This is a genomic window from Pseudomonas sp. S9, assembly GCF_000222125.1.
In the GTDB taxonomy this organism is placed as follows: domain Bacteria; phylum Pseudomonadota; class Gammaproteobacteria; order Pseudomonadales; family Pseudomonadaceae; genus Aquipseudomonas; species Aquipseudomonas segetis.
Genome location: NZ_AFFX01000017.1, coordinates 1 through 49,368, shown reverse-complemented (window position 1 = coordinate 49,368; position 49,368 = coordinate 1). Strand labels below are relative to the sequence as shown.

Annotated in this window: 53 protein-coding genes and 1 pseudogene; 13 read left to right on the top strand and 41 right to left on the bottom strand. The window is 54.5% G+C overall.

Features of this window, described 5'->3' with window-relative positions; genetic code table 11:
- The first annotated feature begins 19 nt into the window (after nucleotides 1-19).
- Nucleotides 20-2,044 carry an alkyl/aryl-sulfatase gene (locus tag PSES9_RS0122470; RefSeq protein WP_051121036.1) on the top strand — a complete coding sequence of 675 codons (2,025 nt, stop codon included), beginning with the start codon at nucleotides 20-22 and terminating at the stop codon, nucleotides 2,042-2,044.
- Nucleotides 2,045-2,941: 897 nt separating this feature from the next.
- Here PSES9_RS0122470 and PSES9_RS0122465 read toward each other — a convergent pair.
- From PSES9_RS0122465 to PSES9_RS0122435, 7 genes are all read right to left on the bottom strand, one after another.
- Entirely contained in the window at nucleotides 2,942-4,537 is a 1,596-nt protein-coding gene (locus PSES9_RS0122465; protein WP_083840302.1) for a YecA family protein, read from the bottom strand.
- Nucleotides 4,538-4,639: 102 nt separating this feature from the next.
- Nucleotides 4,640-5,551 carry a hypothetical protein gene (locus tag PSES9_RS0122460; protein ID WP_010490796.1) on the bottom strand — a complete coding sequence of 304 codons (912 nt, stop codon included), beginning with the start codon at nucleotides 5,549-5,551 and terminating at the stop codon, nucleotides 4,640-4,642.
- 282 nt (nucleotides 5,552-5,833) lie between these two features.
- A complete protein-coding gene (locus PSES9_RS0122455) occupies nucleotides 5,834-7,918 on the bottom strand; it encodes an SIR2 family protein (RefSeq protein ID WP_010490794.1) in 2,085 nt (694 codons plus the stop codon).
- A 363-nt stretch (nucleotides 7,919-8,281) separates the two neighbouring features.
- Nucleotides 8,282-8,818 (bottom strand): hypothetical protein, encoded by a 537-nt coding sequence (locus PSES9_RS0122450; RefSeq protein WP_010490793.1) that lies wholly within the window; start codon nucleotides 8,816-8,818, stop codon nucleotides 8,282-8,284.
- A complete protein-coding gene (locus tag PSES9_RS0122445) occupies nucleotides 8,818-9,147 on the bottom strand; it encodes an STAS-like domain-containing protein (RefSeq protein WP_010490792.1) in 330 nt (109 codons plus the stop codon). Before PSES9_RS0122445 ends, PSES9_RS0122450 begins: the two co-directional genes overlap by 1 nt.
- Nucleotides 9,144-10,241: a hypothetical protein gene (locus PSES9_RS24170; RefSeq protein ID WP_036988417.1), complete on the bottom strand. Its 1,098-nt coding sequence runs from the start codon at nucleotides 10,239-10,241 to the stop codon at nucleotides 9,144-9,146. Before PSES9_RS24170 ends, PSES9_RS0122445 begins: the two co-directional genes overlap by 4 nt.
- Before the next feature lie 127 nt (nucleotides 10,242-10,368).
- Nucleotides 10,369-11,163 carry a DNA adenine methylase gene (locus PSES9_RS0122435; protein ID WP_010490790.1) on the bottom strand — a complete coding sequence of 265 codons (795 nt, stop codon included), beginning with the start codon at nucleotides 11,161-11,163 and terminating at the stop codon, nucleotides 10,369-10,371.
- Between the two features lie 182 nt (nucleotides 11,164-11,345).
- Between PSES9_RS0122435 and PSES9_RS0122430 the strand changes: the two genes are divergently transcribed.
- Complete coding sequence (locus PSES9_RS0122430) at nucleotides 11,346-11,525, top strand: hypothetical protein (protein ID WP_029529731.1); 180 nt, start codon at nucleotides 11,346-11,348, stop codon at nucleotides 11,523-11,525.
- 46 nt (nucleotides 11,526-11,571) lie between these two features.
- Here the strand turns inward: PSES9_RS0122430 and umuC are convergent, their stop codons facing one another.
- Together umuC and PSES9_RS0122420 are read right to left on the bottom strand one after the other, a co-directional pair.
- The gene (gene umuC / locus PSES9_RS0122425) at nucleotides 11,572-12,852 is read right to left on the bottom strand and encodes a translesion error-prone DNA polymerase V subunit UmuC (protein WP_010490789.1); all 1,281 of its coding nucleotides are present in this window, start codon (nucleotides 12,850-12,852) and stop codon (nucleotides 11,572-11,574) included.
- On the bottom strand, nucleotides 12,836-13,270 hold the full coding sequence (locus PSES9_RS0122420; RefSeq protein ID WP_010490788.1) for a LexA family protein: 435 nt from the start codon (nucleotides 13,268-13,270) through the stop codon (nucleotides 12,836-12,838). The genes umuC and PSES9_RS0122420 overlap by 17 nt, the downstream gene beginning before the upstream one ends.
- 185 nt (nucleotides 13,271-13,455) lie before the next feature.
- Between PSES9_RS0122420 and PSES9_RS24410 the strand changes: the two genes are divergently transcribed.
- On the top strand, nucleotides 13,456-14,100 hold the full coding sequence (locus PSES9_RS24410; protein ID WP_010490787.1) for a DUF4145 domain-containing protein: 645 nt from the start codon (nucleotides 13,456-13,458) through the stop codon (nucleotides 14,098-14,100).
- A 7-nt stretch (nucleotides 14,101-14,107) separates the two neighbouring features.
- Here the strand turns inward: PSES9_RS24410 and PSES9_RS25795 are convergent, their stop codons facing one another.
- Together PSES9_RS25795 and PSES9_RS0122405 are read right to left on the bottom strand one after the other, a co-directional pair.
- Nucleotides 14,108-14,518, bottom strand: a complete 411-nt coding sequence (locus tag PSES9_RS25795; RefSeq protein WP_083840300.1) for a DUF2514 family protein — start codon at nucleotides 14,516-14,518, stop codon at nucleotides 14,108-14,110.
- A gap of 83 nt (nucleotides 14,519-14,601) precedes the next feature.
- The gene (locus tag PSES9_RS0122405; protein ID WP_010490784.1) at nucleotides 14,602-15,153 is read right to left on the bottom strand and encodes a glycoside hydrolase family 19 protein; all 552 of its coding nucleotides are present in this window, start codon (nucleotides 15,151-15,153) and stop codon (nucleotides 14,602-14,604) included.
- Between the two features lie 239 nt (nucleotides 15,154-15,392).
- On the opposite strand from PSES9_RS0122405, the gene PSES9_RS0122400 reads away from it, so the two are divergent.
- Nucleotides 15,393-16,025: a hypothetical protein gene (locus PSES9_RS0122400; protein WP_010490783.1), complete on the top strand. Its 633-nt coding sequence runs from the start codon at nucleotides 15,393-15,395 to the stop codon at nucleotides 16,023-16,025.
- Between the two features lie 37 nt (nucleotides 16,026-16,062).
- Here PSES9_RS0122400 and PSES9_RS0122395 read toward each other — a convergent pair whose 3' ends face one another.
- The 23 genes from PSES9_RS0122395 to PSES9_RS0122300 form a co-directional block, all read right to left on the bottom strand.
- Entirely contained in the window at nucleotides 16,063-16,299 is a 237-nt protein-coding gene (locus tag PSES9_RS0122395; RefSeq protein WP_010490781.1) for a hypothetical protein, read from the bottom strand.
- A gap of 8 nt (nucleotides 16,300-16,307) precedes the next feature.
- Nucleotides 16,308-18,068, bottom strand: coding sequence for a hypothetical protein (locus tag PSES9_RS0122390; protein WP_010490780.1), 1,761 nt, complete (start codon nucleotides 18,066-18,068; stop codon nucleotides 16,308-16,310).
- Nucleotides 18,068-18,739: a hypothetical protein gene (locus tag PSES9_RS24160; RefSeq protein WP_138943186.1), complete on the bottom strand. Its 672-nt coding sequence runs from the start codon at nucleotides 18,737-18,739 to the stop codon at nucleotides 18,068-18,070. The genes PSES9_RS0122390 and PSES9_RS24160 overlap by 1 nt, the downstream gene beginning before the upstream one ends.
- A gap of 104 nt (nucleotides 18,740-18,843) precedes the next feature.
- On the bottom strand, nucleotides 18,844-19,896 hold the full coding sequence (locus tag PSES9_RS0122380) for a hypothetical protein (RefSeq protein ID WP_010490778.1): 1,053 nt from the start codon (nucleotides 19,894-19,896) through the stop codon (nucleotides 18,844-18,846).
- On the bottom strand, nucleotides 19,896-22,328 hold the full coding sequence (locus PSES9_RS24155) for a hypothetical protein (RefSeq protein WP_051121035.1): 2,433 nt from the start codon (nucleotides 22,326-22,328) through the stop codon (nucleotides 19,896-19,898). The genes PSES9_RS0122380 and PSES9_RS24155 overlap by 1 nt, the downstream gene beginning before the upstream one ends.
- A 170-nt stretch (nucleotides 22,329-22,498) precedes the next feature.
- Nucleotides 22,499-23,692 carry a hypothetical protein gene (locus PSES9_RS24150; protein ID WP_036988416.1) on the bottom strand — a complete coding sequence of 398 codons (1,194 nt, stop codon included), beginning with the start codon at nucleotides 23,690-23,692 and terminating at the stop codon, nucleotides 22,499-22,501.
- A gap of 63 nt (nucleotides 23,693-23,755) precedes the next feature.
- Complete coding sequence (locus PSES9_RS0122370; RefSeq protein ID WP_010490777.1) at nucleotides 23,756-24,151, bottom strand: hypothetical protein; 396 nt, start codon at nucleotides 24,149-24,151, stop codon at nucleotides 23,756-23,758.
- Nucleotides 24,152-25,483 (bottom strand): hypothetical protein, encoded by a 1,332-nt coding sequence (locus tag PSES9_RS24405; protein ID WP_010490776.1) that lies wholly within the window; start codon nucleotides 25,481-25,483, stop codon nucleotides 24,152-24,154.
- Nucleotides 25,484-25,495: 12 nt separating this feature from the next.
- On the bottom strand, nucleotides 25,496-26,794 hold the full coding sequence (locus PSES9_RS24400) for a tape measure protein (protein WP_274377995.1): 1,299 nt from the start codon (nucleotides 26,792-26,794) through the stop codon (nucleotides 25,496-25,498).
- Nucleotides 26,795-26,800: 6 nt separating this feature from the next.
- Entirely contained in the window at nucleotides 26,801-27,496 is a 696-nt protein-coding gene (locus tag PSES9_RS24395; RefSeq protein ID WP_010490774.1) for a hypothetical protein, read from the bottom strand.
- Nucleotides 27,497-27,556: 60 nt separating this feature from the next.
- Nucleotides 27,557-28,366 carry a DUF6694 family lipoprotein gene (locus PSES9_RS0122360; RefSeq protein ID WP_010490773.1) on the bottom strand — a complete coding sequence of 270 codons (810 nt, stop codon included), beginning with the start codon at nucleotides 28,364-28,366 and terminating at the stop codon, nucleotides 27,557-27,559.
- A gap of 84 nt (nucleotides 28,367-28,450) precedes the next feature.
- Entirely contained in the window at nucleotides 28,451-29,203 is a 753-nt protein-coding gene (locus PSES9_RS0122355) for a hypothetical protein (protein WP_010490772.1), read from the bottom strand.
- 39 nt (nucleotides 29,204-29,242) lie between these two features.
- Nucleotides 29,243-29,446 (bottom strand): hypothetical protein, encoded by a 204-nt coding sequence (locus PSES9_RS25130; protein ID WP_010490770.1) that lies wholly within the window; start codon nucleotides 29,444-29,446, stop codon nucleotides 29,243-29,245.
- Nucleotides 29,447-29,456: 10 nt separating this feature from the next.
- Nucleotides 29,457-29,900, bottom strand: coding sequence for a hypothetical protein (locus PSES9_RS0122345; protein WP_010490769.1), 444 nt, complete (start codon nucleotides 29,898-29,900; stop codon nucleotides 29,457-29,459).
- Between the two features lie 2 nt (nucleotides 29,901-29,902).
- Nucleotides 29,903-30,208, bottom strand: coding sequence for a hypothetical protein (locus PSES9_RS0122340; protein WP_010490768.1), 306 nt, complete (start codon nucleotides 30,206-30,208; stop codon nucleotides 29,903-29,905).
- A 32-nt stretch (nucleotides 30,209-30,240) separates the two neighbouring features.
- Nucleotides 30,241-31,239 (bottom strand): major capsid protein, encoded by a 999-nt coding sequence (locus PSES9_RS0122335; RefSeq protein WP_010490767.1) that lies wholly within the window; start codon nucleotides 31,237-31,239, stop codon nucleotides 30,241-30,243.
- 67 nt (nucleotides 31,240-31,306) lie between these two features.
- Nucleotides 31,307-31,972 (bottom strand): head decoration protein, encoded by a 666-nt coding sequence (locus tag PSES9_RS0122330; RefSeq protein ID WP_010490766.1) that lies wholly within the window; start codon nucleotides 31,970-31,972, stop codon nucleotides 31,307-31,309.
- A 9-nt stretch (nucleotides 31,973-31,981) separates the two neighbouring features.
- The gene (locus PSES9_RS0122325) at nucleotides 31,982-33,148 is read right to left on the bottom strand and encodes a head maturation protease, ClpP-related (protein ID WP_010490765.1); all 1,167 of its coding nucleotides are present in this window, start codon (nucleotides 33,146-33,148) and stop codon (nucleotides 31,982-31,984) included.
- Nucleotides 33,145-34,602: a phage portal protein gene (locus tag PSES9_RS0122320; protein WP_010490764.1), complete on the bottom strand. Its 1,458-nt coding sequence runs from the start codon at nucleotides 34,600-34,602 to the stop codon at nucleotides 33,145-33,147. Before PSES9_RS0122320 ends, PSES9_RS0122325 begins: the two co-directional genes overlap by 4 nt.
- Entirely contained in the window at nucleotides 34,602-34,826 is a 225-nt protein-coding gene (locus tag PSES9_RS0122315; protein ID WP_010490763.1) for a hypothetical protein, read from the bottom strand. Before PSES9_RS0122315 ends, PSES9_RS0122320 begins: the two co-directional genes overlap by 1 nt.
- Nucleotides 34,827-34,843: 17 nt before the next feature.
- On the bottom strand, nucleotides 34,844-36,829 hold the full coding sequence (locus tag PSES9_RS0122310) for a phage terminase large subunit family protein (protein WP_029529726.1): 1,986 nt from the start codon (nucleotides 36,827-36,829) through the stop codon (nucleotides 34,844-34,846).
- Nucleotides 36,830-36,833: 4 nt separating this feature from the next.
- A complete protein-coding gene (locus tag PSES9_RS0122305) occupies nucleotides 36,834-37,409 on the bottom strand; it encodes a hypothetical protein (RefSeq protein WP_029529725.1) in 576 nt (191 codons plus the stop codon).
- Between the two features lie 166 nt (nucleotides 37,410-37,575).
- Nucleotides 37,576-38,358 carry a hypothetical protein gene (locus PSES9_RS0122300; protein ID WP_010490757.1) on the bottom strand — a complete coding sequence of 261 codons (783 nt, stop codon included), beginning with the start codon at nucleotides 38,356-38,358 and terminating at the stop codon, nucleotides 37,576-37,578.
- Between the two features lie 58 nt (nucleotides 38,359-38,416).
- On the opposite strand from PSES9_RS0122300, the gene PSES9_RS0122295 reads away from it, so the two are divergent.
- Nucleotides 38,417-38,782 carry a hypothetical protein gene (locus PSES9_RS0122295; RefSeq protein ID WP_010490755.1) on the top strand — a complete coding sequence of 122 codons (366 nt, stop codon included), beginning with the start codon at nucleotides 38,417-38,419 and terminating at the stop codon, nucleotides 38,780-38,782.
- Between the two features lie 23 nt (nucleotides 38,783-38,805).
- On the opposite strand, the gene PSES9_RS0122290 is transcribed toward PSES9_RS0122295, so the two are convergent.
- The 6 genes and pseudogenes from PSES9_RS0122290 to PSES9_RS24785 form a co-directional block, all read right to left on the bottom strand.
- Nucleotides 38,806-39,153 carry a phage holin family protein gene (locus PSES9_RS0122290; RefSeq protein ID WP_010490753.1) on the bottom strand — a complete coding sequence of 116 codons (348 nt, stop codon included), beginning with the start codon at nucleotides 39,151-39,153 and terminating at the stop codon, nucleotides 38,806-38,808.
- A 477-nt stretch (nucleotides 39,154-39,630) separates the two neighbouring features.
- The gene (locus tag PSES9_RS0122285; RefSeq protein WP_010490751.1) at nucleotides 39,631-39,975 is read right to left on the bottom strand and encodes a PA0613 family protein; all 345 of its coding nucleotides are present in this window, start codon (nucleotides 39,973-39,975) and stop codon (nucleotides 39,631-39,633) included.
- An 8-nt stretch (nucleotides 39,976-39,983) separates the two neighbouring features.
- Nucleotides 39,984-42,211, bottom strand: a pseudogene (locus tag PSES9_RS24140) (VapE domain-containing protein).
- 14 nt (nucleotides 42,212-42,225) lie between these two features.
- A complete protein-coding gene (locus PSES9_RS0122275; protein WP_010490749.1) occupies nucleotides 42,226-42,447 on the bottom strand; it encodes a TraR/DksA C4-type zinc finger protein in 222 nt (73 codons plus the stop codon).
- Nucleotides 42,440-42,952: a phage regulatory CII family protein gene (locus PSES9_RS0122270; protein WP_010490747.1), complete on the bottom strand. Its 513-nt coding sequence runs from the start codon at nucleotides 42,950-42,952 to the stop codon at nucleotides 42,440-42,442. The genes PSES9_RS0122275 and PSES9_RS0122270 overlap by 8 nt, the downstream gene beginning before the upstream one ends.
- 332 nt (nucleotides 42,953-43,284) lie before the next feature.
- A complete protein-coding gene (locus PSES9_RS24785; protein ID WP_010490746.1) occupies nucleotides 43,285-43,536 on the bottom strand; it encodes a transcriptional regulator in 252 nt (83 codons plus the stop codon).
- Nucleotides 43,537-43,641: 105 nt separating this feature from the next.
- Between PSES9_RS24785 and PSES9_RS0122260 the strand changes: the two genes are divergently transcribed.
- From PSES9_RS0122260 to PSES9_RS0122225, 8 genes are all read left to right on the top strand, one after another.
- Nucleotides 43,642-44,355 (top strand): LexA family protein, encoded by a 714-nt coding sequence (locus tag PSES9_RS0122260; RefSeq protein WP_010490743.1) that lies wholly within the window; start codon nucleotides 43,642-43,644, stop codon nucleotides 44,353-44,355.
- A gap of 281 nt (nucleotides 44,356-44,636) precedes the next feature.
- A complete protein-coding gene (locus PSES9_RS0122255) occupies nucleotides 44,637-45,197 on the top strand; it encodes a hypothetical protein (protein WP_010490741.1) in 561 nt (186 codons plus the stop codon).
- A gap of 9 nt (nucleotides 45,198-45,206) precedes the next feature.
- Nucleotides 45,207-45,497, top strand: a complete 291-nt coding sequence (locus tag PSES9_RS0122250) for a phage antirepressor KilAC domain-containing protein (RefSeq protein ID WP_010490739.1) — start codon at nucleotides 45,207-45,209, stop codon at nucleotides 45,495-45,497.
- A gap of 155 nt (nucleotides 45,498-45,652) precedes the next feature.
- Complete coding sequence (locus PSES9_RS0122245; protein WP_010490737.1) at nucleotides 45,653-46,132, top strand: hypothetical protein; 480 nt, start codon at nucleotides 45,653-45,655, stop codon at nucleotides 46,130-46,132.
- A complete protein-coding gene (locus tag PSES9_RS0122240) occupies nucleotides 46,129-46,431 on the top strand; it encodes a pyocin activator PrtN family protein (RefSeq protein ID WP_010490735.1) in 303 nt (100 codons plus the stop codon). The genes PSES9_RS0122245 and PSES9_RS0122240 overlap by 4 nt, the downstream gene beginning before the upstream one ends.
- 46 nt (nucleotides 46,432-46,477) lie before the next feature.
- Nucleotides 46,478-47,170, top strand: coding sequence for a hypothetical protein (locus PSES9_RS0122235; protein ID WP_010490733.1), 693 nt, complete (start codon nucleotides 46,478-46,480; stop codon nucleotides 47,168-47,170).
- The gene (locus PSES9_RS0122230) at nucleotides 47,167-47,391 is read left to right on the top strand and encodes a hypothetical protein (protein ID WP_010490730.1); all 225 of its coding nucleotides are present in this window, start codon (nucleotides 47,167-47,169) and stop codon (nucleotides 47,389-47,391) included. Before PSES9_RS0122235 ends, PSES9_RS0122230 begins: the two co-directional genes overlap by 4 nt.
- Before the next feature lie 405 nt (nucleotides 47,392-47,796).
- Nucleotides 47,797-48,078 (top strand): pyocin activator PrtN family protein, encoded by a 282-nt coding sequence (locus tag PSES9_RS0122225; protein ID WP_010490729.1) that lies wholly within the window; start codon nucleotides 47,797-47,799, stop codon nucleotides 48,076-48,078.
- Here the strand turns inward: PSES9_RS0122225 and PSES9_RS0122220 are convergent.
- Nucleotides 48,075-49,187 (bottom strand): site-specific integrase, encoded by a 1,113-nt coding sequence (locus PSES9_RS0122220; RefSeq protein ID WP_029529722.1) that lies wholly within the window; start codon nucleotides 49,185-49,187, stop codon nucleotides 48,075-48,077. The genes PSES9_RS0122225 and PSES9_RS0122220 overlap by 4 nt on opposite strands.
- Nucleotides 49,188-49,368 lie beyond the last annotated feature (181 nt).

Below are 49,368 nucleotides of genomic sequence, written 5' to 3'. Positions count from 1 at the left end.
AAGCCAAAAGGAGTTTGTAATGAAATTGAATGCCCTATCGACCGCAACGCATGGGAGCCGGTCATCTCCAGTCAAATTATGGAAATTCAGCACTTCGTTTCTGCTTGCCGCATCCATCATAGTATCTGGTCAAAGCTGGGCTGCAGAAACAGCTAAGCCTGCAACGGATGCGACCAAAGCCGCTAACGATGCTTTGCTCAAAGAGCTGCCATTTGACGACAAGACCTCCTTCGACTTAGCGCACAAAGGCTTTATTGCTCCCCTGCCTGCAGAACCGATCAAAGGCGAAAAGGGCAATATGATCTGGGACCCAAGCAAATATGGCTTTATTAAAGAAGGTGAAGCCGCGCCGGACACGACCAACCCAAGCTTGTGGCGCCAATCTCAACTAATCAATATTTCTGGCCTGTTTGAAGTCACCGACGGCATTTACCAAGTCCGCAACTATGACTTGTCGAACATGACCATCGTCGAAGGCAAAGATGGCATCACCATATTCGACCCACTGATTTCACAAGAAACAGCGAAGGCAGCGCTCGACCTGTACTACAAACATCGGCCGAAAAAACCTGTGGTTGCAGTCATCTACCCACACAGCCACGTTGACCACTACGGCGGCGTGCGCGGTGTAGTCGATGAGGCAGATGTTAAGGCCGGCAAGGTTAAGATCTACGCACCGTTAGGTTTCCTTGAGCACGCCGTGGCCGAGAACGTTATGGCAGGTACTGCCATGAGCCGCCGGGCCAGCTATATGTACGGTAACCTGCTGCCGCCAGACGCCAAAGGGCAATTAGGCGCTGGTCTGGGTACCACCACATCGGCAGGTACAGTAACGCTGATTCCACCAACCGACATCATCAAAGAAACCGGTGAAACCCACGTAATCGACGGTCTCACTTACGAGTTCATGTATGCGCCTGGCAGTGAAGCCCCGGCGGAGATGCTCTACTACATCAAGGAGAAGAAAGCCCTTAACGCTGCAGAAGACTCCACGCATACGCTGCACAATACCTACTCGCTTCGTGGCGCCAAGATCCGTGACCCACTCGCTTGGTCGAAGTACCTCAACGAAGCACTGAAACTCTGGGGTGATGACGTTCAAGTGATGTATGCCATGCACCACTGGCCGGTGTGGGGCAACAAAGAAGTGCGCGAGCAGTTATCGCTACAACGCGACATGTACCGCTACATCAATGATGAAACCCTTCGCCTAGCGAACAAGGGTTACACCATGACCGAAATCGCGGAGCAGGTGAAACTGCCAAAGAAAATTGCTACAAAATTCTCCAACCGCGGTTACTACGGCTCACTGAATCACAACGTCAAAGCCACTTATGTTCTGTATCTTGGCTGGTTCATTGGCAACCCCGCCACATTGTGGGAGCTGCCACCTGCAGACAAGGCTAAGCGTTACGTTGAAATGATGGGTGGTGCTGACGCTGTGCTGAAAAAAGCCAAGGAGTATTACGACAAAGGTGATTTCCGCTGGGTAGCCGAGGTAGTCAACCATGTGGTCTTTGCTGAACCGAACAATCAAGCGGCAAAAAATATGCAAGCCGACGCGCTGGAACAGCTGGGTTATCAAGCTGAGAGCGGCCCATGGCGCAACTTCTACCTCACAGGTGCGCAGGAACTTCGCAATGGCGTGCAACAACTTCCGACACCCGATACCGCAAGTCCTGACACCGTCAAGGCGATGGACTTGGATTTGTTCTTCGACTTCCTGGCCATGCGTTTGAAAGGGCCTGATGTTGCCGACAAGCACATCACTCTCAACCTTGACTTTACCGATCTCAAACAGAAGTACACGCTCGAGATGGTAAACGGTGTGCTCAACCACACCGAAGGCATGCAAGCTAAGAACGCCGACGCGACCGTCACCTTAACGCGTGAAACCCTTAATAACGTGATGCTAAAACAGACCACGCTAAAAGATGCGGAAAGCTCAGGCGACATCAAAATCGAAGGTGACAAAGGCAAGCTCGAAGAGCTAATGAGCTACATGGATAACTTCGACTTCTGGTTCAACATTGTGACGCCATAACGTCTCAACGGAGGCGATTGGTTTAAGACAGGCCATCGGAGTTATCTGATGGCCTGTTTTTTTGGCCGCGTTAAAAAATTAACTCGATACAACACGCCCGCAGCTCTTGATCGACGACCCTTAACAACCACAGCGTAGCCCAACAGTATTCTTGATAAACTCGCGCTCTGTTCCGTGTTTTGATATTGCAGGTAGCAGCCATTCTGTCGGTATCGATTTACCCATTAACTCCCCGCCAGAACAGCAACCTCAAGTGAGAGAAGTCACCATGTTTACAGGCTCTACCCCAGATCTATCACGTCGCTTCAGCGTGGCGCCCATGTTGGATCGAGCCGACTAAACAGAAATACGCATATATTTCAGCAAGTTATAATCTGAAATTGTTTTGCTGTAGCAAAATTCAAGCAAGGGAGAACACGGGCTTGCTCCACCATTTGCATTCGACCTGACCAGCCATTTGCATCAGATTAGGCCTGCACGATCCGTGGATATGATCGCCCGCAATCGGCCTATTCTGTTGAAAACAGTCGGACGCGGTTTTCTCCGCAGAAAAGTAAGCGCATGAGATTGAAATCTTGAATTGCCGCGGTAAAGCATTCGAACACAGATTTCACGTAGCAACGCACAAAACAGGCCCCTATACCGATCAGGTTCCTGGCAATTTTTAAAAACCGACTTTTTCAACAGAATCGGCCAAAAGCAGCCACTCGCGTACGAAGTCGTTCGACCCAGAGACGGCATTTGGAATGGCCAGTCTCGACTGCGGAAAGCGGTTGTTCAGCCGTTGTGAGAAATGGCATGAGCTGACTCGTGGGGACATTCCATGCTCATTAAAGGGCGAGGAAGCTCCTCGTCCTCAGGCACTAAAGTATTGTGGAGCTATACCCGGACAATGGCTCACATCTTTTCCATTTGGGGCGTCATCATTGCGCTTGCCATTCGAGCGCAGTATTCGTCGGCCAAATCCTCTCGGGTCATCTCCTTCAATCGTTCAACGTCAGGTGCATGCCCCATGAGCTCAATCAGTTTCTCTTTTGTGCTGCTCGAGTATGTTTCCCATAAGAAGTCGAACCAGTCCAAGTCAGTCTTCGGAGACGAACGGCCAGCATTTTTATCAATAACGCCGAAAAAGGTCTTAGGGTGTTGGACGTGGGCCTTTAGTTCATCTTCCGTCAACGGAATCTTGACTATGAAGCGCTGTTGATCGTCCGTGCGAACGACACACGCGGCCTCTCTCCACGTGGGCATAACGACGCAACTCTCTACCGTAGCCTCTATCAGTGTTCCGTTAGGTGCTGGCACTTCCATCCGCTGACCAACCTGTAGCCGTGTCTTGGAACTTCCATCTGAGAACGCCTCAGCCTCTCCGTCGAACGTAGTGGGAATGCGCCGGTGCTTCTGCATGGACTCCAGTAGCGCAAAGACTGGCGCATGCTGACGCCTAGTTTTGATCTGCTGAAGCAGGGTTTTGGGCCCGGGGTGAAGATCTTCGAGGTGGAAGCCCCATAGCAGCACTCCAGAAGGCAGATCAATAGCATCAAGGTGATGCTCCTCTGGCTCGTACGTGACTATGACATACGCCTGAGGAAGCGTTTGCCCAACCGGATCTCGCTCATATAGCCTTAAGAGGTTTTCAGCCTCTACAAGCGCTACTGGATTAGATTGGCCCCTGCCCAGTTCCAGGCGCCCGTCATTTGTGTCAATGAAAACAATGCGAGGATGATCCGACTTTTTGCTCAAAGCGCGATTCATTTGTCTGTTGATTTTCATCCGCCTGCCTTCTCGTCGCTTGGCCTCAACGGCGTAGATAGCACCGGACTTAGCGTCAGTGGCAATGAACTCAACGTGGGTACTACGTCTGTCAGTTTCATCTTGGAGCTGCAGGCTGAAGCCTGCCCGAAGCAGGGCGGCAGCGACTCGCACCTCATGCAACGCGCCGGGAAAGTTCTCCGCGCATTTGATTCGGTCGATAAGCAATTTCTCGACCTCAATGGCGTGCTTCAGGCTGTAAAGGTCATATGCGAAGCGCATATAGGCACCTATGGCCCCCGTCATCGGCTGAGCAACACCTGGCCCAGTCTGTTCAATGTGAGCTTTCGAATGCTCATAGCTGCGGACAGCCCAGGTGAGAATACGATGTCGCTCTTCTGGAGGCTTGCCTACCTCTGACGTCCACCATTCTCTGCCCAAGACGATCCTCGGGTAGTCGCTCAGGAAGTCGTGAAACGTTTTCCACTTCTGTGAGAAATGCATCGTGTTACCGACGGCTATGACTCTGTGATCATGGAACTTAGTGGAAATGATCGACCTACCAAGGCCCTGCTGCTCACGCCTTTGAAACTCTTGGGCTTCATGATGAGCGAGTTTCATCTGCATCTGCTCGTACATGCGCGGTACATTCGGCCCGAGACCGTCGACAGACCCATGACATTTTTTGAGCTTGCGGCCGCTACCGCAAGGGCAGGGATCATTTCGACCAGGCTTGTTGCGCATCCGCACAGGCTTCCCGTCAGGTGGAATTGAGCGCCACGAAATGGCCGCTTGCAGCAGGTGTCGAAGCTGTCCGTCTAGCCAGAACGGCTGGGGCCAATTGGTTTAGGCCGCGGGCTCGGAGTCAATCGTACTTACATGGTCCCACTCGTCCTCCCGCTGCCCCCAAGCCTTCGTATCCACGATAATGGAGTCATCCTCCATTACTAATGAATCACCGGTAGGGTCCTCGACAGAGCAGGTGAGGCTGCAGCGAAACTCAAACGAATCATCTTGCAAGTGACCATCACCGCGCCGAACATCCGAGTTAGATCCCCACTGTAGTTGAACATTTATAAACCCGGCTGCAAATAAATGAACAGTGTCGTGGGTGATCCGCTCTACCCCGCTGATATTGACACTGACGTCTTCCAACGAATAATGATGAGCTACGCTATCCAACGCCTCGAGAGAGTCAGAAACGACCTCGTAGATAGCCTGGTCTTCGATCGCTTCATAAAGGCTGTGAGCTATGCGGCTGCGACAGTTAAACATCGCCACTCCCAACCCTCGTAAGGCATCAAGCGATTTTTCGACAAGCATTTGGACTTCCAGACCAGGAAGGTTGAAGGTTGCCTCTTCTACGTGCGTGTACTTGCTCAACTCGGTTAGCGAGTCTCGGATCGCCTTGCGTTCTGGCGACAGATCAAGCTTCAGCTCCATTGCAACGTATTCGTCTGAAAGTCCTCCCTGAACCACGTACCGAGCGTGCTGGATCTTCGTGACCCCATCTCTAATGTGAGGCAGCTGAATCTCGTCTTTGTACCAAGGACACTTCAGGACCTCTGCTTTGGGGGCCCGTTGCATCAGAATAGAGTTGGTCAGCTCCCGCAGTGCGTAGGCGAAGTTGTTGAAGCGGAGCTTATTATCTAGGTCTTCCAAGTTTCGGAGTGCTGCGGCATAGAGACTGTGATGGAATTCATCCGTCCCCAGCAGCCAATCTACTGGATCTTCGATAGCGATCATTTCATCAATCATGCGTCAGCAGCCTTCTCGGTAGTCATTGCCCTTGGTTTTGACCCGTGTGAGTGCCAGTCACACGCGAAAATGTGATGAAGCTCATAGCTAACACTCCGAGGATACCGAGGCCTCACGAAAACTTGGCACTTTTCAATCGCCTCTTGATTCGTGTACATATCCGAGCGGCCGCTTTTGGGCGCTCTCTGTCGGTGACGACAGACAGGAGTCGCCCAAATAGCTGCCATTCGAACAGAATGCGCAGGTGAATGTGAGCTAGACAATATGCCACCTGCACATGAATCATGCTTCGCAAAGTTTGACCTGTACGTCGGATGCTTGAAACGGTTCGTCACCATTGTCGGGGCGAATTAGATAGGCATGGAGGTGTCGTAATAGCAGTTTTTCAACAGTCCCCGTTACTCCGTCTCGCTCGCCAGATACTACAGTCAAGCGGTCACCGACGCGAAAACGGAGCTTCGACAGCGCTGCTTGGTCGATTGCTTGATTCCATATCGCCTTTTTCTCCTGGGTATCAGGGTCGTCGATTCCCAACATACGATCCGTGAAAACATACGACTTTCTCAAAGGTTCTACTGCCTCTGAAGCCTTTCCTGACTCCAGCAGTTCGACTCCAACCCGAAACGATTCAATACGAAGACTTTCCAGAATCGTGTCGTCAAATGGATAAGAGAATCTCACCCATTCTGAAACATGGCCCTCAGGGTTTTTAACCTGAAACTCATAGCCTCGCCAACTCAAAGGTGCTTCTGGAGCCCCATCACTAGTAGAGATTTCTAGGTAGTCTCCAAAATAAATAGTGGGAAGCTTCCAGAAGTAATCGCTGTTACCTGCAGGAAGGCCTCCACCGCTTCGGCGGGATGTCCACACCACGCCGGGCACGAAATTTTCCCCTTTAAATATCAGTGCAGCGTAATAGCCTCGATGAAGGTTATTTTCTTGATAGCTTACGGGGGACCAAGTGACTTCGGTCAAAACCGGCACGGCTCGCTGTGCGCCTGCAGAAGCGTGGTATCCACGAAGTGCAACCTCCTTTGAATTGTGGAATGGTACTCGTCCGGGCTGCTTGGGCATCATTTGCGTCCGGACCATGGTCAACCAAGAGATGTCCTTCATCGCCGCACTTGTCAGGGCGAGACGTGAAGATGTCAATGCTGCCTGCGCTTGCTGTAATTCTGCCGCGAGACTGGCAGCCTGTTTTTCAAGTACTGTTGCGCGCTCTGCAGATTTGTCCCGTGTCTCCGATAACTCTTTTTCAAGAGCGTCATGCTTCAATTTGAGATCGTCGACTCTTAGAATAAGTGAGGGGTCGATTTTTCCGAGAATACTGTGCCGAAGCTCCGGTGACAGTTCGCCCAATCTCTCCAATATTTCGTTTATATGGGCTTGCTCGTCGGAGGCGGACCCATCTTTCAATCGTTCCAGCAATTGAGGTAAAAAAACATGAAGATCTACGCCGGTGTAAAACTGAGCCCTACCCCGGCTAATCGCTGGCGCGAGCCTAGTAAATACGTGAGCGTACTTGCTGCGAATAACATCTTCGTCTGACTCATAAAATGTCCAAAGGACATCTGGATTCAACTCCGTGTCACTAACGAGATCTGACAGGCTGGACATGAAAATATCGTCCCAGCCCCCACACCCCATAACAACCAATGTGCGGTTCTGCAGCAGTCGCTCAAGTGAGCGTTTTAGTTTATTTCGACGGCTTCCGATTTGCGTCGGAACGTGTAATGTATCCGCACCATACCAATAGCCATGCAGGTGCACTATCTGGATACCAGGGCCTTCGGATTGGTTCAGAGATCCATCGTCATGCATCATGGTACGGATATACATACCGTGAGCGGTGCGAATAGCGGCCTGGATCAATGGATCAAAGTTTGTCGTCAGGACAGTCTTGCCCAATCTTCCCGAATGATTTGCCAGAAGCTTGCCTAGGGCAGTCAACGACGGGCGGAGATGCCATCCGGCAAAGTCGTCGTCGAGAGCTCTGCACGCGTTTAAGTCTAGAGTACCCTGTGTATTGGCCTGAATCGGGATCACTTTGCGTGACTTAAAAACTGCACGACGAATCACCTCGTTAACTGCATCCTGCCCCCTGTAGGCCTGCAATTGCTGAAATGCCTTTTGATACGCGGCCCCCACGTCCGGTTGATCTCGAACAGACGCAAATGCACTTGGTGTGTCTATGAGTGTTTCTTCTACGAGGCTCAGGATGTCAACAACACTGGGCACGCCGGGAGCCCCCTCACTTTCAGGTAGGGACAGTGCCGATCCGAAAAAGAAAATAATTTCTCTTGATGAGTTGGCGACCCTCTCAAGGAGTACGTCGTAGTCATGGAAAGTCGGACTGGGATTTGTCACCGGCACGCTCTGGGGCTCTGTAAAGATTCAATAGCGAGGGATGGTGGTGCCATCGTACGTGTTTTTCGGTTAGTGAATATGCCTACGGTGAGGAAGTATACCCGGCCTCCGCATAACTATGGATGGGTTTCTGATTGCCTCCAGAAAGGCAGCTATTGTCCAAAGCGGCCTACCCGGCACTGCAGCTTTCGGCTTGGAGCGGTCATCCAGGGTGAGCATTCAGCTGCCCACACTCCCCAGTATGCGTCCAGCGAGCAGCATTGGAGCCTTTGGCATTATGATGCCACTTTGCATAGTATAAAAACGTGGCCTGTCCCCTAAGACCATGAAATTTCAAAACTAGACTCAGGTAATTTAACTTGATTAGAAAAACGCCCAAACAAGTACTTTGCCGAAAGCAAGAGCAAGGATGAGTGCAAACAAAGCCACTATCACACCGTACAACTCAGAGAGGAATCCTTGAATCCTCCGAAGATACGAATTTGAAAAATATAGCGCACTACACTCAAGCTCGATATGTTCAATCAGATTTGACGACACCTCCCGTATCACAAACGGAGCTCGCATTAACTGTAGCTCATCAAAAAAATCAACCCTACTCATACCAACAATAAGAGAAGTATCAATAACATTTCTCCCAACATGGGTATTAAAATTATTCATACGTAGCTCAATGTGCAATAAAAGCCCATTAAATATATTTTCAGCATCTGACGCAGAAAAGGTTAATTTGGAAATTTCCTGCTCTACCCAACCTGGCAACTCATCAAGCTTATCTATAATTTTATCTTTACGCTTCAAGGCCTCAGCACGCCTATTAGCGACATGCTGGAGGTAGATAGTAAACATCCAACCAAGAAGTAAAACTGTAAGCTGGACAGGCAGATTCTGAAAACTCATTAAAATTTACCACCCGCTGCATCAATCCTATCCTTTATCAAGGCTTCGATACTTTTAACCAAACTATGTGAGTAAGTTAACCGTTCCTGCAACTCCTCCCATGTAAATTCTTCATCACGTATAAGCCCACCAAATGCCTCATCAAGAAAGGATCGCCCGTACCGGTTATACCCATCCAAATCTACGTGGACATAATCATACTCACGAAGTTTTGGAGCCAACCATATTTCACGAAAATATTGACCACACCCGTCGCCATCATCCGGGTATCGACCATAAGGTTTCTTACTGAAATCCTTTACCACACTTATAGTGAAAGAAGTGCTCATGATATCTCAATATTCCATTGAACTAAGGTTCCGGGAAAGCTTTTTTTAAGCTTTGCTTCCCCAGGTTTCTGATCCTCAGCGCTGAACGTGTACAGGCCATTATTGCTAAACACCCACAGTAGCCCATCATCAGTATCGTTCACTAGAGCTTTTATGCTCTTGCTTCCCTGACCATGTTTTTCCTGTTTGGTTCCAGAAACATCACTTTGCATAGAGTAATATATTAATCGCTCATCAGGAATGTGTTTTGGAACTAAAACACTAAAACCAGGGCTCTCCAACTCTGGAATCTCTTCGACCAACCTTTGATATTCATCAGGATTGGCATATTTCATCAACGGAAAAAACCACGACTGCCTAACTACGGTATTTGGAATACCCACCCCGTAATCATATATAGCCAAGAACAATTTTTTACCAAATGTGCTACACATCAACCACCAGCGCTTTTCATCTAACGGCGTATCAGGATATGCATGAAGCCTAACATTATTGATAGTTTCCGAAACTGCATCACCATAAATATGTTCAGTGGCCGGGCTCATTTTATCTTTAAATATTCTACGCTGAATATAATCGATAATTTCTTCCATTTGCTCGCTCCCAACACTGGAAATTATGGGCATGGAACGCGCAGAATCTAAAGAATAACTAATATCGTGACCTCTTATCAACTTCAACAGATTACTGGATTTTATGGTTTTATTAACAGCTGGTGATTTTAATGAGAAGGCAATATTAGCTCGCCCTTTCCTGCCAGACCCTGCTTTTTCAATAGCAGCATAAACGACAACTAACGCTGCAGCAGAAAAACCTTTGGTTCCACTAAAGTCGACTAAACAATTTCTAACTCTATACCTCTCATATATTTGATTAATGAAATTCATCGTTTTAAAATATGGAGATAAAACCCCGCCAAGCTCATATATTGATATGTACTCTGGTGCGACAATAACATCTTGCCCTAGCACATTTCTAACGACACGAGGCCTATGAGCTAAATATTTTTTATCCTTTCGCTTTAGTGCATTTCTCCATCGCATAACTCCAGCATTATGGTGAAAAGTTTTCTTCTCTGGGTTTAATTTCTTCATCAGACGTCCATATAAGGATCACTACGCCTGATTTCAGCGAGATCTCCACAAACTAGCAAACCTTCATTCGGAGATGGATATAACCGAAGTCAGCCATTTCCGCCAGAAAAATACAACAATAATACGACTAGAACAGCCCGCCAAGATCAGCCGGTTTCCAGTTCGTAAACACCAGTTCGCCGGTGGTTTCGGCTACGCCTTGGCGCTGGTTTGTGCAACTGTAACGGATATCCAGACTTTCCATGTGGAAGCCTTCAAATGCTTTGCGGATATCCGGGTGATCGTTGATGCTGACCATCACCTTGCCTTTGCAGCGCCGCATGAAGTCAGCCATCTGCAGGTACTGGTCGTAGGGGAAGTCCACGCCATAGCCTTCTGTTTCCCAGTACGGCGGGTCCATGTAATGGAATGTATGCGGGCGGTCATATCGCTCAGCGCAATCCAACCACGACAGGTTCTCAACGTAGGTTCCAGCCAGGCGCTGCCAAGCGGCGGATAGATTCTCCTCGATGCGCAGCAAGTTGATTGACGGCCCGGTGGTGGCGGTACCGAATGTCTGCCCGCTGACCTTTCCGCCGAACGCATGCTGCTGCAGGTAAAAGAATCGGGCGGCACGCTGGATATCCGTCAGGGTCTCTGGCCGGGTGATTTTCTGCCACTCGAAGATCTGCCGGCTCGATAGCGCCCACTTAAATTGGCGCACGAACTCCTCCAGATGGTTCTGCACTACGCGGTACAAACACACCAGGTCGCCATTGAGATCATTCAGCACCTCGGTTTTGGCGGGCTGTGGCCGCAGGAAGAACAACGCAGCGCCACCAGCAAAGACTTCGACGTAGCATTCATGCGGTGGAAACAGCGGGATCAGGCGGTCTGCCAGACGGCGTTTGCCGCCCAGCCATGGAACGATGGGGTTAGTCATAGATAGCAAACCTTTACTGTATAAATAAACAGGTGCTAGGATCTCCCCCGCTTCGTGCACGGAGTGAGAAGCCTTGGCTTGGCTTGCAGGTATGGCTGCAGGTTAAGTGGCCGGTTTAGGTGCTCGAACACCTGGACCGGTCGCTTCTTTTAGGATTTGAAGAGCTTTAGAGGTGCAAAAACATGGATAAAAAAGGGCTTGCTCGCAGCATTGCTCGACGCTACGCCGCGCAGATGCTGCGTGACGACGAGCTACATGCCAGAGCGTTCGAAGACGAAGAGTTATCAAAGAGTGAACGGTTGGAAGCACACGCAGAGTTGAAACGCATTGCGCGCTCACTCTGTAAAGAAATTGATCACTGACATAGCTAACTCATAATGCGACTCCTTCTATGTGCGGATGAATGATTTACCGAACAGTCCATAGCTGATCTATTCGTGTGGTATAGCTCTGGCTCATTAGCTCGCGGCGCATTCCCCAATCAGGGGAAGCCGGCACCCCACCAGGCCGAACGGTTCCCCTTCCCCACTTGGCGTTGATCGAGTCGAGAACTTTCATCACTTTTTCTGCAGCTTCTGGCTGCGTGACGGCAAACATATCGTCTGTAAACTCACCGCGCTGCCGCAGATCCAGCAGCAAAACCTCTGCCTTGCTGAATGCATAACCTTCTCTGAATAGCCCGCTTAGCCCTTCGACTACAGCTTTAGTGATTTGCCGGGTGTCATCGGTCGGATATGGGAGTTCACAGGTGACCCCACGGGCAAACTTTGGCTCATCTGGATTGAACATACCCGTGCGGATGCTCACCCTCACCTTTTTACACAAAGAACCCTGCGCCCTTAGCTTCTCGCAAGCACGGGCAGCATATGTTGCAACTGCTTCACGGATAGGCGCGATGTCGTGTAGTCGTTTGCCAAACATTCGAGAGCAGCATATCTCCTGCTTAGGCGGGGCCACTTGCTCTAGCTCCAGACAAGGCACACCCCGCAGTTCTCGCGCTGTTTTCTCGATGACAACACTGAACTGTTTACGAAGGGTCCAAGCGTCGGCCTGCGCTAAGTCCCAAGCAGTACGAATGCTCATGCTGTTCAGGTGCTCTGTCATGCGGCGACCAACGCCCCAGACCTCACTCACGTCGATGACCTTCAGCAATTTGTCGCGCCGAACCGGATCACGAATGTCCACCACACCGCCCGACTGGCGTTGCCACCTTTTCGCGGCATGGTTGGCCAGCTTGGATAGTGTCTTGGTGCTGGCAATACCAACGCCTGTAGGTATGCCTGTCGAACGCAACACCTTGGCCCGTATCTCACGGCCAAGCATTTCGACTCTGGCATCAGCTATACCGCTCAGGTCGGCAAAGGCCTCATCAATTGAATACACTTCTACCGCCGGGACCAGCGACTCGATCACGGTCATTACACGCTGGCTCATGTCGCCATACAGGGCATAGTTGCTACTGAATGCGACGATGCCGTATTGTCGCAGCTTGTTTTTGATCTGGAAGTAAGGCTCGCCCATCTTGATAAAGGGCTTTGCATCAGCCGACCTGGCTATCACACAACCATCGTTATTCGACAGAACGACAATCGGTGTACGCAGTAGGTCAGGCCTGAACACACGCTCACAGCTTGCGTAAAAACTGTTGCAATCGATCAGGGCAAATATTGGCTCAGCCATGGTGATCATGACTCCGTATGCTATAGCCCACCACGCCCCATATCAGCAGCTCATCACCTTCAAGAATGTATATCGGAGGGTAATGCGGGTTTTCCGAGAACAATACGATCTGCGCACCCACAGCCCCCAACCGCTTGACCATGGGTTCAGCGTTGACGGCGGCGATAACGATATCACCTGGCTTGGCCTCGATTGACCGATCAACAACCAGCAGGTCACCGCTAAATATCCCAGCATCTTGCATGCTGTCGCCATCGACCCTTACGAGGTAGGTGTGCGGCGCTCGCAGCTCTAGCAGCTCATCAAGCGAAATCTCTTGCTCTAAGTGATCACCTGCTGGGCTGGGGAACCCAGCAGGAACCTTGAACGAAAAATATGGGAGCACAGCGCTCGAAGGTGAAAGTTGCGCTAAAAATAAGATACCCATAGTACCAGCCCCAAATAACTGTACAAATACACAGTATACCTAGGAAAATCCAACCTCAATATAGCGCCAACTTTTTCCTTACCAACGGTCGTGAGAGTGCGGCCACTCAAAAAAAATGCACAAACAAATTGCCAAAGCACAATATGTATCTGATAGCCTCAAAGCCCCGTATTCAGGAGTTTCCCATGCCACCAAAACAGCTCAGCTCCTTTTGCAATCGATGCTCCGGCACTACCAATCACACTAAACTCCATGAACTGATTCAGGAGTGGGCTGGAAATCATGACGGTTTTGGCTACGAATACTCAAAAACGACCTCACTCCTCCAGTGCAAAGGTTGCGAAGAGGTGACGCTTCGTGTTGATCACTGGCACTCCGAATATGATGCTATCGACGAGACAGAGTACTACCCACCAAGAATCTCAAGACGCCCTCCAAAATGGGAGAAGGATCTTCCTTATGAGTGGAGAAAGATGCTTCGCGAAATTTATACAGCTCTCCACTCAAATAGTAGGCGCTTAGCAATGATGGGGGCACGCGCACTCGTCGATATGTATATGAACGACACTATCGGTGACATCGGGCACTTTACTGAAAAGCTTAGCAAACTAGCGTCTGATGGCCACCTTGGCTCACAAGATAAGGAAATACTGAAGGCTGCTCTCGAAGCAGGTCATGCAGCCTCACATCGCGGCCACATACCTAACAGCGATGAAATTAATCACACCATGGATATTGTTGAAAATTTACTGCAGAAATACCCACTCCAAAAATCTGCTGTGGAGCTTCAGAAACAGACACCAAAGAGAGTTCGTAAAAAGCAGCCCTAACCCACTGTCAAAACTCCTTTAATGAATCATAAGATCGCTCGCACATCAGTCCTGCATTCCGAGCGGCGCCAAACGCTGCAGCCAGCTCTCCTGCTCTTTGGCTAGCGCTTTTAAACAGTTCCCCGAGCACCACGACGGCAGACTCGGCTGTCTTGCTTCCTGTGGCAGTACCGGAATACTTGGATGCTGCCAGCTTGATACGGTCGATTTCTTCGCGCAGCCGCAGATTGATACCAGTGATAGCATCAATATCAGCAGCAAGCTGTGCCTGTTTTTGTTGGCCATCTCTACGAATCCCCTCTATTGCCGCTTGGCGGCGCTGCTCTTCACTACGCGCCTGATCACCTGCAGCCCTTGCTGCCTTTTCAACTTGGCCAACGTATTCGCTATGCTTGGCCTGCCAGCTGTTGTCTGTGATTGCCCATTACCCCCAAGCGCCAACACCTGTCAGCGCCAGTGCTATCACCGCATAAGCGATTAAGCGTTCAACTGATAAGCCGCTCACTGCAGTACCTCCCGCGCCCGTTCCCAAAGCTCTAGACGATCTTTCAAGCCATTCACGCCGCCGTTGATCTTGCGCGTGACCTTGGTGAACAACCCCTGATCGGCCAAGGTGTTCAGCTCTTTTGTCCACCAGAACCAGCCTGCAGACTGAGCGGCCCATTCTGGTTGCTCGAGCAATTCAGGTGTGCGCAGCAGGCGGTCATCACCGAACAGCGCGGCGCTGCACTTGAGGTAATTGAAACGGCCAGTGATCTGGATCAGCCCCCGACCTCGGTAGAACTGGCCATCACCATCAGCCTCAGGCGTGTTGCCTAAGCGTTCAGCCAATCGGCCCGTGTCGTACTTGGCCAGGTACGCATTACCGCCCAGCTCACGGGTAAATTGCAGTTGGCCAGACTCATGACCGACCTGAGCCAAGAACATGGCCATGCGCTTGGGGCGGTCGAATTGCCAGCGCTTGGCTGCAGCGTTGATTGCAGAAACAAAAACGCCCGCGTGTTTGCGGGCGTTTGGCATGATGTGCAGCAGCTGCTGCTCGGTTAATTCCATGATTCCTCCAGGCGTAAAAAAGCCCGCACATGGCGGGCTGATTGGTTGTAGCTAACTACTTAAAACTTGGTGATGTGATATACAAGCCAACGGTCAGGCAACAAATGCCATCATGAACTGAGCTTTGTCGCAGCACTACTGCTCACTGCGTCAGCACTCAATTCCATAGCCATAAGCTGTAAACCAAGCTATCCAAAGGTCGCTCACTTCAGAGCAAGTCAAATCAAAGGAAATACACAATGCCGATCTCAACCAAACTGCATTGTCCAAAGGCATTCCTTACCCTGCTAATAGCTATCCCTACATTGATGACCGCTTGCATTGCAGTTGCGGCACCGAAGCTCTGGGTAACGGCCGATCAAGTCGCGCGCCATACCTGTCCTTCCGATGAATGTGGTGTTGCTGGGTACCTAATGTTTCGAGAAGGTGTCCAAGCTTTGGAGACGAAAGGATCTTGGGTTCGCATAACCAAGCCCTACACAGCCTCTTGCGTTGGAGGTAACAGTAAATACGTTAAAAGCGGTAACCCTGCATGCGTCGCGAACAATGGCATTACCGAAGGGGTGTTCGCCGAGTGGGTATCAACAAAATCCCTTTCAACAAATAGACCTGTAGACCCAGCTCAAGGCGCGACCGGCGATGACGCGCTGGTCAAAGGCTCGGACGATTATCGTCTTTACAAAAATCAGTTCACTAAAGCAGCACGTGAACTCATAAACAACGGCACCTGCAGCACAGCCGACTTCGAAGAGATTGGCGGCTGGATGGCATCCCCCGCAAAAGATCAAGGTATGTATTTTACGTACTGCGGAGGCATGACAACTGCCAATCGGCTCTATCTCGACGTGAACTCGGGAAAAGTGAGTCGGTAACTACGCAGATATCTAGTTACTGATATCCAAGCTCCAACTAAACCTCGATATCGTACTGCGGCAGGCTTGGCGCCTGCCCGGTGATATCGCCGTCAACGATGAAGGCTTTCAGCCCCACCGCTACATCAACGCCACGGGCTGTGATCTGCACGCCGTTGCGCAGCTCGACGACGCTGGTCGATGCTGCAGTGTCGATGCTGATCACATCGCCCACGGTGCGCACGCCACCAGGCAGTAGGCCAATAAACTTTTTCCACGGATTAACTGTTGCCATGGGCGCTCCTAGTAATGGCGCTCGAGGCGCAGTGTTTGTTTAACCCGCACGGCGCCGACACCTTCAGCGCTGATGTCAGTGCCAAGGCACAGACCGCGCCAGATATCACCGCCCTCTGGCTCACGCACCTCGCAGAGCATGGCAGGCTCAACCAGACCGGGGTTGCCGGTGTCACTAGGCGGAAACAGCGGGATGTAAAACGTCTCAATCGACACGTTGCCGCCCTTGCTCAGCTCACAGATGCCGCGTGACCGGGCTGCTGCTGTATCGGTGATCAGGTCATCGAGCACGTCCGGGGCCGGGTTGTCGCCTGCAGTACCTGTGCGGCGAACCCGAACACCCACGCCCTGATTGGTGCCCGACACATAGACCGTGTTCCATGCAGGCTGTGGCGTCCAGTCACCGGCAAGCTCGGTCATGATGGCAGCAGGAATGATGCGGTCTAGCAGCGCAGCGCCCCAATTCCACGACGCCTCCCGATAGCGCGGCAGTACGCTCAAGGCATCGCTGTCGCGAGCGGGACGGATCACGCCGCCTGTTGCTTCAGCAATGCGCGCAATCACCTGCATGGCGGTCTGGCTTTGGTAGCTGAACGCACCTGCAGGAATCGTCCAGTCAGCCGGGCCAAGCGCGGCGCTGTCCCAGTTCAGGGTAAAGCCGGTGTTGAGCAGTTCGTTTTCAGCGGCTTGCCGGGCATTGATCGGCGCGGCATTCAGGTTGCTGCGCAGCGGCGCGTATGGCGCGGCCAGCAACTGGCTACGCGTGGCGCCTTGAATGCTGTAACGCTCACCCGGAAAGTTCTGTTTGCGGCTGTAGCGCTCGACCAGCAGGTTCCACGTCCAGCCGTTAATGGTCAGCTCCAGCGTTTTCTGGCCACCGGCATCAGGCTTGACCAGGTTAAGCGCTGTGCGCCCGGCCACGTCCGCGCTAAAGCTCCAGCTGTAGGCATCGATGTCGAGTCCCAGCTTGATATTGGTTACTTCAATCGGCGTGCGATCAGGCAGCACAACCAAGGTCACCAAGTTGGCGATCATGTAGGTCTCCAGAATATCCGGCTCATCCGGTGTGTCGATCACGTAAACAGGCCCGGTGTAATCCGGGTAGGTGATGCCTGTTGGTACAGGTTCAGTCGGTCGCCCCCAGCCCCATGGCAACGTCAGGCGCTTGCTCAGTTGCCGCGCAGAACTGAAAGACACACCCACACCGCTGTCGACCGGCTGAATGGCCCGAGGCGCAGGCTCATAGCGAAAGTCAAAGAACACCAACGGCGAGCTGCTGGGCGAATAGCGCTGCCCTTCAAATGAAAACTGCAGGGCGCTGCTGCCCGGCACGTACAAACTGGCCAGCAATTCACCTGCAGAGTCGTAGCGTGGGCCAAACTCATCACTGCGCTGCCAGACCTGCCTGACACCACTGTCCTGCTGCCCCGGCATCGGGTTATAGATCAGGTGCAGGCGCAGATCCCGAGCGCGGATGCTGTGATTCCAGCCTAAACATCTGGACCGATCCTTGGGGTCGACATCATCCCAACGCGAACCACAGGCAACCGAGCGCGGCGCCGCAGTGTCCCAGTTCAGCACGCTTGCCAGATCTGCTGCAGGCGCATCGCGCCAAGCTGACCGACCAAACTGATCACGGCCTTGGCCGACACCCCACCCTGCCGTTGCTCCGGTAGAGAGCGGCTGGAGGTTTGACCAGGGCAAACTGCAGGCAACACGATCCCGGCGCTGCGCCTGTTGCCAGGCGGCGCCCACTTCTCGAATAAGCATCAGGTCAACTCGAAAGGGAAAGGCCCGTGAGCCAGAGGACGGTAATAACGAACAGCAACCACTCGGGCGGAGCCGATTAGGCGGGCAGCATTCGGCTCTTCAGCAATCCACCACTCAGGCTCAGTGCTTGGCAGGTTACCCGCCTCAGTCACCTCATAGAGCCAGCCAACGTACAGGGTAGGCCTGACCCGATCACCCACCGACACCGAAGCACCTGCAACAAACGACGTCCCGAAATCATCCAAGGCAACCGCGTACCCGGCAGACGATGCCACTTTCAGGTCAACATCAAGCTGGCCTTCCAGCGTTTTGCCGAACCCGCATACACGCCACTCACCGCTAGAGGTTTTTTCTATCGCAATCACTTCACGGTCACTGGGCGCATTATCCACCCAAACCCGGGCGTCAAATGTCGCAGGAACGGTCGGCACCCCAGAGGACACCTCGGTACTGATGTCGAAAACTATCGTCCCGTCTTCGACAACCTCGACAGAAATCCCCTTGTACTTAGCGGGAGGCGCATCATCCAGCCCCACAACGAACAGTGGCCCATCAACCTCAGACGCTTGAAACTCCCGAGTAGGCGTATAAACCCCGTCAGGCCCGACTGCAAAATAGCTGGACATGAACGGATCACGTGGCGTCTTGTACACCCGAAGCTCTTTAAACAAGACTGTTTCCTGGCCTTCCCTGAGAACTTTAAAGCGTATCTTCCGCCGCTCAGGAAAAACTGCCAGAGGGCTAATGCTTTTACGAAGCGGGAGGGTTATCAGCATCACCAATACTCCTCGTCAAACATCAACCAGTAGCAGCAGGAGTTATAGGGCGAACCACTGAATGGCAAGACCTTGCCGTACTCAGCCGTGTCTATAGGGGAAAACAGCTCGCCTAAATCTGTAAGCTCAGTCCCCCGCAAAAAGGTGTAGTGATGGGCATAGTTGACGTTCTCCATGTTTATAGGCTTAACCAGTCCTCGCAGCTTTGCCTGACCCGGTATGGCCAGCCCACCATAGGTGAGTTGCGGAGTCGTTATAAACACCTCCTCGGGCAATGTCGGGAACGGCGAAGCGTAGGGGCTATAGCCCTGAGGTACGTTATTTTGAATAATTGCGGTTGTTGAGTACCCTTCGAAACTCAACTGTTTAGTTGGGCCGTAGTCCGGAGGTATGACCCCGGTGATCAGATCAGCGAAACAAGCTGAGGTCGGGTTACCTGAGCCATTAGCTTCCGGTGTTGAGGGGTTAGCCCCAAGAAATCCCCCGGAAAGCTGGTACTGGCTTGTCCCATTGCCCCCGCCTATAGATACAAACTGCCCGGTGCTGATCTCTCCGATGTACAGGGCAACCTTATTCATATTCGGGTAACTCTGTGAGTTCTGGTTGGCATTCAGAACATCACTACTGAGTAAAAAGTAAAACGTTTTCCCGTCAGCAATGATGCTCCAGCGAAAAGGGTCAGAGTTATGCCATACCCCCGCTTGCTGGGCGTATATGGTGGAGGGTGACTGAGTTGAGTAAACACTCGTCCTCATGTTCACCCCTTGAGGCAGGGTTCCAGTCAAGTCGGTTGGAGGGGCCTCCATGATGTAAACCCGAAACACCGGGAAAGCCCATGGAAAATAGAAGGCAACAATCCCGCTCTGATTTGCGTTCTGCAGGTACAGAACATTAGCCGTCTCATAGATGACCGACCACCCCGCCCCCGGCTTGCCCGGATAGCCCGTAACCAGGCAAGCCTTTAAAACTGCAATCATGTTGGCAGCGAAGTTGGCGTAAGCCCCCATAGCTCCCGGCCCGCTGGCATCTGACCAGCTATATTGAGTTGGCATCAGTCAGCATCCCCTCTTATTTGCAGCTTGAATTGATCATCTTCAACCGTGCCCTGCCCGCTCAGAACAGTACGCACGACCCACAACGGCCCGAGGCAGCTGTCGGTGTTGAAGCGCACCCCGTTGCCTGCGAACCAGCCACTGCCCCAACCTTCCTTGCGGATGGTGAAATACGGCTCACTGGTTTCAGGGTTGATTGGCGAGCAGTCTGAGGACGTGGTGCCGGTTGCAATCACGCCCAGCTTTTCCTCCACCACGTTAAAGCTGGTGGTGCCGGTGAACACCAGCGCCCACTTGGCATCAATCGCCCCACGGTTGGTGATGATCAGCGGATAGCTGAGCTGGTTGTAATTGGCCGTGGTGCTGTTGCCTTGCGGCGCATCCGTCCAGTTTGGCGCGCCAACGTTCCAGGTCGCTTGCGTAAACCAGTGATGCACCCGCGCCTGCAGGTCGCCCCAGCTCACAGCGCTCGATACCTTGGTTTCACCGGCAGGCAGCGCCCACGGCATCGGTGAGCTGATACCTAGCTGGCCACTGATCTGCACTTCGGTGCATTGGGTCATGTGTTCTACCCGGTCACGCACAGTCAGCGGCAGGCTGAGCGGGCTGCCTTCTGCATCTTGCAGCACCAAGGGATTAGCCCAAGTAACGCGACCTAACTTACGATCCACGCTGTAGCTGGTGGCAACCAGTGACAGGCCGTTGCTATCAACCACATCGATCTCAGCCTGTTGCGTGCGATCCAGCTGCAGCGTCCCTCCTGCAGCCGGGCTGGCCACCACCGTTTCATCGGTGTGGTGGATGATGAGCACATCACCATCACGGAACACCGGCACCCGGCCATCCGATGGCAGGCGCACCGGATCGAGACCGATCAAACCGGCATCAAGCGGCAAGCTGGTCAGCACCACGGCGTTGTAACGCAACAGCAACGGAATCACCGGGATGTCGCTTTCGCCGGTTTCATCATCCATGTCGGCGGTGAAGTGCAAGCGCACGATGCCAGTGGTTATATCAACGGTGCCCTTGATCACCGGGTTATCAAAAATACCATTGGCATCGGCAACCGCAGTCACCACCGTGCCGTTGTCCACCCGCACGGCAGTAATCTGCAAACTTGCCGAACGCAGCGGCGCACCCGGTGTGCGAAAGGTCATGCTGTTGACGCTGAACCCGGCATTAGTGGTCAGGCAGGCCAGCACGGTGGCACTGGCCGCTGCGCCTGCTGGGTAGCTGCTGAGCACTGCAGTACCGCCCGCGTAATCCACCGAGCCGACAGCAATACCGGCGTTGGTTTGGCTTGAGATGTTTTTGTACAGCACGCCCGAGCGATCAACGTAGGTCTCACCGCCCCAGGTAAACACCAGCGAACCCGGCACAATAGGCTCGCCAATGGTCGGCAACAGATCGATGCTAACCGGCGCAACCGATTGCGTATCAGTCTGCTCGCCATACTCTTCACCGGCTCCCTGTGCGGCAACCACCAAGGTACCGCCAAAGCTCTCGCGCAGATTAACCGTGGTGCTGACCAGCACAGGCTCTGGCGTACCCCACACGCCGTGCGTCAGCTTGGTCGAGTAGGTGTATTCAACAAAGTCATACAGCTTGGCCACCTGCAGTGTGCAATCGCCGGTGCTGTAATTGATGGTGCCGGTGCGCCCTATCCAGCCACCGCTGGCGTTGTCGCTGATGCTGTTGGCCACGTCCACATCGGTTTCATACACCGGCAAGGTGCCGCCGCTTTCCACGACCTTCCAATTGATGGCTGGCACAGCAGAACGGCGCGTGGTGTTCCAGGTGATGTGGACACTGCCAGGCTGCAGCGGCGCGCCGGGAATCGTAAAGCTCGAGACCCCGCTGCTGTCGCTGGTCACCGACAGTGGCGTGTTGTTGACCGTGCCCTGTTCGTAGGCGTACAGGATGCCGGTACCGGCGTCGGGCGTCAGGCTCAGTTCCAGCGTGATCTCGCCTGAGGCGTACACAATCAACCCGCTCCCGCCGTTACCCGCAAGCGTGCCCTGCCCGCTGTCGGTAATGGTTTTTTCAGCACCGCCAGCGGTGTAAGAGACCACCAGCGAGCCGGGCAGCACGCCGTCATGGGGCAAGGTGTGCTTGATCTTGGCCTTTGAAGCCAGCGCCGCGCCGGTACGCTGAGTAACAGCTGATGCATTGGCGCCCACGTAGGCATAGATGATCGAGCTGCCGACATCTGGCAAAGCGTTGAGCGTGATCGACACCGAGCCGGTATCAAAGGCAATGCCGCCAGCGCCTTCACCGACCAGTTCACCGTTGCCCAGGTCGCGCAGTTCCTGCCATTTGCCCAGAGCCAGATAGCTGACCACCAGTGTGCCGGGCCGCGGTACCGCATCGGCCAGATTCAAGGTGTACACATAGCCGCGGTTGCCCAGCGTGATCTCGACTTCACCGCTCACGGTCTCGCCAGTGGCAGGGGCACCCCGCCGGTAGGTGGCAGGGCGCCCCCCCCCCCCCCCCCACCCATTCCCCCGTTGCCCAGGTCCCGCAGTTCCTGCCATTTGCCCAGAGCCAGATAGCTGACAACCAGTGTGCCGGGCCGCGGTACCGCATCGGCAAGATTCAAGGTTTACACATAGCCGCGGTTTCCCAGCGTGATCTCGACTTCACCGCTAACGGTCTCGCCAGTGGCAGCCGCACCGGGCTGATAGCTGGCAGGCGCCGCCCCCGTCCACGCGGAACCGGAACGGGTTACATTGATTTCCCCAGTTTCATAGTCGATGGTGCCGCTGGTGATCCAGTTGCTGCCCGAGATAAACCGCAGGCCGCCCTTGCTGTCATCACCGTATACCCCGCTGTTTGCCGTCAGATTCAGGGAACCCGGTGCGCAGCCGGTACCAAGGAACGAACGCGACTGGCCACCCGTGACGGCTACAAAGGTCAACGACACCGAGCGAGCCGGACCCGCTGCAAGCACCATGCGCCGCTGGTAGCCGCCCAACTGATCGATCAGGGCGCTCTCACGCGTAGCGCTCGGCACCAATTGCGAATAAACACTCTGCACCCGCAGCGACAGATCACCCTCGGCCACGGCCAACGCCAGCGGGCTGATGCCGTAATAGCGCGCCGCATCGGCCACTTGCGTGGTCAGCACTTGCGCCTTGGCTTTGCCATCCAGCGAGGAGGCCGCTGTGCCTGCTGGTGTTACCTGACCGCCCGGCATGGTCTCAAGCAATGCGGCGCTGATCGAAAGATCCAAGCGCCGCCGTGTGAAAGTGATGTAGTTGCCGTTGCCGTAATCGAATGCAAACTGCTCAAGCCGCGAATCAACCGAACTGATGCGCACATACTGCTCATGAGCCGTTGAGACCAGCTGATACACCTCACCAATCTCAGGGATGCGCTGCTCTTCACGCTGCACGCAGGCAATGGCGCGCTGCCCTTTGAGCTGGTTGCCGAGCAATTCAAACGGCGCTGAGACCGCAGGCACCACATAACTCTCGATGGCGTTACGCGCATCCTTGCGCTCATCGGTCTGGCTGCCGGTGTTGAACAGCAGCACCGACACGCGAGGATCAAGCGGCGCCTTGACCACAATCGAATGCGCGCCCAGGTACGGGTCGGCATTGGTGGTGCTGACACCAGCAAACACCTTGCGCAGGTTAATGCGGCCAGTCGTACGGTCGAGACGGGAGATATCAGGGAACAGGTTATTAATCTCTGCATCCGTCACCGCCTGCCCAGTTGCACGCCCGCCGCCATCTTCCTCATCGGTCAGGCGCTGGCTTTTTAACAGCTTTACATCATCAACATTGATCGTCATGCCAATCTCCGGGCATTAAAAAACCCGCACAGAGCGGGCTATCGGCAGGGTTAATATCGCGGTTTATGGCGCAGGCGGCGGTGCAACGGTGATCAGCCTGAGGCTCACGTCATACGGGTGATCGTCAGGTGGATTAACCAGGCGTTCCAGCGGGCGGGCCTCAAGTGGTGCGCCGTTGATGCGGTTGAAGATCACGAAGAACTCACGCCCATCCGGCAGCGTCAGCGGCATCCCCCGCCCGGCCTGATCGCGCAGTACTTCGAGCTGGCGAACGTCCGACAGTGGCGTCCAGACCCCGCCATTACTGCGCAGGGTGATCGGGCGCCCGTACAGCTTGACGCCCTCCTGCACAAGCAGTGCCCCCGACAGTGAGCGCTCCTGCTCCTGGGCGATGACATCCCACTCGAACTCATCGACCCACTCAAACTGATCATCAAGCTCAACGCTATCAAGCATCATCTATAACGCCCTCAACCCGGCATCCTGCAAGATGTCGAGCAAGTTGGTTTCATCCTGGTCAGCGTTCACCGCTACATCCACCGTTTTGCCCTTGGCCGTTTCCAGACGAATGATTTTCGCCGGGGCGGCTGCAGGTGTTGCAGTAGCGGGCTTTTGCGCGTCGATGCGCTTTTGTTGCTGCTCGAGCTGGCGTTTCTGGTTGCTCTCCTGCTCAAGCTGGCGAAGCGTGCCGAGCGCCTGGACCAGGTTGCTGACCGCATTGCCGTCGCCGCTGGCCTGGGCCTCGGCCAACTGTTGCTTGAGGTCGGCCTGGCGGCTGGCAAAGCGGCGCTTATCGATGCTGTCCTGCTCACCGCGCAACTGGGCCAGTTCATCGCGCAGACTGTTCAGAGTCGTTTTGCTGCCCTCACTCAGCTGCTTCATCTTTTGCTTGGCCGACTCAATTGACCCCTCAAGCGTGCGCAGATCAGAGTCATTCAGCAGGCCCAGCGTATGGCGGGCTGATTCAGCTTTGCGCGCGAACTCACCGACCGTAATGCTGCCATCTGCATAACCTTCCTCAAGGCTCTGCAAGCTGGCCTTTTGCTTGAGGAACTGCACCTGCAGGCGTTGGCTTTGCAACTGGGTTTCAACCGCCCACTTGCCGAACGCACTCACACCGACCGTACTGGCCGCTTTCTGCATTTCCCCCATTGCCTGGGTGGCCTGCTGTAGTGACTCAGTGGTGGCATCCAGGCTGCTGGTGTCCAGCTCGATGTTGGCCGTGCTGATGCCGTTGAGCTTGTCGAATGCCTCAAGCGCAGCAGCACTGAGTTGCGCCAGTGGTTCACGCGAGCGCGTGAGCACGCCGCCAAAGAAGTTTTCAACATCGGCCAAGTCCTTCTGGACAGCTTCAGCACCACGGCGCGAGTCCTCCATCGCCTGACCACTGGCCCGGCGCTCTTGCGCCATGCGCTCGCCCGACTCACGGCGCAGCTGCTCGCTGGTGACGATGGCCTCTTTGTCGGACTCGTTTTTCGCGTCCTGTGCTTTTTTGCCTTGCTCGACTGCGCCCTTGAGTTCTTGCTGCCGCTCAGTGGTTTTCTTCAGCTCCTCGTTGTACTGCTTGGCCGTGATCGAGCCATCGTCATACAGCTTGCGCAGCGCCGAGCGAATGCTGTTGATATCAACATCTGTCTTGGCACTGCTGATCGCGGCTTGAACCTTTGAAAGGTCACCTAGCTTGTCGTCCAGGTCAGAGACCAGATCCGCTGCGCCACCTGCAGATGAACCGAGAGACTTGAGCTTGTAGCTCAATACAGCGGTTGCTTGCTGGTACTCCTCGATACTCAACGTACCGGCTTTTTAGGCTTTTCTTAGCGCTACGCGCAGACCTTCAATCTGCTTAACCGACTTGGATGAATCGATCAGATTGACGGCGTTCGCCAAGTCCGCAATGGCGGTTTTGCCGCTAGCCGCCGCATCAACGATCCGTTGCTGATTGGCGATCAAGTGGTCAGCATGCGCCTGGTCGAGCATGCGTTGTTGTTCAAGTTCTGTTTTGACCGCCTGAGTTTTCTTCGCTTCGTCGGCAGTCCGCTTTTGCGCACTATCCGCCGATTTCTGATCGAGAAAATCCCAAGCACTGCCGATCTGTTTCAGATCAGTATCAGCTTGCTTTGCATAGCCATCGCTCAGCTCACCGAGAAAGCTGTACAGCCCTTCGGCCTTGGCCTTGATCTCAGAGCCGCCAAAGAACCCGGCAATTTGCCCACCTGCCAACAGCACAGAACCCAGTGTGAGCTGCACGCCTTTGGCCAACGTTGCCGCCGAGCTGGTAACCAAAAGGCTAAAGGTGTTCCAGACCGTACTCAGCGTGGCAGTTGCATACTGCCCGGTGGAGACGACCTGGTCGATGGCAGGGCCTACCTGCTTGGCCAGCTCTTTGGCTTTGTCTGCCAACCCTACAAAGTCGAGTTTATCGAGCTGCTGAATGTATCGCTCGACCGATTTGGCACCATTAACAAAGGTATCTGACAGCGACTGCGCAAGCGCATCCAGCCGCCCGTCCCGGTCCATCTCGCTTATTTTTGCTCCAAGCTCTTGCAGCTTGTTCTTAGCGAAGTCCAGCGCACCCGACGTTGCAACCCGATCAAGGAAGTTTTGCCAAACATCACTCAGGTTGCTTGCAAGCCCGGTCAGGGAGCTCATACTTTTCGCGGCTGTGCCGTCAGCACTTTTACCGATTTCATCGATCAATGCTTTGATGACATCACGGCCCAATCGGCCTTTGGTAGCCAGCACTTGAAGCTGGGCAGCATTTTTACCGGTGACTTTTTCCAGCAACGACCAAACCGGCACACCCCGCTCAACCAGCTGCAGGATCTCCTCGGTCTGCAGCTTCTGCTTGGCGTATGCCTGACCGAGCGCCGAGGCAATACCTTGCAGGCGCTCCATGCCGCCGCCAAGTTCTTCATTCTTGTCGACCACAGCCTGCAAGCTGCCGTCCATGGGGTCGAGACCGTAGGATTTGAGCAGGGCAAATGCCTCGGTCACCTCACTGATTTGCAGCGGCGTGTTCTTGGCAAAATCCTTAATCCAGGCAACCGCCCGCTCACCGCCTTCAATCGAGCCCATCAACGAAGCAAGTCGCTTATCCAGCAACTCAAACTAATCGCCGGTTTTCAACATCGATGAGATGCCGTCTTTCACAAAGCCAATACCAGCGCTCAGACCTTGCAGGGCTTTGTCGACCAGGTAGATGGTGATCAGCCATTTGGAGAAACTGACAGCAGCTTGCGTAACACCCGTTCTGACCGCGCTCACACTGTCTGCATGCTGATCAGCTGAGCGACTTGCAGCGGCTTGCTCGCGGCTCAGGGTTCTGAGCTGAGCGCTGTTTTCACTCAACGCCTGCTTGGCTTGCTCAACCTCATTTGCCAGCCGCTTTTCTTCGTCGGCCAGCTTATTGGTATCAATACCAGCGGCCTTGGCAGCCTTGCGCTGATCGTTCAGGCTACCTTCGAGCCTGTCCAGCTGAGTCTGCATACGCCGCGCTTCACGCTCGGCGTCTTTCAGGGACTGTTGCAGGCCCTTCGAGCCCGGCGCTTTGTCCAAGGCGTCACGCAACTCTTTAACCTGCTGCTCGCTGCGCTGAACCGCCTTGCCTGCCTGCTCGACAGAGCGCTCAGTGCTTTTCAGGCTATTGACCAAGCCTTGAGCATTCTTAGCCGCATCAAGCGACTTACCCAGTTCCTCAGCCTCTTTGCCCAGAGCGGCAAGTGCCTCCTCACTCTTTTTCGCCTCGGGCGATAGCTCGTCCTTGCCCCGCAGCACAAACTGAATCAGGCGGTCTTTGATACCCATGTACTTTTCTCCGGGCAAAGAAAAACCCGCCGAAGCGGGTTTTAGATGCAAATTGTTGAGCTATTTAGCTGAGTACTTCTCTTTCAGTTTCGCTAGACGGTCAAGCTGATTCTCAGACAAACCGCTGGAATCAAACAGTGCCTCACCACCTGGACCATCAAGCCTCACTACTTCAATCGTGAACACTGCATCATTAGGAACGTCAACCTTTCCCCACTCACTGAACATATTCGGAGCTAGCGCCCAGTCCATAGATTCTAGGGGCTCTATCCCGCCAGAGATCACATGGTTAAAGTCCTCGACAATCCAAGGTATGGATCGACCAGGACTTGCTATCGTCCCTTTGAAATAAGCCCGAGAAACAGGGTGAGCTGTACCGTTATAAACGGTCATTTCTATAATAGGCTCTTTGATAGCGGAGTATTTTCGGTCTCGCTGATAAAATCGCGAGCGACTGACAGTGAATTTAGCTAACTCTACTTTGGACTTCTCAGCAGCAGCTAACTCACTCTCCAACTCAGATATTTCTTTCAGCGCTTGTTCTTTTTCTTTGGCGGCTCGTTCTGCCTTGATGACATTGGCTTGAGCTATTAACTCATCAGCAGTCTTACCGTTAACCTCAGTAAGCATTTCGACAGCCAGCGTGTCTGAGGATTTTTTGCCAGACATCACCGCCGCCAAATCCATTTTGCTGAGAGCCACCAGTTGAAGTGCTTCGGTAAATTCTTCTTTTTTTGTGCTGTCGAGCTTTTCGGAAACCTTCACAACTGAAGCTTTCAAAGCAGCCTCGCTGGACCCATCCAGTCTTGGCTCACCACAACCTGCCAACAAAACAGCTGAAACCAAGGCAATTAAAATTCGATAATTCATTGTTCCCCTCCCAGAGTTACAGTGCTGGCACTCTATATCAGAGTGCCAGCACTGTCGCCTGTAATAGTGAGGGGTTGGGCGCCTTTAAGCAGCCTTGTCGACAATGTTCATCTCGCAGAACTTGGAGATGTCAGTGCTCAACACCAGCGGATCAGCCAGCAACTCAGCTGGGCCTTCCAGCTTCAGATACTCCTGACCAAACACAGGGAAGGACGCGAGCATGCCGAACTTCACGCGGCGCAGGTGCAGGCTGTATGGCTCTCCGCTTTGAGCATCGTTGAGACCCGCGATGAAGATTTCCAACTCAACCTGACTGCCGTTGAGCATTTGCAGAGCGCTGGACTTGCGGGCGGTATAAGTGAGCTTCACACCGGCAGAGGTAATTGCACCACTGCCCGTCACCAGAATGCCGTGAGGTGTCAGCAAGTAGTCAGTGCCTGCAGCCAGCGGACCATCTGCCGTGGTCACAACGGTGACTGGCGCTGACAGATCAGGCAGGTTTTTGAATGGGATCAGCTCACCCTGAACGCCCTCACATACCCGTGGTTCTTCAGTAATGATGCCTGCGGCGACTGCTGTGATTGTCGAACGCGTGACCCGTGCCACGTTAGTGGCGGTAAGGTCGTACAGGCCGATAGTGGCTGTCACATCGGTGACTTGCTCACGCACGTTACGGTTACCGCCGCCACCACGAAAGTTAGGCAGTGTTTGACGGTTGGTGGTGAAACCAATAGTGAAAGAATCGCAGTTGCCCATGTCGAGCAAGGCATCCTGTGACTGGTAGGCACGAGCATAGGGAATGCCCTCGCCAACAAACGAGCGGTCAATCTGGGACATGGTGTTACTCCGTGTATTCAGGGCGAAGAGAACGCAGGCTTACTTGGCTGCAGCCGGTTGAGCAGGAATAGCCTCTGCGGCTTTGTCCTTAGCTTTTGCAGCAGGTCCAGGCTTAGCGGCGAAGCCCTTGCGTTGGGCGTGATCGGCAACGGCCTGGGGCACGTCCTGCTCGCCTTGTTTGTAGGTCTTAACTACGCCACCAGAGGAATAGTTAAACGCTTGGGTGATAGAAATCTTGGGCATTGCGGTGTCCTCACTTGAGGGGCTGTACATAAGTGACGAGTAAAGGCATCACATGACAGGCCCAGCGCCGACCTTCGGCAGGCGGCATAGGGGTTTCGGGTTGAAAGGCGACCTGTTGGACGCCAGTGGTAGTAAGGCCACCCTTGGTACCGGGCAGCGCGGCTTTGATGCCGATACGCCCGGCACGCAGCAGCGGTGCAAATCCCCGCTGTCGAGTTATAGCCGTGATGTTCAGCGTCACTTGCTCTCTTACACTTGCACCACCTGCAGCGCGATCAATCTCGGCAGTACCGCCCTGCTGGATGATGATGAATTCATCTGGCAGCCCTTCGGTATCCTCTGCGTCAATCACGCGCATAACGCTTTCCTCGAGCACCTGGCTGCCAAACAAATCAACAACAGCCAAGCGCGCGATTACCTCCGCAACGATTTCGGATTGAATATCTTTAGGCATAGTTATGGCACTACGTAGAAGGTGATCCAGTGGCCGTCATCGCTGGCGATACCGTCCAGATGCCAGGTCTTTCCATCAGCCCCCCAATGAACCGCATCGAGGCGAAACGCACCCTGACGGTCATATGTTTGAAGAGCAGAGCGCCTGACAGAAATGGTCACCGCTCGCGCAACCAAGCCCTGAACCGTATCAATACGTTCAGCATCCTTGTCGAGCATGATCAACAGCGCACTATGTTGCAGCGTGCCGTTGGCGGATATGAACTCGGCAAGCCCATCGCTCAGCGAATCTTCTATAGCGGCATCCATCGCCGCTATAGAATCACCAAACCCGGCCATGCTTAGATTGTGACCGTACGCACGGCCAAGGGCTTGGTGCACAGGTGCAGTGGGTTGGACTGAGCCTCGCCCGCAATACCTTTGTCATAAGGCATGCGCTCCAGCTTGGAGTAGAACGGCAGGCCCAGGGTGTTGACCGTCTCCATGTAGTCGGCCGGGGCAAAAGTGGTGATAAACAGACCCGGAGCACCTTCTGGCACAACGTGTGCTTCATCCGTACTGACGAAGTGTTTACTGCCCATTTGGCCTTTATAACGCTCCCAAACCACACCACCGAACGAAAAAGCGACGCGGCGATCACCACGCAGTTCTGCGGCCTGCAGTGTGTTGAGGTAGGTGTCACGCACCTTCGGATGAGCAATCAGTTTTGCCCAGAAATTCTTACCGGCGTAACCACGCGAGCCAGTGGTAGGCACACCACTCAGCGCATCTTCCTGCTTATCCAGTACCTCAACGATCTTAACGCTGACGTCTGTTTCTGGGTTGTTAAGCTCGAGCGAGAAGGGTTTGGGCTTGCTCAGACCAAACGCCTGATAAATGTTCAGCAACACTGTTTCACCATCAGCATCAATGATCTGGCCCTTGATAGCACCGATCCGCTGATACTCATGCGTGAGCTCCATTTGCAAACGGCACTTACGCACCCGCGCAGCAACAACTGCTTCTGCGGACTGGAGCTCAGTGCGCGAACCAAAAGCACGAATGCCTTGGATCTCGTCCGCATGAATAGTGAAGGTTTCCGGCAGGTGCACAGTATTGAAAGGGATCATGGTGCGCTTGCTGCCTGTAACCACTTGAGCAACGCCACCGCGTGGCTTCGCCGCAACCAGCTGGAGAGTGTTGCCATCTTTCTCAATCTGCTGGGTGACGGTTGTGCTGCCCTCCTCTTCGAACAAACCAGCAGCGGCGATCTGACCAGGTACTACGTGCTCTTCGTTAATCACCGCCAGCAGGTTGGTGACGCTGAACGCCTCATCTTCAAAAATCGAAATCTCAGCCATGTCAGGCTCCTAGAAATGACTAGCCCCGCATCGGCGGGGCTAAGGGTGTCAGGGTTATTCGGCGGTATTATTCGCCGAGCGTTGGGTTATCCGGGGCCGAGCTGCGCACCACCAAACCTGCCGCGAGTAGATCGACTTCACTGGCGTCATCCAGTCCAATGAGCAGGCTGTCGATCACCTCTGCGTCACGTACAATGCCGACCGCCTGGACATCGTTTTCAGTTGCGTCGACACCAGCCCACAAAATGCCACTGGCTGCACGGCGGCCATCGTCAGTACCATCAACGTCGTAAGCCACCCACTCGCCCAAATTGGCAAGTACATCGATGACAAACGAATCGCCTTCAGCGAAATCCGTCGCTCCGTCGGCCAGCGTGAAAGTCAGCCCGGAACTGGTAAATGCGGTACCCACGACACCTTCACCGAGTTGAAAGCCGGTTGGGTCGGTAACCGTGAACTTGCCGCCATCGGAGCTGGCCTCGGTAACAGTCACCAAGTAGTTGCCGCTAACAGCTGCGCTAGTTACAACAATGCCGCCCAGCACACCGTCACCTGTATTGTCCGCATTGGCGGTTGCCACACCAGCGTTTGCAGCGGTGATAAGAGCGATCAGCGTTCCGGCGAGAAGACGCCCTGCCCCGGCACTGATTACGATGTTGGCGCGGCTGCGCGAGCCGCTTGCCTCCGACAGGAGGAATTCCCCGGCGTGAACGCCTTCGGTTTTGATGTCCATGTTTCCTCCTTATGAGGATTTAGGTTTGCGGCTGGCGTAGATATCGCCAGGGTCTACTGCCTTTGCCGTCGGCGCTGGCTGGGTTTCTGAAAGCGGTGGTTTGTTGTCGATCTCAACCTGGCTGGTGCTGGCCACCACCTTGTCAAAGAGCTTTACCCGGGCAGCGTCAGCGTTCAGACCATCAGTAATCAACTGCTCCGCTTCACCAGGTAATTTGGCCAGCACACATAGATCACGAACAGCCTTGGCTCGTACAACTTCGGCCTGAACGGCGGCGCGGCTTTTTAGCCCGCTGGACAAGATCAGCACCGAGGTGAGATTGGCCAGACCAGCAGCCTGACAAGCATCGGCAAGTTCCTTGGCCAACGTCGCTGTATCGGGTTCAGGCTCTGGTTCCGGATCTGATTCAGGTTCCGGGTCTGGCTCATTACTGGCGAGCAAGTCATGCGCTGCCTGTGGTGGATGTTGATAGCGGTTCAGTATCTTGCCGTGGCTGTTACTGAATTTTGGGTAGTCGCCAGTCAGAACCTCATCAACAAACCCGGCATCCTTGGCTTCGCCTGCAGTGAACCAAGTTTCCTCATTGATCAGTCGCCGCAAATCGGTATCCTCAATCGTCAGAGGGCGGTGCTGGTAGCTGGCGACAATACCGTCAAAGGCTTTGTCCATCATGTCTGCGACCTTGCGCAGATCAGCGCTGTCACCTGCGGCAAATGTCCACGGGTTGTGAATCATTAACAGCGCGTTGTCTGCCATCTCGACACGATGAGCCCCGGCCGCAATGATGCTGGCCGCGCTGTAGCAGGCGCCGTCAATACGGGCAGTACAACGCTCACCCAAACGGTTGAGCGTGTTGTGGATTGCAATACCGTCGAACAGGTCACCACCGATTGAATCAATAGCCACCACAACCGGCGATGTCCCGTCGTCCAGTGCCTGCAGGTCACGAATGAAATCGGCTGAAGTGATTCCCCAGTAACCGATCTCGCCATACACGTAGATCTCAATGGCCTTATCAGCGCCCTCACCGGCGGCACGAATGCTGTACCAGTGTTCGGCTTGTACCTCAGGCGCAGAACCACCACGATTTAAAATTCGAGGGTTGGCCAAGGTACAGATACCTTGCAGCGCCACCGCTAGAGCGGTGCTGAGCCAGTGTTTACGGATTACGTTCATTCTTCTTCCTCTGGTTTCACCGGCTGGACCGGGCTGTTGCTGCTGTCGTAGGTGAGTCCCAGTCCTGCAGCACGCTGATTGTCCTGGGCGTTTTCTTCGTCGATCAGTTCCGCGTCGTAACCCGTGCGAAGTACGTGCTCACTGCGGCTAGCCAGCCCGCCTTTGATTTCTTTTAGCTTGCCGTCGACGTCCTGAACCGGGTGAATGTATGGGTGGCCCTGAGGAATCCAGCGGGTCCGCAGGTATTCACGGCGGCGGGCAGCGTAATCAGGCAATGCGATCGCACCTGACAGCACAGCCGTATCCATCCATGCGGCGCGCACTGGCCGGCACAGCTGGAACACATACACACTGAATTGCAGTTGCTCGATCCGCCGGCGGAAATCGTTTAACAGCACGCGTAGTACGCGGTCGCTGATGTCGCCCATATCGCCAGATAAGAGCTCATAGGGCAGATCAACACCGACTGCCGCGGCTTGAAGTTGCTGCCGCATGAAGTCGACGTAGGTACCACCAGCATCAGGCGGATCAGAGAATGTAACTTCCTCCCCTTCCATCAGCTCCTGCATAGAGCCAGGCTCAAGCCCAACCAATGGGGCCCCATCGCGATCAACCACTACAGGGACGCCAGTAAGCGGATCAATCTCGGGTTGAGTGCCCTCGGTGGCTTTACGAGTGATAAAGCCCGCGAACAGGTTCGACACCTCTTGACGGAACAAAACCGCATCGTCGTAACTGTCCAACGACTTCAATCTAAGCAGCACTGGCGCCAGTCTCGGAACACCTCGCAACTGGCCGCCCTCAGTTGGCTCGAAAATGTGCAGCACCTGGTCAGCAGGTATCCGGTGCAAGGCGTTGTAACCATAAGCACCAGAAAACACATCGCCCGGGTGCATACCGTGCATCCAGTACGCCACCCGCTGGCCAATAGCATTGAATTCAATGCCAGCTCTTACCGTGTTGCCTGAGCGGGTGCGAAAGTTGCGATCAAGCGGCACGTACTCAGCGGCCAGAACTTGCAGCTGCAATGGCACCGCGTAACCGTCCTCTGGTCGGCGATAGCGCATACGAACAAAGCATTCGCCGGTTTCTTCAACCATACGGGCGATCAGAGCCTGCTGGCCGTAGAAGTCGGACAGACCGTCTGCATCAGATTCGTCAGTCCAGTCCTCCCACAGTTGACGCAAAGCGGCACGCAGATCGGCGTCCTTAATCGATGCTCGCGGCGTGATTCCGGTGCCAATGATGTTACTGACACGCTTGCTGATCGCACTGTACGCATACGGATTAGCCCGAACAGCGGCCTTCGACCGTTTGCGCAAAGCGGGCAGTGCTGGCAAGGCAACTGCGTTCAACGCCCCCTCTGGAGCGTCCCAACCTTGGGCGCGCCGCCCGGTGCCAGCGCCTTCGTAACTGTTACTCAGGCGTCTTGAGACTCCACGGGTACGTACCATCAGATGCCCTTGCCTTTGCTGAATAACCGAGTGATACGCGGACGCCGCGATGAGATTGCTGCTTCTTGTGCGGCAGCCTCGGCGTATTGCGTCTCGAGGATGCGCAGGCTTGCCAATGCAGCCCGATCCAGTCGCCGGTCACCCTTCTGGATAGATTGGCCGGTTTCTAGGATTTGCTTGATCGAGGCCCGGACATCCGCCAGGCGTTGTTTGGCATCGGTCATGGTTGCCTCACATAGGGTTAACGCCGCTTCAGGTATCCGCTGCTTGAGACGCGGCGACCAACTCGAGGCGGGTTTGATTTGGGTTGAGTTGCCACTGCTGGGCTGACCACTGCTACTGGCGTACCAGCGGATGAGGGAGCGTCATCAACAGGCGTAGGACGATCCGCGAACAAGCTGCCTTGACCAACTGCGGCACGAAGACGTGACCACTCAGGCTCTTTGTGGCGGTGCAAACCTAGGTAGTGCGCCATGGCGAGGTTGTAAACCAGGAGATCGAGCGCTTCGTTTCGCTCGGCCTTGCCCTTTACCCACTCAATGCGCTTATGCCCCTTCACGTAACGGGCGATTTTGCGTTCCGCCACAGCCTGTTGATACCAGTCTTCTGGCAGATCCTTGGAGAAGTGAATCGCGCCTGGCCCCTCGTTCAACGCATAACGGTTATAGATCCAGTCTTTGGCCGTATCGGTACCAATCATCCATAGCTCTACACCACGCTTTTCGACCGACCCTTTTCTAGTCACGTCTACTTTTGACGGGCGCTGGGCAATGACTGGCCGACCTGGCTTACTCGCCCCCTTAACCGCAAACACGTTACGCCAACGGCGAAGCCGACAGAACTGATAAACCTCATCCGTATGATGTCCACCGGAGTCAACAGCAGTGGCGCAAATCGCCATCTCAACACCAGAGGTATGCCGGTAACGCGCTTTAAGCTTCTCATCAAGAGCGAGCCAAGTACGGTCGTCTGCTGGGTCGCCACTGATGACTTGCTGATCAACGACCCAGCGCTCCATGCCTTCACCCCAGCCGATAACCAACAACTCGAGACGGTTGTGCTGTGTGTCGACTGCAGCAGTGAGCATAAGAACGCCACGAGGCACTGAGCCCAGGTCGTAATCCTCTGCACGAGCTTGCAGCTCACTCGCCCGGGTTACCTCCTGAGCGCTATCCCACAAGCGTGCCAGACGGGTGTTGTAAAACACCTGCATTGGCTCAAGGTCACCTTTGTCCTGAGCCTTCTTAGCCTTGTCGTGTTGCTTCGCCAAACCCAGCCAACTGACCCAGCCTAAAGGTGCATAAAGTGCATTCAGGTAAAACCCAACCGTTTCACCATCACCTTCAGCGTGAGCACGCCATTCACCTCGGGCCAACATATCGCCCTTGTGGTGTTCATCAATCAGGCATCCGCACTCTGGATTGGCGCAGAGGTACTGCACCCTGCTGTAATCCTCGGTGTACTTGAGGTTCTCCCATTCCAGAACTTGCATTTCATGGCAGTGCGGGCACGGCACGTAGTAATGGCGCTGGTCACTCTCAGCAAATAGATCGGCAATACGTGAAGCGCCTTTGATCGTTGGGGAGCTTGAAAAGTAGACCTTAGCGTTGCGGCCGAACGTTGACGTTCTGGTTTCAGCCAGTTCGATTGGGTCACCTTCGTTGTCGACGTCTACATCCCAACGATCTACCTCATCGCCGTAAACGTAACGAGCAGCAAGCTCTGCCAGGTTTGCTGCAGAGCCAGCAGTGGTTGCGTAAAGCGTGCCACCTTCGAACTCTTTGGTATCCATGGTATTGCGGGCATCGCGGGAGCGGGCTTTGGCCACTCGCTCTTTTAATACGGGCGTTGCGGCAATCGTGTGCCCAACACGCGTAGACACACGCTTGGCCAGCCCCAGGGTCGGCAATAGCATCAAAATGTTCGACGGTGCCATATGGATACAGCCCCCGATAAAGTTGAGAGCGATCTGTGTCTTCATCAACTGCGAGGCAACCATAGTCACGACGCGGCGGCATGGGTGAGCTGGTGACAGACAACGCATTGGCTCCCGCGCATAAGGTGTGCGTGCGGTGCGATATGGACCAGGCTCAGCAGCACCAGACTCACGCGGGATTCGCATGTATTCGTCTGACCATTCATCAATCCATAACTCAGGATCAGGCTTTACGCCTCGTATGTATGCCGACCGGTACACGGCGGCACCATCGGCATACTTTGTATTCATTGCTTCAACTCGGTGGTTTGATGACATCACTCAGGTCAGAGGCGCTAACGCGCTCAGCATCCTCGAGTACGCGGCGCATTCCGGTAGTTAGCAGTCGCTCAACTTCCCAAGGATCACTAAGTGCAGCCAGCTCAGGGGATATCTGTTTAGGCAGGCCCAACAACAGATCACGCAACATCCGGCCGGTATCAAAGGCTGCAGTTTCAACCGCACCGACTTCTACCAAATGGCCATGCTGCTTCAGGTATTCGTCTTCGGCGAGTAACGCCAGGTAGTGTTCACGATGGGCGCGAGCTTTTTGAAAGTCCGGCTTACCTACAACTTTCGATGAGGAGTCAGAGACCTCTGAGCCAGGTTTGATGTGAGCAGTAACGCCCTTGCTGATTCGCTCCTGCTCATGCCGCTCAGCGACACCCGCTTTGCTTGGATCAGAAGTTTCATCCAACAAAGCATTGGTAGCGGCAACATCCACTTTGCCGTCAGGTGTTTCTATCAGACGGCCGGTTTTCACCAGTTTTGAGACGTAAGACTTCGACCAACCTCTACTCGCCGCAAACTGTGACTTACTTAGTACGTCCATTTGACCCACCTGTTAACCGTTCACCTCAAGCGGTTAACCAGTTCACCGCAGTTCACTAACTTCCCAAACCAGCCGCTAACGGAAAAACACGGTTCGAATTACCCTTAACGAGTCGAACGCCCTAGGGGCCCCCGGCTATCAGATGCGGAATAACACCAGATCATCGCTAGCGGCTAGGCTGCGACTGTGGCCTGCGCTTGAAGTTGTTCGGCAAGTTGCCGCTCAAGGCATTAGTGATGGCCTTATCGACGTTCGTCTCAAGGTTTGCATCAGCAGTGCGTTCGACTACGCCGTGGAAGTCCAAGCGGCGGCGGTACTGGGGCTGGGATACGAACGCGAGAACCATCTGTACAGTCTTGCCCCGACGCTCTGCGATACCGATTGGCGTCTTGCCACGGCGCATAACAAAGTACGCTTGCTCGTGGCCTTTCTTGATTGATCGCCAACTATTGGAGGCGTTGGCGGTGTATCCCGCACTCCCCTCAAGCGCTATTAAGCCCGAAAGTATTTGCTGCATCTGCCCGCGACTGATATTGCCGTATGCATCCAAGCGAGCCCCTGCCGCAGGCGCGATGAACTTACCCGCAGGCAGTATCCGTTTGGCCCTGAGCAATGACTCACTCTTCTTCTCTGCGCGAGGGCCACCGAACACCTGCGGCGCGACCCAGTCTTCGGGCGCGAAACCTTTGGAGGCGTTGTCCTTTTCGTCCTTAACCCACACGGCAGCTTCAAGCGTATTGGGCTTGGCATTGAGGATTCGTATCGCATTCAGCGTGAAAGGTGTTGGCCGATCAAACACATCTGCCATCTCGGCTCGCAACGCCAGCCGCGCTTGATTGGCCGTGTGGTTAAGCGCATCGGCTAATGCTCTTGCCGCGAGACCTTCGCCCAATGAACTCAATGAGGCTAATGCTTCATCAAGACCGTTGGCGGATATCGTGCTACGCATTACAGTTACCCCAAAGACCCGCTGTTACTGGGCAATTCACACTTAACGGAATACATAAATGGACACGGTAATCCAAGGCCTCATGCTTGTAATGGCAATGCTTGGGCTCTACATGCAATACCTAAAGAGCAACCAAGAGCATAAGGATCAGCTCAACAAGCTACTGCGTAAGCTTATGGGATCAGCTTTTAGAATCTTTGCTTATGCGGTTATCGTGACCACATTCATGCTCTCGTTTGCAGGAATCTATCTATTTTGGACTGGCAGCGAGCCAATCCAACGCAAGGAAGTCGTTTTACTTGTTCTCCACTTCATCAACGTTTTCACATACGGATTCTTGACTGTTTCAATCCCTGTCAAAGCATTGAAAAAGCGGCACTCATCTGACGATGAAACAGACCCACCTGAAGCTGAGCCGGTGTAGTCAAAGAGCTGATATTAGCGCTTTCACTTGTTGTCTTCTGGCGTTAATGGCACATCACACACGCCTGCCCGCTTCGCTATCCAGCGCTCGTAAAGCGCGCTGGCAACATCGGCGCCCATGGTCGCGACAATGAATCCCAGCCCGGCAGCAACCAACACTGCCGCGCCGCTTGCCCACACCATCAGCATGGTTGCCAGACCGAACACGACCGATGCACCGGCGCGCAAGATGACGCGGTAAAACAACTCCCAGCCGCGCAGGCCAGCTTTATCGGCGCGCCACATCTCACCGCTGAAACCTGCTACCACCGCGATAACGAGCACAACCCATACGGGCATCTCCGTCAGGGCGTGCTGTTGCTCCTGAGTCATACGTCACCTCAAATGCCAGAAACAAAAAACCCGGCACGATGGCCGGGTTTGGATGAGGCTTGCGAGTTGCGTACCTCTTTGAACGTGACTGATTTATACCCCCTCAATCCGTTGGCAGCAAGGGTGAAGCGCTGCCATACCTGCAATCAACGGCAACGTACAGGCAATCAACGGCAATATAACAAGACTGGCTACCGCGCCGCAGGCAGTGCCCCACGTGCCCCACATGCCTAAAGACTGGAGGGACGCTAAAACCTCAACAAAAACAATGCGGTGTCCCACTACCCTACTATTTATTAACTTTCTCCCGTAGAGAGATATTAATTAACGCTGCGCGTGATGCGCGCGTGTGCCTGTACGCTACACATGCGGGCATCTGATTTAGGTGGGGTAGTGGGACTATTGCAGGTATTACGCGGCCTGCACATGGCCCGCTGGCAAAATAACGGGCGGGACAGACTGGGACTTCGCACCACATCAGGCTGCGCGCTCCAGCAGCATACCTGCAATTTCAAGATGAGCAGCATGCAATCGCTCATAAAATTGCGAACGCCTGCACCCACAGCGCTCCCACTTCTGGTGCTCAAGGCTCTGGCGATTCAGGTAATGCTCATGCACGACCATCGCCAACGGCACGGCAAGATGCTTGTTAACTATCACCTCGATATCGGCACTCCAGCTCAACAGCATCCGGGAGCCGCTTCGGGAGCCACGAATAAGCTCGCCCTGACAATCCATCAATTGCCCGAGCATGCTGCTGCCAGATCCTCCACCATCGCCCCCATGCATATCGAGCGCCCACAGCTTTAACATCTCATCCATCTCAGGGATCAAAACGGATACTCCTTCTCTGGTTCTATTTTCTCGCCACGTTTCCACTCTGGCGGCTTCATATACACATAGCCCCTTGTGCCGCTGGGCGATGAACCGCGCCTGCGACGCGGCCACTTGAGGCGATGCATGATCTTCCCCACCCGCATCTGCATAGGTTTATCCCAGTGGCTTGGGTCGATGTTCAGTGCATGCTCCAAAATATGCGCGCCTGTCACGCTGTCGCCGATATGCCTTTCAGCCAAATACTTGATGATTGGCTCTTCCCACATATCCGCCTGATAGCGCTGATCTTGCTCAGCGGCGAACACCTCAGCTTCATCACGTTCAACCCACCACACATGCCCAGCCCGATAACAGGCCACGGCCTCAGCCCATAGCTGATCACGGTCTGCACGCAACCCCTCCAGGTCGACTTTGGTACAGGTCACAGGCCAATATCGCCGGTTACCCGTATCGTCTTTCAGGTATTCGTCCTGGTTAGTCGTACCCACAAACACACACTGGCGCGGTACATCGAGCACGCGCCGCCCGTAGCTTTCCCGGTAGCTGTCAATCGAAGCTGAAAAGAACTGCTTGGCGCGGGTTGATTCAGCCTTGTTGAAGGCGTCCAGCTCACCCAGCTCGATGATCCACTTGCCCCTGATCGCCTGATAACCGTCCTTATCGCCAAGGTTGAAGGGCGTATCCATGAACCAGGCACCACCGAGCACTGACATCGAGGTCGATTTACCGGCGCCCTGAATACCCTCAAGAATCAACACCGAGTCAGCTTTGCAGCCCGGCTGAAACACCCGAGCAACAGCCGACAACATCCAGCGCTTGCCTACCTTTTGCGAGTATTCCGTGTCGGGCACACCCAGGCGCTGCTGCAGCCAGAACTCAAGACGCGGCGTCTGATCCCACTCAAGGGTGTCCAGGTATTCACGCACTGGATGAAACGCATTGTCATGCGCTACAGCGTTGACCGCCTCAAGCACTGCCGCCGACTTGACGCGCAGGCCATACACATCCGCCAACCAGAGCGTGACCCGCACATCATCCAGGTCGCTCCAATCACCGGGCTGCCCGCCATAGGGCGGTGTGCGCATCTTGCGGATCTTCGAGCTGAATGAGTCATAGGCGACCACGCCATCCCAACGTCGGTCGTTACCGAGAATCAGCGCCACATTGTAAGGGTGAGCAATAAGCCCACCCTTTTCGGAATACTGCAGCTTTTCCCGCCAACCCTCAGTCGTTGACGGGCGAACTACCGCCAACACCTGGCGCCGTACAGCATCCAGCGACTCAGCACAGTGCAGGTCGTTAAAGTCCGTCCAAGCGTCCTCGCGATCATTGTCGAAAACCGGCACCACAACATCACCGCCAACCACGATGGATGCGTTCTCAGCTTTCTTCACACCCGTGTTGTACGGGTTGCCGCGAATAACTGTTTTCCAATCATCATCCGCGCAGAACAACAACTGCCGCCCCGGATAACGCGTGCGCAGGGCTTGAGCCACAGGCAGCAGGTTACCTGCATCGAAACACACTGACACAGTCAGCGCTGTCGCCATGTGCAGGCTTTCGCCGGTCGCAGGCTTGCGCCGGTCGCATAAACTTCACAAACTAAAATCACATCACCCGGCTCAGGCTCAGGACCGATCAGGTGAAATGCGCCCTCTTTTTCCAACCCACATGGCCAGTAGGTTTTGTTGCGCCCAGTGTTTTCTTGCTTTTCCGGGTACAACACCTGCAGGCCGACAATATCGCCTTTAACATTGCGCATTGGCACAAAGGCGGTGCCAGACTTCGCCTTATAACGCAGCCCGAAACCGGCAACCCGCTTTGCATCCAGATAACGCGACCCGCCCTTCTCGCTCAGGTGTTTCCACATGCCAGCAGCGCGCCGAGCCGCCGTTTTATGTTTCCGTGCCTCAGCCTCAGCAGCTTTGCGCTGCCCTTCCTCGGCACGGGCTTTCATCACCGCTCGGTCTTCGCTGCTGAGTCGTCCACCTTTCGGTTTGATCTTTTGCCACGACCCCTTCTCGCCAGATCGCCAGTCACCAAACGCCCCACAGTAGAGCGTCTTACCGTCACCAGTCATGTGCTCATAAATCACATACCAGCCGGTTTTATCGGGCGCCTTATCGCCCTCAGCCTCACAGCGCGTGCGCTTTTCCAGCACCAGAGGCGTCTCGGGTTTTAGCCCGCCCGCCTGCAGCTGGACCAGCACGTCATCGAGCAATTCGTGCCTGTCAGTCATAAACGGCGGGCCTCTTTCAGCTCATGTATCTGCTGGCAATCGAAGCAGCGCACGCACTCCGATTTTTTCAGCGCCTCAACACGCCCGAGAGGGATTGAATCACCGCACTCCTCGCACTCATCTACGATTCGCCCTGGACGAGCAAGCTGTCGCGCAAAAAGTCGCCTATCCAGCTCCTGCAGGATGTTGTCATTGGATACATCAGCGATGTCAGCCATGTTTGCGCGCCTCCTGATTCATCTGGCGCACCACAACACCGAGCTTGAGCACGGCTTGTACCAGGCGCAGAGCCAGTTGCTCATACTCAGCACACTCATCGTCATCCAACGTGCCGTCATCAAGGCTTTTGGTCAGGTGCAGCGTCAGGTGGCTCTCGCGGTTAAGCAGCTCGCTGATCCCGGTCAACAGCGCCTTTGGCGTATCACTCTCGCGCAAGTCTGAAATATCAACCCCGACCCAGCCGATTGGATGCAGCAAGGCGTCAACAATTCGCGGGTCGCGAGTCAGATCAAGGATCAGCTCAAGGTCGCGAATGTTCGGTGTGTGAGTTTTATTGGTAAGGCTGAGCTTGTGGTTGAGCGTGGTGGGATTGGTGTCGCCATCTACGGCGGCAATGGCGGTAGCCCCGCCTGGATAGTCATGTGCTGCATGATGCAGCGATTGTTGTAAGGTCAAAATTGAGCGGCTTGCGCGCTCAAAGCTGCACCAACGAGAACGGTACATGGCAGTGCTCCTGAAAAGCTGCCAGTGACCGCAACGAAACTGCTTGATACAGTAGCGCTGTGATCACTCAACAGGTGGTCATGTGTTGTAACCGGTTGCTCTGTGGTGGAAACGCCGGTTACATCCCCAAAGGCAAGGCAAGCAATCCGTTGCTCGCCCTGCCGATACAACCAGCCGTTCTGTGGTGGAGAGGCTGGCAACCCAAGGCTTCCGGGCCTTGGTGGTGTAGCTAGTCAGCGTGGTACTCGGTGTGCTCCGCTGACTTATTGCACCCCTCCCGCATGTGGTGTGTGCGAGAGGAGAAACTGGGCGGCCCTTCGGTCGCCTTTTTTCTAAGCGGCCTGCTGATCCGGCATTTCGCCAAAAACATCAGGTCGCAACAAATGCCGTGATACACCGGTAGAGGCTTCAACTCTCAGCACGAACTCTGCTGGGCATACACCCTTAACTTTCAACCAATGCCACAACCGCTGTTGGGTTACAGTCTTTTCAGGCGTAGAAAGAATGCGTGCAAGGGCAGACTGTCCATTAGCTAGCTCTATTGCCTTCTCAAAGGCAGCTTTCATCTCGCATGGGGTATTCATGAGACTTCCTCACTCAAAACTCACGCACAAATTACAAACAAAACTGTCAATAATCAACAGGTATTTCTGTTGGAGCATTAACAAATTTATTTGTAGCCTTTCCGCATGAATACTCAAACTGAAAAGCAAAGGGTCATTGCTGACCTGTTCAAACGTCGCCGCGCGGAACTCAAGATGTCCCAGGCGGATGTAGCTGCGGGCGTGCAAGAACTTCTCGGCGGTGAGATCTTCAAACAACAATCGTACGCAGCGATTGAGTCGGGCAAAACCAAGCATTCCAAGTACCTCGCTCAGATAGCTAGGGTGCTTGGCATTCCTCCTAAAGTTGTTGATCCAAGCCGCGAAGGCCCACGGCTCGTTAAAGAAACGAGTATCAGCTACAGCGAGCAAGCAACTGTCATGAATGACATAGTGAGAAAATTGCCAGTGATCGGCTCAATTGCAGCAGGGGCTTGGTGTGAAGCTATTGACGAGTTTCAGCCAGGCGATGCTGAAGAATGGATAGACTCACCCGGCCCAACTGGCCCTCGCGCCTTTGTATTGAGGATTGAGGGAATCAGCATGTTCAACCCTACAGGTCCAGTCAGTTTCGCTGATGGCGATAAAGTGGTGATTGATCCTTCGATAGAAGCGGTGAAAGGTGACTTTGTAGCAGCCAAGCTGACCACCTCTGATCGAGTAACGTTCAAGCGATTGCAGCAAGAGGATGGCGAGTGGATTCTCGAAGCAATCAACCCTGACTGGGCTCCTAAATACATGCGTATGTCCGAGGAATGGCATATCTGCGGTAAGGCACTTTGGAAGGTTCAAAAGCTTTAACAGGTAAAGCCACAAACAACGCCACTACAAATAACAAGCAAAGCTGTTGACCTATTTACAGTTTTGCTTGTAGATTTATCTCATCTCTCCACCACAGAGCCGAGGTAAATCATGTCCAACGCAATCCTGTACGCCCTCCCGACGTGTAACTCCAACCGCACTTTTGAGGTTCGTCGCCTTGCCGTAATGCACGGCTGCGCCTTTGCAGGCCGGGTTAGGTCAAAACCAAAATCAGCCCCTACACTCGCTCCAATCGATCCGAACGATGGAGGGCGTGCAGCATGAGCCGTCTCTCCCTCAACGCCAGTGCCTATCTTCGCTTACAGGCTCAGGTTGGCCTAAGCGGCACCTTCCACCACACCCTGCACACGCGTGATTGCCGCCACTCCGTACCGGTCAAGATTGAGATCGAGCAATGCACGGTCGGGATCGAGGTAAGGGTGCAAATCTGCGGCACCCGCAATACGTGCGTTAGCCTCGCAAAAAATCGTAAAGATAACGCAACACGCGTGGCCAGCTTTATCGAAGGCATTGCCAACGGTTGCGCTCCTGTAGGCGTGCCAGACCTAGATGAGTATCAGGTCGTGAGTGATATAGAGGCAGACCTACGCCGCGCAATCCGCCACGGACGTGGCGCCTATCACATGATCGCCCACGAACTGGAACCTGTTCTCCTGATCCAGCGCAACCCACGCGGCGGCTACACCGCACGCCCTGAACTGGACGACACCATCTGCATGCTCACCTTGCCTGCTGACACCCAGCGCGCCTACACCATGCTGGCCGACAATCTCAACCGCTTCCTGCAGGGCTACCGCAACAGCCTCGCGGCAGCTGCGTGAGGTGCCGCCATGACCAATTCACTCAAGTACACCGCTGGCCGTTTAGGGCTTGGGCATCGCAAGTTGATGCAACGCATGCGCGAGGTAGGGCTGCTCGATGCGCATAACCTTCCTGCACACCCTGATCGCGACAAGGCGTTTCTGGTCACGCGTGAAAACCGCTACCACCACCCGCAGCATGGCCTGCAGTACCCGCGCACCACACGGGTAACGGATGCAGGTATCCCGTGGCTGGCCAGAAAGCTGGGCATTGAGCGCCCGCTGCCAGATCCGCAACAAGATCCACGCGATGTCGCATAACCACGAAACAAGGCCACGCCAGTACGCCCGCCAGATCATCGCAATGCAAAGCAAAGATGAACGGCGGGCAGCTCTGGAGGAAGTGCCCGAACATTTGCGCGACCTGGTGCGAACGCACGTAGAGATCGCCTGGAACCACCCAAAGGGGAAAACCAATGGACATCAAACTAATTGACGCGCTGCTGATCGAGCTGCTGCAGCTGCCAGAACAACGCCGCACGCCTGAAAAGCTCCTGGCCAACCTGACTCTGGCGGCAACAGCTGCCGGGTTATCACTCACAACTTGCGCCGCGCCGCTTCAAGTCGAGCACCTGCAGTTAGCCGCTGCCATCGACCGGCTCGCCGTCGAACTGGGCGACCAGTACCGCGCCCGCGCAATGCTGCGCCTTGGGCAAGGCATCGAGGGTGTCGAGCTGGCCGCAGTAATTGAACCAATAGACAGCACCTCGCCACTGCCCCGCTTCGTTGCGTTCGGCTCAACCGCCCGTGCAGCACTGGCAGGGATCAACAAAGACATCCGGGCCAGCAATCAACCCCAAATAGCACAACCGCCTGCCCGGCGCATCGCCGGAAAGCTCGCAATCAACCGCCTGAAAGATCAACTACAAACCGCAACCAATGAGGCTGCAGCATGAGCACGCAGGCCCAGCGCGAACTGCGCCTGCCCCCGGCACCACGCTCGCAGACTGTTGAGCTATTGCATCGCAGCCTGGGTGATGTGCTGATTCCAATCGACCAGGTACGCACCCGCTACTTTCGCAACCTCAACGACGAAAACTTCACCCGCGCTATCAACACCGGGCGTGTCGCTCTGCCAATCACCACATTGGATGCGAGCACTAAAGCGCCCAAATTCATCGACATACGCCACTTGGCCATCTTCATCGACGCCCGAGCCGATGCGGCTGAGAGCGAACTGACAGAACAACCCTAAGCACCCCGCTGCCACCACCAGCGATATCAAACCCCAGGAGCACACCATGGACTTTTCAATTCAACAGATCTACGCAATGTTCGCCATGCTCACCGCTTCCGCAGTGGCGGGCCTGTTCTTCTACTGCATCGGCCTGCGCACCGGCCAGACAACCGGCTACGAACACGGCCGAAAAACTGCAGCACTACACTGGCGCAAACTGCTGAAGGTTAAGCAGGAGTCGAATGACGAACTGCGCGCAGAACTGGCCACACGTCATGGCGAATTATTCGCTCTGCGCCAAAACATCAAGTCCGAGGCTTTCGACCACGCCAAAACCGTCGACTACCTACAGCGGCAGTTCGCATCTGCCCCCTTCAATGAAGATGATCGCGATGTACTAAGCGCGGTACACGGCAAGCTGCTGCTAGCGGCAAATACTTTCGACGCGCTCGACTCGCCGGATCAGGCTCGCTTTAGCCGTGATCTGCAAGCAAAAGTGGGCGACATAATCAACCGTATCACTGCCGCCCAGGCCACTGACGTTAAACACCCTGATAGTGAGTTGATTGACTGGTTAGAAAACGATGCCAGCGTCGACTTCGACCTGGAGCGCTGCACGATCAGCTTCGTGGCCAGCCCCGGCAGCGAGATTGGCATCACCAACATCCGAGATTTACTGAAGACAGCCAAGTTCGATAGTGAGTCTATGGCGTTCGACCAGATCCTGCTCGAGGCAGAACAGGAGACTGCAGCATGAGCCGCAATTATCCATTGCTACGCCTAAGCCCTGACGCCGCAGGCAGGCTGCAGCACGAGCACACCCGCGCCGTTGCTCGCCTTGAAACTATCACAGCCGAGCTGAAAGAACTTGAGAACCAGGTGCGCACTGAATATGGCGCTGCCACTCTGTGGCGCCTGCGTGCTGCAGCCCGCAACCAGGTCACGCTCAAACAACTAAAACGGGAGGTCGCGGCATGACACAGATAATCACCCGGCTCGCCCGAAGGGCTTATTCTCTGCCAAAACATGACCCCGCAACGACCCAAGCCACCGCAACCACAGCAGCTAAGGCCGAGCGTCAGCACGGCGGCGACCAAGTACAAAAGCAATGGTCATACGCTGCTACCACTGGTCGCCAGCAACACCTGAGCGGTGGCGTAATAAAGAGTCTCTGCTGCACAGCAGCAGGCATTATTAATGCACCAAGTAGCGCCAACACAAGGCACTTATACCCCACGAAATGCGTGCGCTGGGCGCAAAGTACGAGCACAACGCTACGCTATCAACCCCGCCCGCACGCGCAGCTTGTCGTGGGGTATACGCACCACCTGAACAACAGAGATACGTGGTGTTTACGTTCAAACCAAGGCAGGAGGTAACCAAATGAACACTAGCTTTCTGCTGATGGCCCAATACAACGGTGCTGTGATCATTCCGCTTGAGCGGGTTTGCGCAGATTACTTTAGCCACCTGACGCCGGAGAAAATGAAAATCAAGGTCGCTGCCGGGCAGATTGATCTGCCCTTGGTACCGATTGAACGCAGCCAGAAGTCTGCACGCGGCGTTCATTTGTCAGACCTAGCAGCTTATCTTGATGCCCAGCACAGTAAGGCCAAGGCCGAGCACGACAAACTAATGGGCCGTGGCTCACGCCGCGCCTCTTAATCCGTCACGGCCCCTATCAAGGGGCCAGTTACAACCATTTCCAGCCATGGCCAATCCTTGTATGGATCGCCATTCCCCCGCAAGTGCGTATAGCGGCGCATTGAGTTCCAATCCCGGTGGCCCGACACGCTGGCCGCTTTCGGAATATCCCAACCCATTTCAAAGAGACGCGACACGCCATCATGGCGCAGGTCGTGAAAGTGCAGATCTTCAATCTCTAGGAAACGACACGCCCGCGTGAACGAGGCCGACACTGACTTAGCGTTATAGGGAAACACCTCATCAGCAACCCGTGGCATTGACTGCAGGATGCGCCACGCTTCATCCGGCACCAGGCACCACACATCGTTGCCGTACTTTTGACCTGGATTCTTCATATCAGTAATCAACACCCGCTTGCCCGCTTCATCCATGGCATCCCAGCGGATTCGGGTTATCTCTTCTTGACGGCGAGTTGAGAACAGCGCAAACACCAGGACGCGCACCATATCGATCTGTTGCTTGCGCCGGTCGCGCATCTCGCAGAAGTAGTTAAGCAGGCGGTCCAGCTCATCCAGCGTTGGGCGACGAGCGCGTTCCTTACTCTTGCTGACAGCGCCCATCTTGCGCAGCACCCGACGCGCATCAGGCATCGCCATAGGGTCAATATCATAGCCCCATGCAGGGCGGGCAACAGCAAGCACGGCCCCGAGGTGGGCGAGATCATTGCCCACGGTTTGAGCCTGGATACCATCTTCTTGCATCCGGCGTACACCGTAGTCAACAAGCTGCTGGCTGGTGATATCGGAATCCTCAACACTGCCAAGCCATGTCTCACTAATCGCCTTGAGCGTGGCGCGCTTGGTTTTTCCGAGCGGCCTGATCTTTTCGTACTCATCCAGATAGCGGTCGATCATTTCCTTGACCGTCACACCTTTACGATTTGCTTTAGCGATTGCACCTGGTTCGGCTAGTTCTGTCTCACGTCGCTTGATCCAAGCCTGCGCAGTTGCCTTGCGGTCGAATGTCTGGCTTTCCTGATAAACTGTGACGCCCTGCTGCATGATCCTGATTTGCGCGGTATACCGTGCAGATCCGTCCTTGCGCTTGCGGATGGTTATAGAGCCCATAGGTTTTGCTACACGACCAAATTGATTTGCTACATTGTAGCAACGTCGATTTAGAAACAAGCAAAAAAGCGTATAAACGGTAGTAAATGAGAGATACAAAATTGCACGCAAATACCAGCGCAGAGCCAGCAATACCAAGGCCAGAGCTAAGCAGGAGGTTTTCTGTTGCGCCGATGATGGA

Excerpts from the sequence above, each read along its gene's own strand:
- PSES9_RS0122370 (WP_010490777.1), bottom strand. The coding sequence starts at position 24,151 with ATGATGCTTGATAGCGTTGAGCTTGATGATCAGTTTGAGTGGGTCGAT.
- PSES9_RS0122290 (WP_010490753.1), bottom strand. The coding sequence starts at position 39,153 with ATGACTCAGGAGCAACAGCACGCCCTGACGGAGATGCCCGTATGGGTT.
- PSES9_RS0122230 (WP_010490730.1), top strand. The coding sequence starts at position 47,167 with ATGAGCCGCAATTATCCATTGCTACGCCTAAGCCCTGACGCCGCAGGC.
- PSES9_RS0122335 (WP_010490767.1), bottom strand. The coding sequence starts at position 31,239 with ATGGCTGAGATTTCGATTTTTGAAGATGAGGCGTTCAGCGTCACCAAC.
- PSES9_RS0122325 (WP_010490765.1), bottom strand. The coding sequence starts at position 33,148 with ATGAACGTAATCCGTAAACACTGGCTCAGCACCGCTCTAGCGGTGGCG.
- PSES9_RS0122435 (WP_010490790.1), bottom strand. The coding sequence starts at position 11,163 with ATGACTAACCCCATCGTTCCATGGCTGGGCGGCAAACGCCGTCTGGCA.
- PSES9_RS0122295 (WP_010490755.1), top strand. The coding sequence starts at position 38,417 with ATGGACACGGTAATCCAAGGCCTCATGCTTGTAATGGCAATGCTTGGG.
- PSES9_RS0122355 (WP_010490772.1), bottom strand. The coding sequence starts at position 29,203 with ATGTCCCAGATTGACCGCTCGTTTGTTGGCGAGGGCATTCCCTATGCT.
- PSES9_RS0122445 (WP_010490792.1), bottom strand. The coding sequence starts at position 9,147 with ATGAGCACTTCTTTCACTATAAGTGTGGTAAAGGATTTCAGTAAGAAA.
- PSES9_RS0122420 (WP_010490788.1), bottom strand. The coding sequence starts at position 13,270 with ATGGGTATCTTATTTTTAGCGCAACTTTCACCTTCGAGCGCTGTGCTC.
- PSES9_RS0122245 (WP_010490737.1), top strand. The coding sequence starts at position 45,653 with ATGGACATCAAACTAATTGACGCGCTGCTGATCGAGCTGCTGCAGCTG.
- PSES9_RS0122235 (WP_010490733.1), top strand. The coding sequence starts at position 46,478 with ATGGACTTTTCAATTCAACAGATCTACGCAATGTTCGCCATGCTCACC.
- PSES9_RS0122345 (WP_010490769.1), bottom strand. The coding sequence starts at position 29,900 with ATGCCTAAAGATATTCAATCCGAAATCGTTGCGGAGGTAATCGCGCGC.
- PSES9_RS25130 (WP_010490770.1), bottom strand. The coding sequence starts at position 29,446 with ATGCCCAAGATTTCTATCACCCAAGCGTTTAACTATTCCTCTGGTGGC.
- PSES9_RS0122465 (WP_083840302.1), bottom strand. The coding sequence starts at position 4,537 with ATGCGCAACAAGCCTGGTCGAAATGATCCCTGCCCTTGCGGTAGCGGC.
- PSES9_RS0122255 (WP_010490741.1), top strand. The coding sequence starts at position 44,637 with ATGAGCCGTCTCTCCCTCAACGCCAGTGCCTATCTTCGCTTACAGGCT.
- PSES9_RS0122320 (WP_010490764.1), bottom strand. The coding sequence starts at position 34,602 with ATGGTACGTACCCGTGGAGTCTCAAGACGCCTGAGTAACAGTTACGAA.
- PSES9_RS0122470 (WP_051121036.1), top strand. The coding sequence starts at position 20 with ATGAAATTGAATGCCCTATCGACCGCAACGCATGGGAGCCGGTCATCT.
- PSES9_RS0122360 (WP_010490773.1), bottom strand. The coding sequence starts at position 28,366 with ATGAATTATCGAATTTTAATTGCCTTGGTTTCAGCTGTTTTGTTGGCA.
- PSES9_RS0122285 (WP_010490751.1), bottom strand. The coding sequence starts at position 39,975 with ATGGATGAGATGTTAAAGCTGTGGGCGCTCGATATGCATGGGGGCGAT.
- PSES9_RS24395 (WP_010490774.1), bottom strand. The coding sequence starts at position 27,496 with ATGGGTATCAAAGACCGCCTGATTCAGTTTGTGCTGCGGGGCAAGGAC.
- PSES9_RS24150 (WP_036988416.1), bottom strand. The coding sequence starts at position 23,692 with ATGACGATCAATGTTGATGATGTAAAGCTGTTAAAAAGCCAGCGCCTG.
- PSES9_RS0122225 (WP_010490729.1), top strand. The coding sequence starts at position 47,797 with ATGAACACTAGCTTTCTGCTGATGGCCCAATACAACGGTGCTGTGATC.
- PSES9_RS0122300 (WP_010490757.1), bottom strand. The coding sequence starts at position 38,358 with ATGCGTAGCACGATATCCGCCAACGGTCTTGATGAAGCATTAGCCTCA.
- PSES9_RS0122390 (WP_010490780.1), bottom strand. The coding sequence starts at position 18,068 with ATGCTTATTCGAGAAGTGGGCGCCGCCTGGCAACAGGCGCAGCGCCGG.
- PSES9_RS24410 (WP_010490787.1), top strand. The coding sequence starts at position 13,456 with ATGCCACCAAAACAGCTCAGCTCCTTTTGCAATCGATGCTCCGGCACT.
- umuC (WP_010490789.1), bottom strand. The coding sequence starts at position 12,852 with ATGATCACCATGGCTGAGCCAATATTTGCCCTGATCGATTGCAACAGT.
- PSES9_RS0122460 (WP_010490796.1), bottom strand. The coding sequence starts at position 5,551 with ATGATTGATGAAATGATCGCTATCGAAGATCCAGTAGATTGGCTGCTG.
- PSES9_RS0122315 (WP_010490763.1), bottom strand. The coding sequence starts at position 34,826 with ATGACCGATGCCAAACAACGCCTGGCGGATGTCCGGGCCTCGATCAAG.
- PSES9_RS0122310 (WP_029529726.1), bottom strand. The coding sequence starts at position 36,829 with ATGAATACAAAGTATGCCGATGGTGCCGCCGTGTACCGGTCGGCATAC.
- PSES9_RS0122340 (WP_010490768.1), bottom strand. The coding sequence starts at position 30,208 with ATGGATGCCGCTATAGAAGATTCGCTGAGCGATGGGCTTGCCGAGTTC.
- PSES9_RS0122305 (WP_029529725.1), bottom strand. The coding sequence starts at position 37,409 with ATGGACGTACTAAGTAAGTCACAGTTTGCGGCGAGTAGAGGTTGGTCG.
- PSES9_RS0122275 (WP_010490749.1), bottom strand. The coding sequence starts at position 42,447 with ATGGCTGACATCGCTGATGTATCCAATGACAACATCCTGCAGGAGCTG.
- PSES9_RS0122270 (WP_010490747.1), bottom strand. The coding sequence starts at position 42,952 with ATGTACCGTTCTCGTTGGTGCAGCTTTGAGCGCGCAAGCCGCTCAATT.
- PSES9_RS0122240 (WP_010490735.1), top strand. The coding sequence starts at position 46,129 with ATGAGCACGCAGGCCCAGCGCGAACTGCGCCTGCCCCCGGCACCACGC.
- PSES9_RS0122220 (WP_029529722.1), bottom strand. The coding sequence starts at position 49,187 with ATGGGCTCTATAACCATCCGCAAGCGCAAGGACGGATCTGCACGGTAT.
- PSES9_RS0122430 (WP_029529731.1), top strand. The coding sequence starts at position 11,346 with ATGGATAAAAAAGGGCTTGCTCGCAGCATTGCTCGACGCTACGCCGCG.
- PSES9_RS0122395 (WP_010490781.1), bottom strand. The coding sequence starts at position 16,299 with ATGGCAACAGTTAATCCGTGGAAAAAGTTTATTGGCCTACTGCCTGGT.
- PSES9_RS0122330 (WP_010490766.1), bottom strand. The coding sequence starts at position 31,972 with ATGGACATCAAAACCGAAGGCGTTCACGCCGGGGAATTCCTCCTGTCG.
- PSES9_RS0122260 (WP_010490743.1), top strand. The coding sequence starts at position 43,642 with ATGAATACTCAAACTGAAAAGCAAAGGGTCATTGCTGACCTGTTCAAA.
- PSES9_RS0122450 (WP_010490793.1), bottom strand. The coding sequence starts at position 8,818 with ATGAGTTTTCAGAATCTGCCTGTCCAGCTTACAGTTTTACTTCTTGGT.
- PSES9_RS0122400 (WP_010490783.1), top strand. The coding sequence starts at position 15,393 with ATGCCGATCTCAACCAAACTGCATTGTCCAAAGGCATTCCTTACCCTG.
- PSES9_RS0122380 (WP_010490778.1), bottom strand. The coding sequence starts at position 19,896 with ATGCCAACTCAATATAGCTGGTCAGATGCCAGCGGGCCGGGAGCTATG.
- PSES9_RS24785 (WP_010490746.1), bottom strand. The coding sequence starts at position 43,536 with ATGAATACCCCATGCGAGATGAAAGCTGCCTTTGAGAAGGCAATAGAG.
- PSES9_RS0122405 (WP_010490784.1), bottom strand. The coding sequence starts at position 15,153 with ATGGAATTAACCGAGCAGCAGCTGCTGCACATCATGCCAAACGCCCGC.
- PSES9_RS24170 (WP_036988417.1), bottom strand. The coding sequence starts at position 10,241 with ATGAAGAAATTAAACCCAGAGAAGAAAACTTTTCACCATAATGCTGGA.
- PSES9_RS0122250 (WP_010490739.1), top strand. The coding sequence starts at position 45,207 with ATGACCAATTCACTCAAGTACACCGCTGGCCGTTTAGGGCTTGGGCAT.